Origin of the sequence: Streptomyces sp. CB01249 (assembly GCF_001905735.1) — a bacterium.
GTDB lineage: Bacteria > Actinomycetota > Actinomycetes > Streptomycetales > Streptomycetaceae > Streptomyces.
Window position 1 is genome coordinate 115,343 of sequence record NZ_LISW01000001.1, and the last position, 57,671, is coordinate 173,013.

The 57,671-nt window shown below is 70.8% G+C and carries 47 protein-coding genes (2 of these 47 running past the window's edge); 36 read left to right on the forward strand and 11 right to left on the reverse strand.

All coding sequences use genetic code 11. The annotated features are described in order from the left end of the window. From AMK18_RS00465 to AMK18_RS00480, 4 genes are all read left to right on the forward strand, one after another. Positions 1–2,147, forward strand: the 3' portion of a protein-coding gene (locus AMK18_RS00465) for a bifunctional acetate--CoA ligase family protein/GNAT family N-acetyltransferase (RefSeq protein ID WP_079199197.1). It extends 757 nt beyond the left edge of the window; 2,147 of the gene's 2,904 nt are visible here — the last part of the coding sequence; the start codon falls outside the window, past its left edge; the stop codon is at positions 2,145–2,147. A gap of 89 nt (positions 2,148–2,236) precedes the next feature. Next, complete coding sequence (locus tag AMK18_RS00470) at positions 2,237–2,833, forward strand: DUF5998 family protein (RefSeq protein WP_018105373.1); 597 nt, start codon at positions 2,237–2,239, stop codon at positions 2,831–2,833. Beyond that, the gene (locus AMK18_RS00475; protein ID WP_073861206.1) at positions 2,833–4,023 is read left to right on the forward strand and encodes an alkaline phosphatase family protein; all 1,191 of its coding nucleotides are present in this window, start codon (positions 2,833–2,835) and stop codon (positions 4,021–4,023) included. Before AMK18_RS00470 ends, AMK18_RS00475 begins: the two co-directional genes overlap by 1 nt. Before the next feature lie 53 nt (positions 4,024–4,076). After that, on the forward strand, positions 4,077–4,727 hold the full coding sequence (locus tag AMK18_RS00480) for a thymidine kinase (protein ID WP_018105375.1): 651 nt from the start codon (positions 4,077–4,079) through the stop codon (positions 4,725–4,727). A gap of 3 nt (positions 4,728–4,730) precedes the next feature. On the opposite strand, the gene AMK18_RS00485 is transcribed toward AMK18_RS00480, so the two are convergent. Continuing rightward, positions 4,731–5,087: a MerR family transcriptional regulator gene (locus tag AMK18_RS00485; protein WP_073861207.1), complete on the reverse strand. Its 357-nt coding sequence runs from the start codon at positions 5,085–5,087 to the stop codon at positions 4,731–4,733. A 98-nt stretch (positions 5,088–5,185) separates the two neighbouring features. Between AMK18_RS00485 and AMK18_RS00490 the strand changes: the two genes are divergently transcribed. Next, entirely contained in the window at positions 5,186–5,632 is a 447-nt protein-coding gene (locus AMK18_RS00490; RefSeq protein WP_073861208.1) for a hypothetical protein, read from the forward strand. Here AMK18_RS00490 and AMK18_RS00495 read toward each other — a convergent pair. Further along, entirely contained in the window at positions 5,604–6,380 is a 777-nt protein-coding gene (locus AMK18_RS00495; RefSeq protein WP_198956922.1) for a VOC family protein, read from the reverse strand. The genes AMK18_RS00490 and AMK18_RS00495 overlap by 29 nt on opposite strands. A 230-nt stretch (positions 6,381–6,610) precedes the next feature. Between AMK18_RS00495 and AMK18_RS00500 the strand changes: the two genes are divergently transcribed. Further along, a complete protein-coding gene (locus AMK18_RS00500; protein ID WP_073861210.1) occupies positions 6,611–7,432 on the forward strand; it encodes a sulfurtransferase in 822 nt (273 codons plus the stop codon). Between the two features lie 71 nt (positions 7,433–7,503). Here the strand turns inward: AMK18_RS00500 and sepH are convergent, their stop codons facing one another. Continuing rightward, positions 7,504–8,562, reverse strand: coding sequence for a septation protein SepH (gene sepH / locus AMK18_RS00505; RefSeq protein ID WP_018105380.1), 1,059 nt, complete (start codon positions 8,560–8,562; stop codon positions 7,504–7,506). A gap of 495 nt (positions 8,563–9,057) precedes the next feature. On the opposite strand from sepH, the gene AMK18_RS00510 reads away from it, so the two are divergent. Continuing rightward, entirely contained in the window at positions 9,058–10,062 is a 1,005-nt protein-coding gene (locus AMK18_RS00510) for a hypothetical protein (RefSeq protein ID WP_073861211.1), read from the forward strand. A 7-nt stretch (positions 10,063–10,069) separates the two neighbouring features. Here AMK18_RS00510 and AMK18_RS00515 read toward each other — a convergent pair whose 3' ends face one another. Continuing rightward, positions 10,070–11,392 (reverse strand): D-arabinono-1,4-lactone oxidase, encoded by a 1,323-nt coding sequence (locus tag AMK18_RS00515; RefSeq protein ID WP_073861212.1) that lies wholly within the window; start codon positions 11,390–11,392, stop codon positions 10,070–10,072. Positions 11,393–11,599: 207 nt separating this feature from the next. Between AMK18_RS00515 and AMK18_RS00520 the strand changes: the two genes are divergently transcribed. Together AMK18_RS00520 and AMK18_RS00525 are read left to right on the forward strand one after the other, a co-directional pair. After that, on the forward strand, positions 11,600–12,727 hold the full coding sequence (locus tag AMK18_RS00520) for a ferrochelatase (RefSeq protein WP_073861213.1): 1,128 nt from the start codon (positions 11,600–11,602) through the stop codon (positions 12,725–12,727). 48 nt (positions 12,728–12,775) lie between these two features. Continuing rightward, the gene (locus AMK18_RS00525; protein WP_026171826.1) at positions 12,776–13,606 is read left to right on the forward strand and encodes an inositol monophosphatase family protein; all 831 of its coding nucleotides are present in this window, start codon (positions 12,776–12,778) and stop codon (positions 13,604–13,606) included. 87 nt (positions 13,607–13,693) lie between these two features. Here AMK18_RS00525 and AMK18_RS34805 read toward each other — a convergent pair whose 3' ends face one another. Continuing rightward, entirely contained in the window at positions 13,694–13,870 is a 177-nt protein-coding gene (locus AMK18_RS34805) for a hypothetical protein (protein WP_018105385.1), read from the reverse strand. 384 nt (positions 13,871–14,254) lie between these two features. Here AMK18_RS34805 and AMK18_RS00530 point away from each other — a divergent pair, with 384 nt between their 5' ends. The 4 genes from AMK18_RS00530 (at position 14,255) to AMK18_RS00545 (ending at position 17,806) form a co-directional block, all read left to right on the forward strand. Continuing rightward, positions 14,255–14,908 carry a response regulator transcription factor gene (locus tag AMK18_RS00530; RefSeq protein ID WP_018105386.1) on the forward strand — a complete coding sequence of 218 codons (654 nt, stop codon included), beginning with the start codon at positions 14,255–14,257 and terminating at the stop codon, positions 14,906–14,908. Beyond that, the gene (locus tag AMK18_RS00535; RefSeq protein WP_018105387.1) at positions 14,908–16,143 is read left to right on the forward strand and encodes a sensor histidine kinase; all 1,236 of its coding nucleotides are present in this window, start codon (positions 14,908–14,910) and stop codon (positions 16,141–16,143) included. Before AMK18_RS00530 ends, AMK18_RS00535 begins: the two co-directional genes overlap by 1 nt. 405 nt (positions 16,144–16,548) lie before the next feature. Continuing rightward, positions 16,549–16,845: a DUF4193 domain-containing protein gene (locus AMK18_RS00540; protein ID WP_003965732.1), complete on the forward strand. Its 297-nt coding sequence runs from the start codon at positions 16,549–16,551 to the stop codon at positions 16,843–16,845. 13 nt (positions 16,846–16,858) lie between these two features. Continuing rightward, entirely contained in the window at positions 16,859–17,806 is a 948-nt protein-coding gene (locus tag AMK18_RS00545; RefSeq protein WP_073861214.1) for a hypothetical protein, read from the forward strand. Here the strand turns inward: AMK18_RS00545 and AMK18_RS00550 are convergent. Continuing rightward, on the reverse strand, positions 17,803–18,261 hold the full coding sequence (locus AMK18_RS00550) for a DUF3093 domain-containing protein (RefSeq protein WP_073861215.1): 459 nt from the start codon (positions 18,259–18,261) through the stop codon (positions 17,803–17,805). The two genes, AMK18_RS00545 and AMK18_RS00550, sit on opposite strands and share 4 nt — an antisense overlap. A 58-nt stretch (positions 18,262–18,319) precedes the next feature. Here AMK18_RS00550 and AMK18_RS00555 point away from each other — a divergent pair, with 58 nt between their 5' ends. From AMK18_RS00555 to AMK18_RS00610, 12 genes are all read left to right on the forward strand, one after another. Further along, on the forward strand, positions 18,320–18,904 hold the full coding sequence (locus AMK18_RS00555) for a PaaI family thioesterase (protein ID WP_026171827.1): 585 nt from the start codon (positions 18,320–18,322) through the stop codon (positions 18,902–18,904). After that, positions 18,904–19,437 carry a dUTP diphosphatase gene (gene dut / locus AMK18_RS00560; protein ID WP_018105391.1) on the forward strand — a complete coding sequence of 178 codons (534 nt, stop codon included), beginning with the start codon at positions 18,904–18,906 and terminating at the stop codon, positions 19,435–19,437. The genes AMK18_RS00555 and dut overlap by 1 nt, the downstream gene beginning before the upstream one ends. A 1-nt stretch (position 19,438) precedes the next feature. Further along, positions 19,439–20,203: a DUF3710 domain-containing protein gene (locus AMK18_RS00565; protein WP_018105392.1), complete on the forward strand. Its 765-nt coding sequence runs from the start codon at positions 19,439–19,441 to the stop codon at positions 20,201–20,203. A 303-nt stretch (positions 20,204–20,506) separates the two neighbouring features. Then, positions 20,507–20,596 (forward strand): K(+)-transporting ATPase subunit F, encoded by a 90-nt coding sequence (kdpF, locus tag AMK18_RS00570; protein ID WP_018105394.1) that lies wholly within the window; start codon positions 20,507–20,509, stop codon positions 20,594–20,596. A 7-nt stretch (positions 20,597–20,603) separates the two neighbouring features. Then, complete coding sequence (kdpA, locus tag AMK18_RS00575; protein ID WP_073861216.1) at positions 20,604–22,268, forward strand: potassium-transporting ATPase subunit KdpA; 1,665 nt, start codon at positions 20,604–20,606, stop codon at positions 22,266–22,268. 26 nt (positions 22,269–22,294) lie between these two features. Further along, positions 22,295–24,349: a potassium-transporting ATPase subunit KdpB gene (gene kdpB / locus AMK18_RS00580; protein ID WP_073861217.1), complete on the forward strand. Its 2,055-nt coding sequence runs from the start codon at positions 22,295–22,297 to the stop codon at positions 24,347–24,349. Between the two features lie 6 nt (positions 24,350–24,355). Beyond that, complete coding sequence (kdpC, locus tag AMK18_RS00585; protein WP_018105397.1) at positions 24,356–25,009, forward strand: potassium-transporting ATPase subunit KdpC; 654 nt, start codon at positions 24,356–24,358, stop codon at positions 25,007–25,009. A gap of 78 nt (positions 25,010–25,087) precedes the next feature. Further along, a complete protein-coding gene (locus tag AMK18_RS00590) occupies positions 25,088–25,822 on the forward strand; it encodes an ABC transporter ATP-binding protein (protein ID WP_073861218.1) in 735 nt (244 codons plus the stop codon). 143 nt (positions 25,823–25,965) lie between these two features. Then, positions 25,966–28,509 (forward strand): sensor histidine kinase, encoded by a 2,544-nt coding sequence (locus AMK18_RS00595; RefSeq protein WP_018105399.1) that lies wholly within the window; start codon positions 25,966–25,968, stop codon positions 28,507–28,509. Between the two features lie 98 nt (positions 28,510–28,607). Then, positions 28,608–29,300 carry a response regulator gene (locus AMK18_RS00600; protein WP_018105400.1) on the forward strand — a complete coding sequence of 231 codons (693 nt, stop codon included), beginning with the start codon at positions 28,608–28,610 and terminating at the stop codon, positions 29,298–29,300. 87 nt (positions 29,301–29,387) lie between these two features. Then, entirely contained in the window at positions 29,388–29,804 is a 417-nt protein-coding gene (locus tag AMK18_RS00605) for an OB-fold nucleic acid binding domain-containing protein (RefSeq protein ID WP_073861219.1), read from the forward strand. A 3-nt stretch (positions 29,805–29,807) separates the two neighbouring features. Beyond that, on the forward strand, positions 29,808–30,566 hold the full coding sequence (locus AMK18_RS00610) for a DUF3159 domain-containing protein (protein WP_018105402.1): 759 nt from the start codon (positions 29,808–29,810) through the stop codon (positions 30,564–30,566). 57 nt (positions 30,567–30,623) lie between these two features. On the opposite strand, the gene AMK18_RS00615 is transcribed toward AMK18_RS00610, so the two are convergent. Beyond that, complete coding sequence (locus AMK18_RS00615; protein WP_018105403.1) at positions 30,624–31,301, reverse strand: potassium channel family protein; 678 nt, start codon at positions 31,299–31,301, stop codon at positions 30,624–30,626. Next, positions 31,301–31,969, reverse strand: a complete 669-nt coding sequence (locus AMK18_RS00620) for a potassium channel family protein (protein WP_018105404.1) — start codon at positions 31,967–31,969, stop codon at positions 31,301–31,303. Before AMK18_RS00620 ends, AMK18_RS00615 begins: the two co-directional genes overlap by 1 nt. 331 nt (positions 31,970–32,300) lie before the next feature. Here AMK18_RS00620 and AMK18_RS00625 point away from each other — a divergent pair, with 331 nt between their 5' ends. The 3 genes from AMK18_RS00625 (at position 32,301) to AMK18_RS00635 (ending at position 38,371) form a co-directional block, all read left to right on the forward strand. Then, entirely contained in the window at positions 32,301–34,349 is a 2,049-nt protein-coding gene (locus AMK18_RS00625; RefSeq protein ID WP_073861220.1) for an APC family permease, read from the forward strand. 107 nt (positions 34,350–34,456) lie between these two features. Beyond that, positions 34,457–35,803: a class I SAM-dependent RNA methyltransferase gene (locus tag AMK18_RS00630; RefSeq protein ID WP_073861221.1), complete on the forward strand. Its 1,347-nt coding sequence runs from the start codon at positions 34,457–34,459 to the stop codon at positions 35,801–35,803. A gap of 606 nt (positions 35,804–36,409) precedes the next feature. Next, positions 36,410–38,371 carry an N-6 DNA methylase gene (locus AMK18_RS00635; RefSeq protein WP_338014058.1) on the forward strand — a complete coding sequence of 654 codons (1,962 nt, stop codon included), beginning with the start codon at positions 36,410–36,412 and terminating at the stop codon, positions 38,369–38,371. 74 nt (positions 38,372–38,445) lie between these two features. Here the strand turns inward: AMK18_RS00635 and AMK18_RS00640 are convergent, their stop codons facing one another. Then, positions 38,446–39,957, reverse strand: coding sequence for a serine/threonine-protein kinase (locus AMK18_RS00640; protein WP_073861223.1), 1,512 nt, complete (start codon positions 39,955–39,957; stop codon positions 38,446–38,448). A 179-nt stretch (positions 39,958–40,136) separates the two neighbouring features. Between AMK18_RS00640 and AMK18_RS34130 the strand changes: the two genes are divergently transcribed. The 7 genes from AMK18_RS34130 to AMK18_RS00675 all read left to right on the forward strand — a co-directional run bounded on the left by AMK18_RS34130 (position 40,137) and on the right by AMK18_RS00675 (position 54,126). Beyond that, positions 40,137–41,906, forward strand: coding sequence for a PD-(D/E)XK nuclease family protein (locus AMK18_RS34130; RefSeq protein ID WP_079199199.1), 1,770 nt, complete (start codon positions 40,137–40,139; stop codon positions 41,904–41,906). Continuing rightward, positions 41,903–43,093 (forward strand): restriction endonuclease-related protein, encoded by a 1,191-nt coding sequence (locus AMK18_RS00650; RefSeq protein WP_198956923.1) that lies wholly within the window; start codon positions 41,903–41,905, stop codon positions 43,091–43,093. The genes AMK18_RS34130 and AMK18_RS00650 overlap by 4 nt, the downstream gene beginning before the upstream one ends. Then, positions 43,086–46,784, forward strand: a complete 3,699-nt coding sequence (locus tag AMK18_RS00655; protein ID WP_073861225.1) for a hypothetical protein — start codon at positions 43,086–43,088, stop codon at positions 46,782–46,784. The genes AMK18_RS00650 and AMK18_RS00655 overlap by 8 nt, the downstream gene beginning before the upstream one ends. Positions 46,785–46,838: 54 nt before the next feature. Continuing rightward, entirely contained in the window at positions 46,839–49,892 is a 3,054-nt protein-coding gene (locus tag AMK18_RS00660) for a pPIWI_RE module domain-containing protein (RefSeq protein ID WP_073861226.1), read from the forward strand. Between the two features lie 905 nt (positions 49,893–50,797). After that, positions 50,798–53,209, forward strand: coding sequence for a BTAD domain-containing putative transcriptional regulator (locus tag AMK18_RS00665; RefSeq protein ID WP_241836408.1), 2,412 nt, complete (start codon positions 50,798–50,800; stop codon positions 53,207–53,209). 333 nt (positions 53,210–53,542) lie between these two features. After that, a complete protein-coding gene (locus AMK18_RS00670) occupies positions 53,543–53,737 on the forward strand; it encodes a ribbon-helix-helix protein, CopG family (RefSeq protein ID WP_073862260.1) in 195 nt (64 codons plus the stop codon). Next, positions 53,734–54,126 (forward strand): type II toxin-antitoxin system death-on-curing family toxin, encoded by a 393-nt coding sequence (locus tag AMK18_RS00675; RefSeq protein WP_073861227.1) that lies wholly within the window; start codon positions 53,734–53,736, stop codon positions 54,124–54,126. The genes AMK18_RS00670 and AMK18_RS00675 overlap by 4 nt, the downstream gene beginning before the upstream one ends. A gap of 79 nt (positions 54,127–54,205) precedes the next feature. Here AMK18_RS00675 and bglS read toward each other — a convergent pair whose 3' ends face one another. Beyond that, positions 54,206–54,985 carry a beta-glucanase gene (bglS, locus tag AMK18_RS00680; RefSeq protein WP_073861228.1) on the reverse strand — a complete coding sequence of 260 codons (780 nt, stop codon included), beginning with the start codon at positions 54,983–54,985 and terminating at the stop codon, positions 54,206–54,208. A gap of 555 nt (positions 54,986–55,540) precedes the next feature. Between bglS and AMK18_RS00685 the strand changes: the two genes are divergently transcribed. Then, the gene (locus AMK18_RS00685) at positions 55,541–56,824 is read left to right on the forward strand and encodes a glycoside hydrolase family 6 protein (protein WP_443333208.1); all 1,284 of its coding nucleotides are present in this window, start codon (positions 55,541–55,543) and stop codon (positions 56,822–56,824) included. Between the two features lie 63 nt (positions 56,825–56,887). Here AMK18_RS00685 and AMK18_RS00690 read toward each other — a convergent pair whose 3' ends face one another. Continuing rightward, positions 56,888–57,671, reverse strand: the final stretch of a protein-coding gene (locus tag AMK18_RS00690) for a GNAT family N-acetyltransferase (protein WP_073861230.1). The gene runs 851 nt beyond the window's last position; only the last 784 of its 1,635 coding nucleotides appear in the window; its start codon lies beyond the right edge, outside the window; its stop codon occupies positions 56,888–56,890.

Genomic DNA, 57,671 nt, shown 5'->3' on the forward strand with positions numbered 1-57,671 from the left:
CCCTCGACGCCGGACAGGACACCATCGACGGGGTCCCCGCGCACCGCTCCCTGGGCGAGATCGGCGAGCCGGTCGACCTCGCGGTGGTGGCCGTACCCGCCGACCGCGTCCCGGAGGCCGTCGCGGACTGCGGGGAGCACGGCGTCCAGGGGCTGGTGGTCCTCTCCGCCGGTTACGCCGAGTGGGGCGCCGAGGGCCGCGAACGCCAGCGGGAACTGGTGCGCCAGGCCCGTTCGTACGGCATGCGGATCATCGGACCCAATGCGTTCGGCGTCATCAACAACTCCGAGGCCGTCCGGCTCAACGCCTCGCTCGCCCCGGACCGGCCCGCCTCCGGGCGCATCGGCCTGTTCACCCAGTCCGGCGCCATCGGCATCGCCCTGCTCTCCGGGCTCTACCGGCGCGGCGCGGGCCTCTCCACCTTCATCTCGGCCGGCAACCGGGCCGACATCTCCGGCAACGACTTCCTTCAGTACTGGTACGAGGACCCGGACACCGATGTCGCCCTGCTCTACCTGGAGTCGCTGGGCAACCCGCGCAAGTTCACCCGCCTCGCCCGCCGTACCGCCGCCGTGAAGCCGGTGGTCGTGGTCAAGGGCGCCCGGCACAGCGGCTCCACCCCGCCCGGCCACGCCGTCCCCGTCAGCCGCATCCCCGACTCCACGGTCTCCGCGCTGATGCGGCAGGCGGGGGTCATCCGCGTCGACACGGTCACCGAGATGGTCGACGCCGGGCTGCTCCTCGCGGACCAGCCGCTTCCGGCGGGCGGACGCGTCGCGATCCTCGGCAACTCGGAGTCCCTGGGGCTGCTCACGTACGACGTGTGCCTGGCCGAGGGGCTTCGCCCGCGCCCGCCCATCGACCTCACCACGTCCGCCACCCCGCAGGACTTCCGGGACGCGCTGTCGGCGGCGCTGGCCGACGGTGCGTGCGACGCCGTGATCGTGACGGCGATCCCGTGGGTCGGCGAGAACGGCGAGGCGGAGTCGGGCGACGGCGAGGTCCTGGCCACCGCGCTGCACGCGGCGGCCGCCGCCGGTCCTGCCAAGCCGGTCGCCGTGGTCCACGTCGAGATCGGCGGCCTGGCGGAGGCGCTGTCGGCCGCCACCAGCACGGTGGCGCAGCCGCGCCCGGCCACCCAGCCGTTCACGGCGGCGCAGGGGACGACGGCGGCCCCCGCCGCGCCGCCGAGCGCCCCGCAGCCCACCGCCCCGCAGCCCGCCAATGCGGACGCCGCCCCCGGCGTCCCCCCGGAGGACGCCCCCCGCCGCGGCCGCATCCCCGCCTACCCCGCCGCCGAGCGCGCCGTGCGGGCGCTCGCCGAGGCCGTGCGGTACGCGCAGTGGCGGCGGCAGGCCGCGACGCCCGGCAAGGTGCCCGACTTCCTCGACGACACCATCGACCCCCCGGGCGCCGCCGCCCGCATCGACGCGCTCCTCGGCGAGGACCCCGACCCGCGCGGCAGGCCGCTCGGCCACGACGAGGCCCGCGAACTCCTCGCCTGCTACGGCATCGCCGTACGCCCCACGCTGCCCGCCCCCGGTCCGGAGGAGGCCGTGGCGGCCGCCGCCCGGCTCGGTTACCCGGTGGCGCTCAAGACGACCGCGCCCCATCTGCGCCACCGGGCCGACCTCGGGGGCGTACGCCTGGACCTCGACAGCGAGGCGGCCCTGCGCCGCGCGTACGGCGACCTCACCGAACTGCTCGGCAAACCGGCGGAGCTGCGGCCCGTCGTCCAGGCCATGGCGCCGCGCGGCGTCGACACCGTCGTACGGGCCACCATCGACCCGGCCGCGGGCGCCGTGCTCTCGTTCGGTCTCGCCGGGGCGCCCTCCGAGCTGCTCGGCGACACCGCCCACCGCCTGGTCCCGGCCACCGACCGGGACGCCGCCGAGCTGATCCGGTCCATCCGCGCGGCCCCGGTCCTGTTCGGCTGGCGCGGTGCGGCGCCGGTGGACACCGCCGCGCTGGAGGAGCTGCTGCTGCGGGTCTCCCGGCTGGTCGACGACCATCCCGAGGTGGTCTCCATCGCCCTGGAACCGGTCGTGGTCGCCCCGCAGGGGCTCTCCGTGCTCGGGGCGAGCGTCCGCCTCTCACCGCCCCCGGCCCGGAACGACCTCGGCCCGCGCCGCCTGTCGAACTACTGACGGGCCCCGCTCGCGTCCCCCTGGACCGCCCGGGACAGGGGCTCCGGCGGCGTCCCCGGCAGCCATCCGGCCCCCGTAGGATGGTTCCCATGGCTAAGACCGGTACGACCACCCAGGGGCTGCGCGCGGCGATCGAGCGCAGCGGCTACTACCCGGCCCTCGTGGCCGAGGCGGTGGAGGCCGCCGTGGGCGGTGAGCCGGTCGCTTCGTACCTGGTGCACCAGGAGACGACCTTCGACTCCAACGAGGTGCGCCGGCACGTCACGGTGCTGGTGCTCACGGACACCCGCTTCATCGTCAGCCACACCGACGAGCAGAACGCGGACACCAGCTCCCCCTCGCCGTACGCCACCACCTCGACGGAGTCGGTCAAGCTGGACCGGATCTCCTCGGTCGTGGTCAGCCGCGTCGTCGCCAACCCGGAGAAGTACGTCCCGGGCACCCTGCCCCGCGAGGTCGTCCTGACCATCGGCTGGGGCGCGGTCTCCCGGATCGACCTGGAGCCCGCCGCCTGCGGCGACCCGAACTGCGAGGCGGACCACGGCTACACCGGCAGCACCACCGCCGACGACCTGAGCCTGCGGGTCAGCGAGGCCGGCGACGGCCCGGACACCGTGCGCCAGACCCTCGCCTTCGCCCAGGCGCTCTCCGAGGCCACGGTCGCGACCCCCGCGGCCGGCCGCTGATGGTCCAGCCGGCCTGGCCGGACGACTTCGTCCCGCTGCCCGTCGACAGCGCGCCCGTCCCGGAGTACGGCAGCGGCTCGCTCGCCGACCTGCTGCCGACCCTGCTCGCGGGCCAGGAGGTCCCGGGCTTCGAGGCGGCCATCGGCGAACTCGCCCCCGCCGACCGGAACTGCGTCTTCCTGATCGACGGCCTCGGCTGGGAGCAGATCAAGGCCCACCCCGACGAGGCCCCGTTCCTGCACTCCCTGCTGCCGACCTCGCGCGGCGGCACCGGCCGCCCGATCACGGCCGGTTTCCCGGCCACCACGGCGACCTCGCTGGCCTCCGTCGGCACCGGCCTGCCCCCGGGCGAGCACGGTCTTCCCGGTTACACCGTCCGTAACCCCGAGACCGGCGAGCTGATGAACCAGCTCCGCTGGAAGCCGTGGACCCCGCCGAAGGCGTGGCAACCCCACCCCACCCTCTTCCAGCTCGCCGACGCCGCCGGTGTGCGTACCGCCCAGGTCTCCGCCCCCGCCTTCGAGCAGACCCCGCTGACCAAGGTCGGGCTGAGCGGCGGCTCCTTCCTCGGCCGGCTCAGCGGCGAGGAGCGGATGGACACCGCCGCCGAACGGCTGGCCCACGGCGACCGCTCGCTCGTCTATACGTACTACAGCGAGGTCGACGGCAAGGGCCACCGCTTCGGCACCGACTCCGACGCCTGGCGCGGACAGCTGATGTACGTCGACGGGCTGGCCCGGCGCCTGGCCGAGCAGCTTCCGCCGCGCTCGGCGCTCTACATCACCGCCGACCACGGCATGATCGACATCCCCTTCGACGAGCAGTCCCGGATCGACTTCGACGAGGACTGGGAGCTGAGCGCCGGCGTCGCGCTGCTCGGCGGCGAGGGCCGGGCGCGGCACGTGTACGCCGTCCCGGGCGCCGCGTCCGACGTGCTGGCCGTCTGGCGCGAGGTGCTGGGCGAGCAGTTCTGGGTGGCGAGCCGGGACGAGGCCGTCGCCGCGGGCTGGTTCGGCCCCCGCGTCGACGAGCGGGTGTACGGCCGGATCGGCGATGTGGTCGCCGCCGCCCACGACGACGTGGTGATCACCGCCTCGCGCAACGAGCCGCACGAGTCGGCCATGGTCGGCATGCACGGCTCCATGACCCCCGTCGAGCAGTTCGTCCCGCTCCTCGAAGTACGCTCGTAGCCCGTTCCGTCCAGCCGCTCTCCCTTCCCGTCCCGAAAGGTGCTCAACCCCTCATGCCCGAGCTTGTGTTCTTCTCCGGAACGATGGACTGCGGAAAGAGCACCCTGGCCCTCCAGATCGGCCACAACCGGTCGGCGAGGGGCCTGCAGGGCGTGATCTTCACCCGGGACGACCGGGCGGGGGAGGGGAAGCTCTCCTCGCGCCTCGGCCTGGTCACGGAGGCCGTCGAGGCCGACGAGAACATGGACCTGTACGCGTATCTCGTCGCCCAGCTGTCCAAGGGCGGCCGGGTCGACTACGTGATCGTGGACGAGGCTCAGTTCCTGGCCCCGGCCCAGATCGACCAGCTGGCCCGGGTCGTGGACGACCTGGAGATGGACGTCTTCGCCTTCGGCATCACGACGGACTTCCGCACCCGGCTCTTCCCCGGCTCGCAACGGCTGGTCGAGCTCGCGGACCGGATAGAACAGCTCCAGGTCGAAGCCCTCTGCTGGTGTGGCGCCCGCGCCACGCACAACGCCCGGACCGTGGACGGCGAGATGGTCGTGGAGGGCGCACAGGTCGTCGTCGGCGATGTGAACCGCCCGGCGGGCGAGGTCGGTTACGAGGTCCTGTGCCGCCGTCACCACCGCCGCCGAGCCACCGCGGCGTCCGCCCAGGCCGCCGCGCTCTCCCCGGACGTCCTGCCGGTCAGCTCCGCCTGACGCTCAGCCCGCCGCCCGCAGCGGGCAGCCCGTGTGGGCACGTGCGGTCAGGTCGGCCCGCAGGGCGCTGAGTTGGGCCATGCGCGCGTCGATGACCGCGATCTTCTCCTCGAACAGCGCGGACAGTGCCGCCGCGCTGTCCGGTGTGTCGCACAGTTCCTCGCCCGTGCGCGCGATCTCGGCCAGGGAGAAGCCGAGCGCCTGGGCGGTACGGACGTAGGCGAGCCAGGGGACCGTCTCCGGTGGGAAGTCGCGGTAGCCGTTGGGCAGCCGCTGCCCGGAGATCAGCCCGGTCCTCTCGTAGAAGCGGATGGTGTCCCTGCTCAGCCCCGTCTGCGCGGCCAGCTCCCCGATGCGCACGGCTCTCCCACCCTCCGGGTCCGCGGACTTGACCTTGGACAGTACTCCAGTGTTTACGGTCGGGGGCGTCCGTGAAGGAAGCCGTCAGGAGCCCCGCCTTGTTCCGTACCGTCACACCCTCCCACCCCGCCTATCCGCGTTTCGTACGCGCCAGCGCGTGGTACGACCTCGTCGTCACCGCGGGGTTCGCCACCCCGTGGACGTACACGCTGGTGAACAGTGCACTGTCCCGGCTGGGGGAGGCGATCGGGGCGGGCGCCCTGCCCGCCCTCGACCCGATCGAAACCCTCTACGCCAACCTCATGGGGTCGGTGGTGGTCGTCTGGGCGCTCCTGCGCCTCGTCCGGCCGCTGCCGGTGCACGGTCTCTACGACGGCCTCGCGCGCACGCTGTTCGCCCTGTGGCAGGCGTACGCGCTCGCCCACGGCGCCCCGTACTGGCTCTGGCTGTTCCTGGTGGCCGAGGTGGCGTTCGGCGTCGTCCAGCTCGCACCCTGGCGGCTCGTACGCGGTGCGGTCAGCGTGCCACCGAGCGCTGGATCGTGAAGACCGCGCCCTCCGGGTCCGCGACCGTCGCGACCCGGCCGCTCGGGCCCTCCCTCGGCGGGGTCAAAACCTGACCGCCTAGCTCCGCGACCTGCTGCGCGGCCTCGTCCGTGTCGGCCACCTCGAAGTACGTCATCCAGTGCGGCCCCCGGTCGCGCAGCGGGGCGTGGCCGACGCCGTGCAGCGAGGCGACCGGGCGGCCCTGGAGGTGCAGGGTCTGGTAGTCGAAGTCCGCCGAGACGACGGCCTTGGTCTCGTAGCCGAAGACCGCCTGGTAGAACTTGGCGACCGTCGACGTCTCCCGGGTCACCAGCTCGTTCCAGACCGGGGTGCCGGGCGTCCCGGCCAGTGCGGTGCCGATGTGCGCGGCGGCCTGCCAGATCCCGAAGACGGCCCCGCCCGGGTCGGAGGCGATGGCCATGCGGCCCGCCTCGCCCGCGTCGAGCGGCCCGACGCCGACCGTGCCGCCGCAGGCCCGGATGGCCTCCGCCGTCTGATCGGCGTCGTCGGTGGCCAGATAGGTCGTCCAGGCGATCGGGAGGTGCCGGTCCGGCGGCAGCTGGCCGATGCCCGCGACCTCCTTCCCGTCGATCAGCGCCCGTACGTACGGGCCGAGCTGCTCGGGGCCGGGGCCGAACTCCCAGCCGAACAGCTCGGCGTAGAAGTTCTGGGTCGTGCGCAGGCCGTGCACGATCAGGCTCACCCAGCAAGGTGTTCCGGGTGTACGCCGAGCGGCAGCCTCGGTCATCGTCACTCTCCTCGGACCATCGTGGTGGCCGTACGGGAAAACGGGGCCGGCGCGCCGGGGTGCGGTGCGAGTTGTGTACGCCCCGTGCAGATGCTTGCACCACCGGGCGTGGGATGCGCTCCGGCCGCGCCGTCAGGTCCGGGATCTCGTCCCAGGCGGACCGGTTTGTCCTGGTATAACCGCTTGGCCGTGGTTACGGGCAGCCGGGCGTCTGGGCGAGGATGGCACGCATGAAGCCCATCATCTCCGCATCCGAATGCGCGAGCGAACTGGCGGGGCCGCGTCCGCCGGTGCTCCTGGACGTACGTTGGCAGCTGGGTGGCCCGCACGGCCGGCCCGACTACGAGGCGGGGCACATCCCCGGCGCGGTCTTCGTGGACCTCGACGCGGAGCTCGCCGGACCGGCGGGCAGCGGCGGCCGCCATCCGCTGCCCGACCCGGCGGAGTTCGGCGCCGCGATGCGCCGCGCCGGAGTCCGCCGGGACAGCCCGGTCGTCGTCTACGACGGTGGTCAGGGCTGGGCGGCCGCCCGGGCCTGGTGGCTGCTGCGCTGGGCCGGGCACGCCGACGTACGGGTGCTGGACGGCGGCCTCGCGGCCTGGACCGGGGAGCTGTCGAAGGAGACCCCGGACCCGGCCGAGGGCGACTTCGTGCCCGCCCCGGGAGCGCTGCCGCTGCTCGACGCGGACGGCGCCGCGGCCCTGGCCCGCTCGGGTGTCCTGCTCGACGCGCGGGCGGCCGAGCGCTACCGGGGCGATGTGGAACCCATCGACCGGATCGGCGGCCACATCCCCGGCGCGCTCTCCGCGCCGACCGGCGAGAACGTGGACGCGGACGGCCGCTTCCTGAACCCCGAGCGCCTGGCCGCCCGGTTCGCCGGGCTGGGCGTCGAAGGGGAGGTCGGCGTCTACTGCGGATCGGGCGTGTCCGGGGCCCAGCAGGTGCTGGCGCTGGAACTCGCCGGGCACCGGGCCGCCCTCTACGCGGGCTCCTGGTCCGACTGGTCCGCCGACGAGTCGCGCCCGGTCGCCACCGGACCCGACCCCAGCTAACGGCACGCCGTCGTCGCGGGACGACGCACAAGGGCCCGTACGCGCTCGCGTACGGGCCCTTGGCATGCCGTCTAGTCCTGCTTCTTGCGGCGGGTGCCGAAGACGATCTCGTCCCAGCTGGGCACGGCGGCTCTGCGCCCGGGCCGGACGCCGTCCGCCTCGGCCTGCCGGTCCGTCGTCCCCGTCAGCCGGTCGCGGTGACCGGCGACCGCGCGCGGCATCAGGACGTCCGCGTACGCGGAGCCCGCTCCGGCCGACGCGGCCGGCGGCTCCTCGGCCTCCGGCTCCCGCTCCGGCGGCTCGATCGCCGGGGGCTCGGGCGGCGCGGGCCGCTCCGGTACGACCATGTCACCGCGGAAGCTGGGCACGGCCTCCAGCAGGCTGGTGAGGGAATCCCGCTCGCTCGCGGTCACCCCGGCGATCCGCTCCTCGGGCTCCGGGGGCGGCGGCGGGGCCGGACGCTCGATCTGCCGGTCCAGCGCGCGGTCCAGCGGCCGGTCGCGCGGCAGCCGGGCGATCCGGGGCACGAACGGGAAGCTGGGCTCGGGCGCGGCGACCTCGTCCGTCTCGCCGATCAGCGAACGGGCCTCGTCGTCCACGGCCTGGACCAGCCGGCGCGGCGGGTCGTACGTCCAGCTCGCCGAGTGCGGCTCACCCGCGACCCGGTAGACGAGCAGGACCTCCCAGGTGCCGTCGTCGCGGCGCCAGGAGTCCCACTGGACGGTTTCCTTGTCGGCGCCGCGCAGCAGCAGCCGCTCCTGCACCGCCTCGCCGAGCTGGGGGCCGGTGTTCTCGCCGGGACGGCGCACGGGAGTCTTCCGGGCCCGCTCGGCCATGAAGGCGCGCTCCGCGAGCACGGGGCCCTCGAAACGGCGGACACGGTCGACGGGGATCCCGGCGAACTGGGCGACCTCCTCGGCGGAGGCGCCGGCTCGTATCCGTGCCTGGATGTCGCGCGGGCGGAGGTGGCTCTCCACCTCGATCTCGATCTGGCCGAGCCGGGCGCGGTCGTTGCGCACGGCGGCTCGCAGCCGCTCGTCGATCGGAAGCGTGTACTCCGTACTGTCCGCAGCTTTGAGCACCAGTCGTGTGCCGTCGTTGGAGACGGCCACGACACGCAGTTCGGGCATGGGGACCTCCCGGGTGGTGCCTGCCGACGTCACGTGCGTCGCTGCTTCCGCTAGTCGAGTGTGGCCTGCCCGGGTGCAGCCTGCCACAACATTGCCGTGTTGCCCGGCGTGTCGGGCGTGAGCCCTTGATCGCCGGTATGCCACGGTAGCCCGTACGCAACGCAAAGTGACCGATGGTCACTCCGTGTAGCTGGCCGCCGTGCGATGCCGTGCGCCGCCGGATCGAGTGCCTCCTTCGGCCCCCTCCCGAAGGTTCCGGACGCCCGCTCGGGAGTCCGGCCCCAGGGCTCGCCACAGTACTCCATTCGGGCCATGTGGGTGGACCGCCGCGCCGTCGAAGTTCTCGTGAGGTGCGGGAGTTGGCCTACCCCTCCTGACGCCTCCCGCTCATGATCCGTGTCGTGCTTCACATAATCCACGCAACCGGAACTTTCGGCTTCGCTCACGTGTCCCTAGTTGGTGCATGGTGGGAGAGATGTCAATCAAGGGCTGGAAATGGTGCAGAAGCCGGAAAGCGACATAGAACCCAAGGAGAGGCGGATCGATCTGAGCCTGCCCCAGGTGGCGGGCAGTGCGGTCGCCGCGGTGGCGGCGGCCGTGGCGGCTTCCCAGCTCGGTGTGTACGGAACCATCGCGGGCGCCGGAGTCATGAGCGTCGTGGCGACCTGCGGCGGCTCGGTCTTCCAGCACTTCTTCCGTCGTACGGGGGAGCAGATCCGCGAGGTCACGGTCCAGGTGAAGCACCCGGACCGCGAGGTGACCGTTTACACCCGCGAGACCGGGGCGCGGCGGCCGGAGCCCTCGCCGCAGGAGACCGTCCTGCTGGGAGCGGTGGACGACGCCACCACGGTGCTGCGCCGGGCGGACCCGCGGCCGGACGAGACGATGCTCCTGCGCCGGGCCGACCCGGACGAGACGACGCTCCTGCGCCGCGTGGAGCCCGACGCGACGACCGTGCTGCGCAGCCCCGCCGCCGGTGCCGGGCGCGACGAGGAGTTCTCCGAGGCGACCACGCACGGCACCCGGCTGCGTGGCTGGAAGCGGTCGGCGATCGGCGCGGCCGTGGTCTTCGCGGTCTCGATGGCCGGCATCACCACCTACGAACTGATCTCCGGCGACGACCTGAGCGGCGGCCATGGGACGACCGTGGGCTCCGTCGTACGCGGTGGGCACGGCAGCGGGTCTTCCACGCCCGGGCCCGCCGAAACCACCGGACCCGGCCAGGACGGGACGAACCCCGGCCGCCAGGACGAGAGCGGCACGGCGACGCCCGGCACCGGCGGCCGGGACGAGGACGGCACCGCCCCGCGGCCGGACCGCAGCGGCGCTCCCACCGAAGGGGCGACGCCTTCGCCCACCCCCTCGGACCCGGCGGGCGGCGGCGTCGAGCCCACGCCCACGCCCACCCCGAGCGCCACGGACGGCGGCGAGAGCGCGACGCCCGACCCGACGGCCACGGACGGCGCTCCGGCGCCCGCGGGCACCGGAGCGGGGGAGTGAGCCCGGGTCAGTCGCCCAGCACCCGGCGCAGGTAGTCGTTGCCGAACAGCCGGTCCGGGTCCAGCCGGTCGCGTACGGCCGTGAACTCGCCGAAACGCGGATACACCCCGGAGAGGTACGCGGCGTCCCTGGTGTTGATCTTGCCCCAGTGCGGGCGGCCGCCGTGCGCGGTCATGATCCGCTCCACCGCGGTGAAGTACGCCTGGTAGGGCGTGCCCCGGTACATGTGGACGGCGATGTACGCGCTCTCCCGGCCCGACGCCGTGGAGAGCGCGATGTCGTCGGCGGGCGCGGTGCGCACCTCCACCGGGAAGCTGATCCGCAGCGGCGAGCTGTCCACCATCGCCCGGACCTCGCGCAGCGCCTCGACCGCGGCCTCACGCGGCAGTGCGTACTCCATCTCCACGAACCGCACCCGGCGCGGGCTGGTGAACACCTTGTACGGGATGTCGGTGTACGTACGCGCCGACAGGGCCCGGCTGGAGATCCTGGCGATCGAGGGGATCGTGGCGGGTACGGCCCGGCCGAGCGCGCAGGCGACCTGGAAGACGCCGTTGGACAGCAGCTCGTCCTCGACCCAGCCGCTGACCTTGCCGGGCGGGGCGGCGGGACCGGCGCTGCGGTTGTTGCGCTTGGTGTTGCAGTTCCCGGTGTGCGGGAACCAGTAGAACTCGAAGTGCTCGTTCTCGGTCACGAGCTGATCGAAGTCGGCCGTCACCCGGTCGAAGCTCATCGGCTCCTCGCGGGCGGTCAGCAGGAAGACCGGCTCCACGGCGAAGGTGATCGCGGTGATGACGCCCAGCGCGCCGAGCCCGATCCGCGCCACCGCGAACACATCGGCGTTCTCGGTCTCCGAGCAGGTCAGCACCGTGCCGTCCGCGGTGACCAGCTCCAGGGCGCGTATCTGCGCGGATATGGACGCCGAGTCACGGCCGGTGCCGTGCGTGCCGGTGGAGGTGGCTCCGGCGACCGTCTGCTCCATGATGTCGCCCATGTTGGTGAGCGAGAGGCCCTCGCGGGCCAGCGCCGTGTTCAGGCGCTTGAGCGGGGTGCCCGCCTCGACGGTCACCGTCATCGCCTTGCGGTCGATCTCGCGGATGCCGGTCAGCAGATCGGGCCGGATCAGCAGCCCGTCGGTGGCCGCGGTCGCGGTGAACGAGTGGCCGGTGCCGACCGGCTTCACCCGCAGCCCGTCCTCGGACGCCCTGCGCAGCGCCTCGGCCAGCTCGTCCACGGAGGCGGGAGACACGGTCCGGGCCGGCCGCGCGGTGACGGTCCCCGCCCAGTTGCGCCACGGGCCCGTCGCCGTCCGTGCGTAGGTCTCGGTCATCTTCCCCGCGCCCTTCCCTAGGAACCGGCCCACCCAGCCGGCGCTTTCCCGGCCGGAAACCACGGGTTACCGGCCGGTTGGAGGGGGATCATACTCACGGCTCCCGCATATGCATCCACCCCTCCCGCCACCCCGTGCGGGGACCGGAAGTGCCCGCTCCGGACGTCGGTGCCACCCCGCCCCCGCGCGGGTGGCAGGATCGACGCCATGTCCGATCTGCGCGATCCCGCCCCCTACGACGCCCTGCTGCTGCTCTCCTTCGGTGGCCCCGAAGGCCCGGACGACGTGGTCCCGTTCCTCGCGAACGTGACCCGCGGCCGGGGCATCCCCGAGGAACGGCTCAAGGAGGTCGGCAAGCACTACTTCCTGTTCGGGGGCGTCAGCCCGATCAACGCCCAGAACAGGGCCCTCCTCGACGCGCTGCGCAAGGACTTCTCCGAGCACGGGCTGGACCTGCCCGTGTACTGGGGCAACCGCAACTGGGCCCCGTACCTCACCGACACCCTGCGCGAGATGGCCGCCGACGGCCACCGCCGCATCGCCGTCCTGGCGACCAGCGCCTACGCCTCGTACTCCGGCTGCCGGCAGTACCGCGAGAACCTCGCCGAGTCGCTGGCCGCCCTGGAGGCCGAGGGTCTTCCCGTGCCGCGCGTGGACAAACTCCGGCACTACTTCAATCACCCCGGCTTCGTGGAGCCCATGGTCGAGGGCGTTCTCGCCTCGCTGGCGGACCTGCCCGACGCGGTGCGCCCCGGCGCGCACCTGGCCTTCACCACGCACTCCATCCCGACCACGGCGGCCGACACCTCGGGCCCCGCGGAGGCGCACGGGGACGGCGGCGCCTATGTCGCCGAGCACCTCGACGTGGCCCGGCTGATCGTGGACGCGGTGCGCGAGCGGACCGGCACGGCGTACCCCTGGCGGCTGGTCTACCAGTCGCGCAGCGGCGCGCCGCACATCCCGTGGCTGGAGCCCGACATCTGCGACCACCTCGAAGCGCTCCACGGCGAGGGCGTCCCCGCCGTCGTGATGGCGCCCATCGGCTTCGTCTCGGACCACATGGAGGTCCTGTACGACCTCGACACCGAGGCCACCGCGAAGGCCGCCGAGCTGGGCCTGCCGGTACGCCGCTCCGCGACGGTCGGCGCCGATCCCCGGTTCGCCGCCGCCGTGCGCGAGCTCGTCCTGGAACGGGCCGCCGCCGAGCGGGGCCGCGCGCCGCAGCGGTGCGCCCTCGGGACGCTCGGCGCGAGCCACGACCTCTGCCCGGTGGGCTGCTGCCCGGCCCGGGCGCCCAAGCCCGCCGCCGCGGGGGCCGACAGCCCCTACGCGTAAGCCCTCGCTCTTCCCTGTCCACCCCTTCTCAACCTCTTAGGGAACGCCGTGACCCGAGTCGAACACTCAGTGGAGACCCTGCTCGAACTCGCCCAGGAAGCCGCGGAACTCGCCGGCCGGCTGCTGCGCGACGGGCGTCCGGCGGGACTGGGCGTGGCCGCGACCAAGTCCAGCCCGGTCGACGTCGTCACCGAGATGGACCTTGCCGCCGAAAAGCTGATCACCGAGTTCCTGATCGACTTCCGCCCCCTCGACGGCTACCTCGGCGAGGAGGGCGGTACGACCTCCGAGGGCGTCAGCGGCGTGCGCTGGGTGATCGACCCGCTCGACGGCACCGTGAACTATCTCTACGGACTCCCGTCCTGGGCCGTCTCCATCGGCATCGAGATGTACGGCGAGCGGGTCGCCGGTGTGGTGGAGGTCCCGATGCGCGGCGAGACGTACTTCGCGCAGCGCGGCCACGGGGCCTTCGTCACGGGCGGCGCGTACGGCGACCGGCCCGTCCGGCTGCGGTGCCGGGAGACCGCCCCGCTCTCCGAGGCGCTGGTGGCCACCGGCTTCAACTACGTCGCCGAGGTCCGCGCCCACCAGGCCGAGGTGGCGCGCGACCTCATCCCGCAGGTCCGGGACATCCGGCGCGGCGGCTCCGCGGCGATCGACCTCTGCGACGTGGCCGCCGGCCGGCTCGACGGCTACTACGAGCGCGGGCTGCACCCCTGGGACCTGGCCGCGGGCGACATCATCGCCCGGGAGGCCGGTGCCCTCACCGGCGGGCGCCCGGGCAGGCCGGCCGACGGCGAGCTGACCGTCGCCGCGTCCCCCGGTGTCTTCGAACCGCTCCAGGCCCTCCTGGACGGGCTGGGCGCCTGGCACGACTGATACGGGGCGTCGAACCCGTACCGGGGCAGCAGAAAGGCCCCGCAGCCGCTGTACGGCGGCTGCGGGGCCTTTCGCCCATAGCGACGGTCAGGCGTTCGTCGTCGTGCTGATCCGCACACCGTGCTCGGCGGCGAGACGACGGAGGTCGTCCAGCTCGCTCTGCTCGACGTCCGCGAGGAAGTCGTCGCCCGTCTCGCGGGCCTTCGTGAGGTCGTCCTCGGTCGTCTTGATGCGTTGCAGCAGACCTGCGGTGAAAGCGTCCATGAAGCGCCCCCTCATCGTGGGTCGGTGGCACGGGGGTGTGCCCGGGTTTCCCTCCGCCGAGGCGGTAGGGCGGGTGATCACGCACTCTCCGGGGGACGGAGGGGCCTGTGACAACGCCACATGGGAAGACGTGATCGGCGGGTGTGAATGCGTACTCCCCCGCCTGAAGCTCAGAGAAACCTCAACTGGCCCGGAAATCCCGTAGCTTCCCCGAAGCCGCAGGTCGGGGCGGGACGTCTTACCGCCGGTTTATGCGGGTTACGGGCAGGATGGAGCCGCACAAGTGTGCCGGGGCCGTGCCCGCGGCGCGGGCGGCCGGGCCGTCCCGGGCGCCCGGCGCCCCGTGGTGCAGACCGCTTGCGAAGTTCTAGGGAAGGAAGCGCCGTGCGCGTACTCGTCGTGGAGGACGAGCAGCTGCTCGCCGATGCGGTGGCCACCGGATTGCGCCGTGAGGCCATGGCCGTCGATGTCGTGTACGACGGGGCCGCGGCGGTGGAGCGCATCGAGGTCAACGACTACGACGTCGTGGTGCTCGACCGCGATCTCCCCGTGGTCCACGGCGACGACGTCTGCCGCCGGATCGTGGAGCTCGGGATGCCCACCCGGGTCCTCATGCTCACCGCGTCCGGGGACGTCAGCGACCGGGTGGAGGGCCTGGAGCTCGGCGCCGACGACTATCTGCCCAAGCCCTTCGCGTTCAGCGAGCTGACCGCCCGGGTCCGGGCCCTCGGCCGGCGGACCACCGTCGCCCTGCCGCCCGTCCTGGAGCGGGCCGGGATCAAGCTGGACCCCAACCGCCGGGAGGTGTTCCGGGGCGGCCAGGAGGTCCAGCTCGCGCCCAAGGAGTTCGCCGTCCTGGAGGTCCTGATGCGCAGCGAGGGCGCCGTCGTCTCGGCGGAGCAGCTGCTGGAGAAGGCCTGGGACGAGAACACCGACCCGTTCACCAACGTCGTCCGGGTGACCGTCATGACCCTGCGCCGCAAGCTCGGTGAGCCGCCCGTGATCGTCACGGTGCCCGGCTCCGGCTACCGGATCTGATGCCCGTGCCCGCCGCCCCGCCGCCCGCACCCCCCAAGCCCACCTGGGAGCCGAAGCAGCAGGAGCCCTCGTACCCCTGGCTGCGTCCGACGATTCGGATACGGCTCACGCTGCTGTACGGCGGCATGTTCCTGATCGCGGGCATCCTGCTGCTGTCGATCATCTACATGCTGGCGGCGCAGGCCCTGCACGTGGGCAGCGAGCTGCCTTTCAAGGTCGTCGACGGCTACATGTCCAGCAAGGTCTGCAACCTCCTGGAGCACGGCAACTCGCCGAGCGCGGTCAACGCCGCGATGAACTCCTGCGTGAATCACCAGCGCCAGCAGGCCCTGGACACGCTGCTGAACCGGTCGCTGCTGGCCCTGGTGGGGCTCAGCATCATCGCCTTCGCCTTCGGCTACGGCATGGCGGGCCGGGTGCTCTCGCCGCTGGGCCGGATCACCCGCATCGCCCGCCGGGTGGCCGGGACCGACCTGTCCAGGCGCATCGAGCTGGACGGGCCGGACGACGAGCTCAAGGAGCTGTCCGACACCTTCGACGACATGCTGGACCGGCTGGAGCGGGCCTTCACCGCGCAGCAGCGGTTCGTCGGCAACGCCTCGCACGAGCTGCGCACGCCGCTGGCCATCAACCGCACGCTGCTGGAGGTCCACCTCTCCGACCCGGAGGCCCCGCCCGAGCTCCAGCAGCTGGGCAAGACGCTGCTGGCCACCAACGAGCGCAGCGAGCAGCTGGTGGAGGGCCTGCTGCTGCTGGCCCGCAGCGACAACCAGATCATCGAGCGCAAACCCGTCGACCTCGCCGAGGTCGCCTCGCGCGCCATGGACCAGGCGCGCGGCGAGGCCGAGGCCAAGGGCGTGGAGATGCGCGTGGAGCTGGCCGAGGCCGTCGTCCAGGGCAACGGCGTCCTGCTGGAGCGCATCGCGCTGAACCTCGTACAGAACGCCGTCCGCTACAACGTCCCGGAGGGCGGCTGGGTCGACGTGAGCACGGAGCTGCTGCCCGGCCAGGCGGTGCTCGTCGTCTCGAACACGGGGCCGGTGGTCCCGGCGTACGAGATCGACAACCTCTTCGAGCCGTTCAGGCGGCTGCGTACGGAGCGGACGGGCAGCGACAAGGGGGTCGGGCTCGGTCTGTCGATCGCGCGGTCCGTCGCCCGCGCCCACGGCGGCCGTATCATCGCCGAGCCCCGCGAAGGCGGTGGTCTTGTGATGCGCGTCTCACTGCCGGTCTGACCGGCCCGAGAGGAGCTTTGCGCACCGATTATTTTTTGTTCGCTTTGAGCGGAATTTTCGGGACCTGATCCCGAAGAGACCGTGTGTGATCGATCACAGGAGCGAATATCTCCCTGTCCACGCTCCGTGACCAGGGAACTCACCGGAAACCCGGCGAATCGCCGGGTTTTCGGGGGCAGGCATGACGGGAAGTACACGGGGTGGCGCCGGTAAAGGGCGCCGCCGGGACCGTGTACGGTCCCCATCGCCACCCAAGCTGATCACTCCCGAGCGGTCCTTTTGGGTGTCGATTGAGTAACAGACCTTGATGTGAGGCAAAATCTCCGCCTCAGGTCGGGCACAAGTCCGGCCTCTCACGCGTTACGAGCGCTGAGACACCGCAGACACCCAGAGGGGGAGAGCGACATGGCAACGGATTACGACACCCCACGCAAGACCGACGACGACGTCGATCAGGACAGCCTTGAAGAGCTGAAGGCGCGCCGGAGCGACAAGACGGCATCCGCCGTCGACGTCGACGAGTTCGACGCGGCCGAGGGCCTTGAGCTGCCCGGCGCAGACCTGTCCAACGAGGAGCTGGCCGTACGGGTCCTGCCCAAGCAGGCCGACGAGTTCACCTGCATGAGCTGCTTCCTCGTGCACCACCGCAGTCAGCTGGCCCGCGAGAAGAACGGCCAGCCGATCTGCCGCGACTGCGACTGAGATCCGGTCGGCCGTGGCAGGGGACACACCGTTCCGCAAGCGGCGCCCCTGGGGCAGAAGAAGGCCACCGGAGGCGCACCAGGGCGGTACAGGCCCGGCAGAGGGCGCAGAGGCGTCTGCCGAGCGGTCCGCCCTGCCACCTTCGCCGGACGGACAGGACGACGAGCGGGGCCTGCAGGCGGCCTCGCTCGAAGCGGCCGAAGTAGCCGTACGCGCAGCCCGTGAGGCTGCCGGAGTCGACACGGCCGATGGGGCCGGACAGGTCGGCAGGACGGAGCCCGTGACCGGGGCAGGCCGTCTGAGTTCAGTGAAACGGGGCGTACGCAAGGGCGGGGAGAGCGCCAAGGAAGCGATCGGTCATATCGCGGACCTGATCATCCACATCGCTCCCCGCGTCCCTGTGCGCGACCTCGCCACCCTGCGCAAGCACTTTCCCGGCCTCGGGCCGGAGGAGATCGCGGACCGGCTCGTCGTGGGCGCGAGCCGCGCGACCGCCACCGTCGGCGCCGGAATCGGCGCGGCGGCCATGATGCCCGTGCCGCCCGCGATGCTCGCCGAGCTGGCCACCGAGGTCACCGGCGTCGCCGCCATAGAGATGAAGCTCGTCGCCGAGCTGCACGAGGTCTACGGACGGCGTCCCCCGGGCGGCGTCGGCCGGCGTTCCACCGCCTACCTCACCGCATGGACCGAGGAGCGCGGCATCGAGATCACCCGCCCCGCCACGGTCGACGCGGCGCTGAGCGGCCGGATGAAGCGCGAGCTGCGCCGCCAGATCATGAAGCGCACCGTGCGCAACCTGCCGAGCCTGATCCCGTTCATGGTCGGCGCCGCGGTCGGCGCGTCCATGAACCGGCGCGACACCAGGAAGCTCGCCGAGCGGGTCAGGAAGGACCTGCGCGAGAAGCAGATCCCCTGGGACAGCCTCCCGGAGCAGCCCCCGCTGAAACCTGAGGGCTTCTAGGCCGGGACCGCCGCGTTCAGCGCCGCCACCAGGGCCTTCGGATCGCGCGTCGAGAGATAGACGTACGGGGTCGGGTCCTCCGGGTCGGTGATTTCCACCCGGACCGCCGTCGGGATGTAGCTGCGCAGCAGCATGAAGGCCCGGACGTCCGCCTTGTGCGTGCGCCAGGCGCGCGCCTCCTCGGCGTCCAGCACCTCGGCCTCCCCGAGCGCCGAGACCGGGATCCGGGCGTCCCCGGCGACCAGCGCCCCCGCCACGACCCGGATGCGGGCGGAGCCGTACGAGCTGACCGCGACGGCCGACAGGACCGTGCCGCCGGCCAGTCCGGCGAGGAGCGGCAGGGTGCCCAGCGGCAGCAGCATCAGCGCGCACGCGATGCCGATCAGGACGGCGATCAGCCACCATGAACGGGGTGCGGTGAGGCGTTCGTCGTAGGGCGGAGTCGAAGGCTGCATGGCTCCAGCTTGGCACGGCGCGACCGGCGCCTTACCCGCGCGGGTAAGGTCTGCGCCTGTGAGTGGAACATCTGCGGCTCTGACGCCCCCGGCCGACGCGGTGAAACCGGTCCGGCACCCCGAAGCCCCGGCCCCCGGCGAGCTCCTCGGCGCGCACTACGAGCACTGCTTCGGCTGCGGCTCCGGCCAGCCCCACGGACTGCACCTCCAGGCGCGGGCCGGCGAGGGGGTCCGGGTGACCGCCGAGTTCACCGTGAAGGCCGCCCACCAGGGCGCCCCGGGCCTGGCGCACGGCGGGGTGCTGGCCACGGCGCTGGACGAGACGCTCGGCTCGCTGAACTGGCTGCTGCGGGTCATCGCGGTCACCGGACGGCTGGAGACCGACTTCGTGCGGCCCGTCCCCGTCGACACCGTGCTGTTCCTCGACGCCGAGGTCACCGCCGTGCACGGGCGGAAGATCTACTCCCGGGCCACCGGCCGGATCGGCGGCCCGGACGGGCCGGTCGCGGTGCGCGCCGACGCCCTGTTCATCGAGGTCAAGGTCGACCACTTCATCGAGAACGGCCGGCCGGCCGAGATCCAGGCGGCCATGGCCGACCCCGACCAGGTCAGGCGTGCCCGCGCCTTCGAGGTGAACCCGTGATGCGCCATCCCGTCGACGTCCTGATCCGCCGGGTCGACCCGGATGTTCCGCTTCCGGCCTACGGGCACCCCGGCGACGCCGGCGCGGACCTCGTGACGACCGAGGCCGCCGAGCTGGCACCGGGGGAGCGGGCCGTACTGCCCACCGGGGTTTCGATCGCCCTGCCCGACGGGTACGCCGCGTTCGTGCACCCGCGATCCGGTCTCGCCGCCCGCTGCGGAGTCGCCCTGGTGAATGCCCCGGGGACGGTCGATGCCGGGTACCGTGGAGAGATCAAAGTGATCGTCGTCAATCTCGACCCGCGCGAGTCCGTGCGGTTCGAGCGGTTCGACCGGATTGCCCAACTGGTCGTGCAGCAGGTCGAGAAGGTGCGCTTCCACGAGGTGTCGGAGCTTCCCGGCTCGGCGCGGGCCGAAGGGGGCTTCGGGTCCACCGGCGGCCATGCCGCCGTTGATGTTGATGGCGTCCGGGGCGGGGTTCCCCAGGGCGGGAACAGCTACGCTTCGGTCGAATCCGACCGGGAAGGACAGTGACGTGTTCGGACGTCGCAAGAACAGTGATGCCGCCGATGACACGGCGGACGAGGCGCGCGAGGCCGAGCAGGTCGTCGACGAGCAGGATGACGCCGAGGGCGAGTCCCGCCGGACGAACCTTCCGCCGGCGCCGCGCCCGGACGGTCCGTGGGACATCAGCGAGGTGTCCCAGCCCGGCGACGGCCGGGTCGACCTGGGCGGCATCTTCGTGCCCGGCGTCGAGGGCATGGAGCTGCGCGTGGAGGTCGCCGGTGACGCGATCGTCGCCGCCACCGTCGTGATGCGCGACAGCGCGGTCCAGCTGCAGGCCTTCGCCGCCCCCAAGAAGGAGGGCATCTGGGGCGAGGTCCGCGAGGAGATCGCCTCGGGCATCACCCAGCAGGGCGGCATCATCGACGAGGTCGAGGGCCCGCTGGGCTGGGAGCTGCGCGCACAGGTCCCCGTACAGCTTCCCGACGGGGCGAACGGCGTGCAGCTGGTGCGCTTCGTCGGCGTCGACGGCCCGCGCTGGTTCCTGCGCGGGGTGATCTCCGGCCAGGGCGCCGTGCAGCCGGAGGCCGCCGGGCTCCTGGAGTCGGTCTTCCGGGACACCGTGGTCGTCCGCGGCGAGGGCCCGATGGCCCCGCGCGACCCGATCGTCCTCAAGCTCCCCAACGACGCCCAGATGGTTCCCGAGGGCGTGCAGCAGGAGGACCAGGAGGGCTCGAAGTTCTCCGGTGGCATGGCGGGCCTCCAGCGCGGTCCCGAGATCACCGAGGTGCGCTGACCCGCACCCGCGGACACCGGCCGGTGGGCCGTACCCCTTCCCGGGGTGCGGCCCACCGGCTTTTGCGTGCGCCGGCGCGTACGGGACGCGTATCGGCGGCGTACAGGCGTCGTCAAGGCCGGGCCCGCTTCCGTAAGGGAGGCATCAACGCAGGTCACGGCGGTGCCGGGGGGCGGTTTGCTCAAGGGGTCCGATTCATCGACACCTCATTCAGGAGCATCCGATGGCCGATGCGGCCTTCGTCGTCACCACGATCGCGGTCTTCGCGCTGGTGGCACTCGTCGCCAAGGGGGTGGCGAAGCTGTGAGCGCGGACAACGTGGCCGGCCTCGTCGTGGCCGCCGCCCTGCTGGGATATCTCGTCCTGGCCCTCCTCTTCCCGGAGAGGTTCTGAGCCCGACATGAGCCCCGTCCTCTCCGCCGTGCTCCAGCTCCTCGCGCTCGTCGTCGCGCTGGGGCTGGCGTACCGGCCGCTCGGCGACCACATGGCCCGCGTCTACACCTCGCCCCGCCATCTGCGGGCCGAGAAGTGGATCTACCGGGCGATAGGCGTCACCCCCGACACGCAGATGCGCCGGGCCGCCTATCTGCGCGGTGTCCTCGCCTTCTCCGCCGTCGGCGTCGTCTTCCTCTACCTGCTGCAACGGCTCCAAGGCGCCCTGCCCGGCTCGCTCGGCTTCTCCTCGATCAGCCCGGACCAGGCGTTCAACACGGCCGCCTCGTTCGTCGCCAACACCAACTGGCAGTCGTACGCCGGCGAGCAGGCCATGGGCCACGTCGTGCAGACCGGCGGCCTCGCCGTGCAGAACTTCGTCTCGGCCGCCGTCGGCATGGCCGTCGCGGTGGCCCTCGTACGGGGGTTCGCCGCCTCCCGCACCGGGGAGCTCGGCAACTTCTGGGCCGACCTGGTGCGCGGCACCGTCCGCATCCTGCTGCCGATCGCGGTCGTCGGCGCGCTCGTCCTCGTCGCCTGCGGGGCGATCCAGAACTTCTCCGGCATCCACGAGGTCGGGCAGTTCACGGGCGGTGCGCAGCAGTGGAACGGCGGCGCGGTCGCCTCCCAGGAGGCCATCAAGGAGCTGGGCACCAACGGCGGCGGCTACTTCAACGCCAACTCCGCGCACCCCTTCGAGAACCCCGACGGGCTGTCCAACCTCTTCGAGATCTTCCTGATCCTGGTCATCCCGTTCGCCCTGACCCGCACCTTCGGCCGCATGGTCGGCTCGGTACGGCAGGGGTACGCGCTGCTCGCCACGATGCTCGTCTTCTGGCTCGGGTTCTCCGCGCTGATGATGTGGACCGAGTACGCCCACCACGGCCCCGCCTTCCAGCTCGCGGGCGGGGCGACGGAGGGCAAGGAGACCCGGTTCGGGGTCGGCGGCTCCGCCCTGTTCTCCGTGGCCACCACCCTCACGTCGACGGGCGCGGTCAACTCCTTCCACTCCTCGTTCACCGGCCTCGGCGGCGGCATCACGCTGCTCGGCATGCAGCTCGGCGAGATCGCCCCCGGCGGCGTCGGCTCCGGCCTCTACGGCATGCTGATCATGGCGCTCATCGCGGTGTTCGTCGCCGGGCTGATGGTCGGCCGCACGCCCGAATACCTCGGCAAGAAGATCGGCACCCGCGAGATCAAGCTCGCCGCCTGCTACCTCCTGGTCACCCCGGCCCTGGTGCTCGGCTTCACCGCCGTGGCCGTCGCGCTGCCCACCCCGCCCCACTCGGTGGCCAACCCGGGGGCGCACGGCTTCTCCGAGATCCTGTACGCGTACACCTCCGGCGCCAACAACAACGGCTCGGCGTTCGCCGGGCTCGCCGCCGACACTCCATGGTTCAACACCACCATCGGGCTCGCGATGCTGCTCGGCCGGTTCCTGCCCATGGTGTTCGTCCTGGCCCTCGCCGGCTCGCTGGCCGAGCAGCGGCCCGTCCCGGCGACCTCGGGCACCCTCCCCACCCACACCCCGCTGTTCAGCGGACTGCTGGCCGCGGTCGTCGTGGTCGTGGCCGGCCTGACCTACTTCCCGGCCCTCGCCCTGGGCCCGCTGGCCGAAGGGCTGGCGTCATGACCCCTCGTACGAAGCAGGAGAGCCCGATGACCGCATCCGTGCGGCAGGGACGTGCCGGCGCCGCGCTGTTCGACCCGAAGACGCTGCTCGCCGCGCTGCCCGAAGCACTGCGCAAGCTCCACCCCCGCGCGATGGCCGCCTCCCCGGTCATGTTCGTGGTCCTCGTGGGGTCCGTCTTCACCACCGTCCTCGCCGCCCTGGACCCCGGCGACTGGTTCGGCTGGGCGATCACCGGCTGGCTCTGGCTCACGACGGTCTTCGCCAACCTCGCGGAGGCGGTCGCCGAGGGCCGCGGCAAGGCCCAGGCGGACACCCTGCGCCGGGCGAAGACGGACACCGTCGCCCGCCGCCTCACCGGCGACCGCGAGGAGCGCGTCGCGGGCACCGACCTCCGCGTCGGCGACCTGGTCGTCTGCGAGGCGGGGGACATCGTCCCTGGCGACGGGGACGTCGTGGAGGGTGTCGCGGGCGTGGACGAGTCCGCCGTCACCGGCGAGTCCGCCCCGGTCATCCGCGAGTCGGGCGGCGACCGCAGTGCCGTCACCGGCGGTACGAAGGTGCTCTCCGACCGGATCGTCATCCGGATCACCACCAAGCCCGGAGAAACGTTCATCGACCGGATGATCGCCCTGGTCGAGGGCGCCGCCCGGCAGAAGACGCCCAACGAGATCGCCCTGAACATCCTCCTGGCGTCCCTCACGATCGTCTTCCTGCTCGCCGTCGTCACCCTCCAGCCCTTCGCCGTGTACGCGGGCGACGCGCAGTCCATGATCGTGCTCACCGCGCTCCTGGTCTGCCTCATCCCGACCACCATCGGCGCCCTGCTCTCCGCCATCGGCATCGCGGGCATGGACCGGCTCGTGCGGCGCAACGTGCTCGCGATGTCCGGGCGCGCCGTGGAGGCGGCCGGGGACGTCTCCACGCTGCTGCTCGACAAGACCGGGACCATCACCCTCGGCAACCGCCGCGCCACCGACCTGCTGCCCGTCGCCGGGGTCACCGGCGCGGAACTCGCGGACGCCGCGCAGCTCGCCTCGCTGGCCGACGAGACGCCCGAGGGCCGGTCCGTGGTCGTCCTCGCCAAGGAGCGGTACGGGCTGCGCGAACGCCACGCGGGCGAGCTGTCCGGCGCCACCTGGGTCGCCTTCACCGCCCGCACCCGCATGTCGGGCGTGGACGTGGACGGGCGCAAGGTCCGCAAGGGCGCCACCGGAGCCGTCGTCGCCTGGGTCAAGGAGCGCGGCGGCGGCGTCCCCGAGGAGGCGCGGACCCTCACCGACCGCATCGCCGCGGCCGGCGGCACCCCGCTCCTGGTGGCCGTGGAGGATGCGGACGGGGCGCGGGTCCTGGGCGTCGTCCACCTCAAGGACGTCGTCAAGGAGGGCATGCCGGAACGATTCGCCGAGCTGCGTCGCATGGGCATCCGTACCGTCATGATCACCGGCGACAACCCGCTGACCGCGAAGTCCATCGCCGAGGAGGCAGGGGTGGACGACTTCCTCGCCGAGGCCACGCCCGAGGACAAGATGGCCCTCATCAAGCGCGAGCAGGCCGGCGGCGGGCTCGTCGCGATGACCGGTGACGGCACCAACGACGCCCCGGCGCTCGCCCAGGCCGACGTCGGCGTCGCCATGAACACCGGGACCTCGGCCGCCAAGGAGGCCGGGAACATGGTCGACCTGGACTCCGACCCGACCAAGCTCATCGAGATCGTGGAGATCGGCAAGCAGCTGCTGATCACGCGCGGGGCGCTCACCACGTTCTCGCTGGCCAACGACGTGGCGAAGTACTTCGCGATCATCCCCGCGATGTTCGCCGCGCTCTACCCGGGCCTGGACCGGCTCAACATCATGGACCTGTCCTCACCGCGCACCGCGATCCTCTCCGCGGTGATCTTCAACGCGCTGATCATCGTCGCGCTCGTCCCGCTCGCCCTCAGGGGCGTCCGCTACCGGCCCGGCGGCGCCGCGTCCATGCTCCGCCGCAACCTCGCCGTCTACGGCATCGGCGGCCTGATCGCCCCCTTCGCCGGCATCAAGCTCATCGACCTGCTCCTCTCCCTCGTCCCCGGAATCGGCTGACCCGCCATGAACGCATCCGTACGCAACCCCGTCCGCCGCCTCTGGGCCGCCCTGCGCGCCCTGCTCGTCCTCACCCTGGTCTGCGGCGTCCTCTACCCGCTCGCGGTCACCGGCGCCGCCCAGCTGCTCATGCCCGGACGCGCCAACGGCTCCGAGGTCACCGAGAGCGGCAAGGTCGTCGGCTCCGCCCTCATCGGCCAGCGCTACGAGCTGCCGGGCGGGGCCCCGGACCTGAGGTGGTTCCAGCCGCGCCCCTCCGCAGGGCTCGGCACCAACAGCCTCAACACCCAGTACTCGCTGCTGGTCTCCGGCGCGTCCAACCTCGCCGGTGACAACCCGGAGCTGATCCACCGGGTCACCGACGCCAGGGCGGCCGTCGTCCGGGACAACTCCGTCCCCGGGCATCCGGTGGACCCCGCCTCGGTGCCGCCCGACGCGGTCACCTCCTCCGGCTCCGGACTCGACCCGGACATCTCGCCCGCGTACGCGGAGCTCCAGGTCCGCCGCGTCGCCGCACGCAACCACCTCGACGCCGGACAGGTCGCCGCGCTGGTGGAGCGGCACACCGAAGGCCGTGAACTCGGCTTCATCGGGGAACCGCGGGTCAACGTCCTCCGGCTCAACATCGCGCTGCGGCAGCTGGTGACCGCGGAGCACTGACGGGAGGGGCATTGCCCGGTCCCGTGCCACCTGCACATACTGGCGGCCGACAGGACCGAGGACCCACGGGGGAACGCCATGACCGAGAACACCGCCGAGACCAGCACCGGCGGGGGCCCCGGCACGGCCGTCGCCGACGCCCCCATGGTCCGCGTCGAGGACCTGCACCGCTCCTACGGCTCCGGCGCGGGAGCGGTGCACGCGCTGCGCGGCGTCTCCTTCGAGGTGCCGCGCGGCGAGCTCGTCGCCCTCAAGGGGCGCTCCGGCTCCGGCAAGACGACTCTGCTCAACCTCGTCGGCGGCCTCGACACCCCGGACGGCGGCCGGATCACCGTCGACGGCACCGACCTTTCCTCGCTCGGCGAGAACGGGCTCCTGGAGCTGCGCCGGGACCGGATCGGCTTCATCTTCCAGTCGTTCGGCCTGATTCCGATCCTCACCGCCGCCGAGAACGTGGGCGTGCCCTTGCGGCTGCGCAAGGCCGACCCCAAGGAGCGCGAGGAGCGGGTGTCGCTGCTGCTCTCCCTCGTCGGCCTCGCCGACCACGCCGCCCAGCGCCCCGGCGAGCTCTCCGGCGGCCAGCAGCAGCGCGTGGCCATCGCCCGCGCGCTCGCCAACCGGCCCGCCCTGCTGATCGCCGACGAGCCGACCGGACAGCTCGACGCCGAGACCGGCCTCGCGGTGATGGAGCTGCTGCGCGCCGTCGTGCACAGCGAGGGCGTCACCGCGCTCGTCGCCACCCACGACGCCCAGCTCCTCGGCCTCGCCGACCGGGTCCTCGAACTCAGCGACGGCGACATCATCGAGCACTGACCAGCGGCCGGGGGAGCGGTATCAGGGTTGCGTCAAATCCCGCCGCTTCCCCACCCCCCGTCCGATATGCCGGAAATTCACCAGGTACTTTCGAACCATGGCTGCCACGGCGGCAGCCGCCTGTTCCGGAAGACAATGGGGCCATGGCGCGCGGCAAACTTCGGATCTACCTCGGTGCGGCACCCGGCGTCGGCAAGACGTACGCGATGCTCGCCGAGGCGCACCGGCGCGTCGAACGCGGCACCGACTGCGTCGTCGGCTTCGTGGAGCACCACGACCGCCCGCGCACCGAGACCCTGCTGCACGGCCTCGAAGTCGTCCCGCGCCGCGAGATCGAGCACCGCTCGGCCGTCTTCACCGAGATGGACATCGACGCCGTCCTGGAGCGCGCCCCGGCCGTCGCCCTGGTGGACGAGCTGGCCCACACCAACGTGCCGGGCTCCCGCAACGCCAAGCGCTGGCAGGACGTCGAGGAACTGCTCCAGGCCGGCATCGACGTCGTCTCGACCGTCAACATCCAGCACCTGGAATCCCTCGGCGACGTGGTCGAGTCCATAACCGGCGTCCGCCAGCGCGAGACCGTGCCCGACGAGGTCGTCCGCCGGGCCGACCAGCTCGAACTGGTCGACATGTCGCCCCAGGCCCTGCGCCGCCGCATGGCCCACGGCAACATCTACAAGCCCGACCGGATCGACGCCTCCCTCTCCAACTACTTCCGCCCCGGCAACCTCACCGCCCTGCGCGAGCTGGCCCTCCTCTGGGTCGCCGACCGGGTGGACGAATACCTCCAGCAGTACCGGGGCGAGCACAACATCCGCACCACCTGGCAGGCCCGCGAACGCATCGTCGTCGGCCTCACCGGAGGTCCCGAGGGCCGCACCCTCATCCGCCGCGCCGCCCGGATGGCCGCCAAGGGCTCCGGCAGCGAGATCCTGGCCGTCTACATCGCCCGCAGCGACGGGCTCACCTCCGCCTCGCCCAAGGAGCTGGCCGTCCAGCGCACCCTCGTGGAGGACCTGGGCGGCACCTTCCACCACGTCATCGGCGACGACATACCCTCGGCGCTCCTGGAGTTCGCCCGGGGCGTCAACGCCACCCAGATCGTCCTCGGCTCCAGCCGCCGCAAGACCTGGCAGTACATCTACGGACCCGGCGTCGGCGCCACCGTCGCCCGCGAGTCCGGCACCGACCTCGACGTCCACATCGTCACCCACGACGAGGTCGCCAAGGGCCGGGGCCTGCCCATCGCCCGGGGCGCCCGCCTCGGCCGGGCCCGCATCATCTGGGGCTGGGCGGTCGGCGTCGGCGGCCCGGTCCTCCTCGCCGTGCTCCTCAAGGCCCTGGAATCCGGCCCCGGGCTCGCCAACGACGTCCTGCTCTTCCTCTTCATGACCGTCGCCGCCGCCCTGATCGGCGGCCTGCTGCCCGCCCTCGCCGCGGCCGCCGCCGGCTCCCTGCTCCTGAACTACTGGTTCACCCCGCCCACCCACACGCTCACCGTCCAGGACCCGGAGAACTTCGTCGCCATCGTGATCTTCTTCGCGGTGGCCGTCGCGGTGGCCTCCGTGGTGGACCTCGCGGCCCGCCGCACCCACCAGGCCGCCCGGCTGCGCGCGGAGTCCGAGATCCTGTCGTTCCTGGCCGGCAGTGTGCTGCGCGGCGAGACCACGCTCGCCGCCCTCCTGGACCGGGTCCGGGAGACCTTCGGCATGGGCTCCGTCGCCCTGCTGGAACGGCGCAGCGACGTCGACCCCTGGACCTGCGCCGGGAGCGTCGGCCCGGCCCCGGCCGCCCGGCCAGAGGACGCCGATGTGGACATGCCCGTCGGCGACCACATGGCCCTGGCCCTCACCGGCCGGGTGCTGCCCGCCGAGGACCGCCGGGTGCTCGGCGCCTTCGCCGCCCAGGCCGCCGTCGTCCTGGACCGCCAGCGACTGGTGGACGAGGCCGAGGAGGCCCGCAGACTCGCCGAGGGCAACCGCATCAGGACCGCGCTCCTGGCGGCCGTCAGCCACGACCTGCGCACCCCGCTCGCCGCGATCAAGGCCGCCGTCTCCTCCCTGCGCTCGGACGACGTCGCCTGGTCCGAGGACGACGAGGCCGAGCTCCTGGAGGGCATCGAGGCCGGCGCCGACCGCCTCGACCACCTCGTCGGCAACCTCCTGGACATGTCCCGCCTCCAGACCGGCACGGTCACCCCGCTCATCCGCGAGATCGACCTGGACGAGGTGGTCCCCATGGCCCTGGGCGGCGTCCCCGAGGACAGCGTCGACCTGGACATACCCGAGACGCTGCCCATGGTCGCCGTCGACCCCGGCCTGCTGGAGCGGGCCGTCGCCAACATCGTGGAGAACGCCGTGAAGTACAGCCCCGACGGCGACCGCGTCACCGTGGCGGCCAGCGCGCTCGGCGCCCGTGTCGAACTCCGGGTGACCGACCGCGGCCGGGGCGTCCCCGACGAGGGCAAGGAGCGCATCTTCGAGCCCTTCCAGCGGTACGGGGACGCCCCGCGCGGCGCCGGGGTCGGCCTCGGCCTCGCGGTGGCCCGGGGCTTCGCCGAGTCCATGGGCGGCACGCTGGACGCCGAGGACACCCCCGGCGGCGGCCTCACCATGGTCCTGACCCTCAGGGCGGCCCCCGGCCACGCCCCGGCCGCCCCCGGCCTTCCCGCCCGGATCACCTCGTGAACCGCCCGGAGCTGCCGGACCGCTCTGACGGCCCTGACCGCCCTGACCGCCCCGACCTCCGCGCACCGACGTACGCCCAGCAGAAAGGCAGGACCCCGATGACCCGGGTGCTTGTGGTCGACGACGAGCCGCAGATCGTACGCGCCCTCGTGATCAACCTGAAGGCGCGCAAGTACGAGGTGGACGCCGCGCCCGACGGGGCCACCGCCCTCCAGCTCGCCGCCACCCGCCACCCGGACGTCGTCGTCCTCGACCTCGGGCTGCCCGACATGGACGGCGTCGACGTGATCCGCGGCCTGCGCGGCTGGACCCGGGTTCCGATCCTGGTCCTCTCGGCCCGCCACACCTCCGACGAGAAGGTCGAGGCGCTGGACGCGGGGGCCGACGACTACGTGACCAAGCCCTTCGGCATGGACGAGCTGCTGGCCCGGCTGCGGGCCGCGGTGCGCCGGGCCGAGCCGGTCGGCCAGGACGGGGGCGACCAGGTCGTCGTCGTGGAGACCGAGGGCTTCACCGTCGACCTCGCCGCGAAGAAGGTCCACCGCGACGGCCGCGACGTACGGCTCACGCCGACCGAGTGGCACCTGCTGGAGGTCCTGGTCCGCAACGGCGGCCGGCTCGTCAGCCAGCGCCAGCTGCTCCAGGAGGTCTGGGGGCCCTCGTACGGCACCGAGACCAACTACCTGCGCGTCTACATGGCCCAGCTCCGGCGGAAGCTGGAGGCGGACCCGTCCCACCCCCGCCACTTCGTCACCGAACCCGGCATGGGTTACCGCTTCGAGCGCGCCTGAAACCGGCGTACGGGCGCGCACGCGTCCTCCGTACGGGTGAGACGGCGGCCACCCGCCATGACCTCGCGGGACCGGTACCCTTCGGGTATGAGTGCTGTTCCTCGATCCGAGAAGCTCCACAAGGGCGACCGGCCCTCCGGGCGCTTCCGGCGCATGCTCGACCGGCTTTCCAGCTCCCAGGAGGACCTGGAGTGCGAGGAGCTGGAGGAGGACTCGCAGGCATCGGGGTGCACCCGGATCTCCGAATGCACCGACCGCCAGATCGTGAAGGTCACTGGTACCTTGCGGACGGTCACCCTGCGGCCGCGCGCCGGAGTGCCCGCCCTGGAGGCGGAGCTCTTCGACGGCACCGCACCGCTCGACGTGGTCTGGCTCGGCCGCCGCTCCATCCAGGGCATAGAACCGGGCCGCAAGCTCATCGCCTCCGGCCGGATCGCCATGAGCCACGGCCGCCGGGTGCTGTTCAACCCCAAATACGAACTCCGACCGCTCGGCAAGGAGTAGCCGGTGACGTCTCTCGACAAGCCGACGTCCGACACGGACCGCACCACCGACCAGCAGGAGGCCGCCGACAGCAGGGCGGTCACCGAGGCCGCGCTCTTCGAAGCCTTCGGCGGCGTGAGGGGCATGGTGGAGACGGTCCTGCCCGGGCTGCTCTTCGTCACGATCTTCACGATCAACAAGAACCTCACCTACTCGGCCATCGCGGCCCTGGCGGTGTCGCTCGCGCTCGTGGTTGTCCGGCTGATCCGCAAGGACACCGTCAAGCACGCCTTCAGCGGTGTCTTCGGTGTGGCCTTCGGCGTGGTCTTCGCCAAGATGACGGGCAACGCCAAGGACTTCTACCTCCCGGGCATGCTCTACACCCTGGGCCTCGCCCTGGCCTATCTGGTCACCGCCGTCGCCGGCCTGCCGCTGATCGGCCTGATCCTGGGCCCGGTGTTCAAGGAGAACCTCTCCTGGCGCACCCGTAACCCCGGCCGCAAGAAGGCGTACACCAAGGCCAGCTACGCCTGGGGGCTGATCCTGCTCGCCAAGTGCGCGATCCTCTTCCCGCTGTACTGGTGGGCCGACACCACCCAGTTCGGCTGGGTGCTGGTCGCGCTGAAGATCCCGCCGTTCCTGCTGGCGGTCTACCTGACCTGGGTCTTCCTCGCCAAGGCCCCGCCACCGATCGACGTCTTCGCCGAGATGGAGGCGGAGGAGGAGGCCGAGAAGGCCCGCAAGACGGCCGCCGCCGAAGCGGCCAGGGGCCAGGAGTTCTGAGCCGTACGAGAGGGGGCCCCGTCACCAGCCGGTGACGGGGCCCCCTCTCCGTATGCCTTACGCCTCCGAGTCGCCCCGGCGCACCGACAGCAGGTCCTCCAGCTGCTCCTCGCGCGCCTGCGCGGCCACGAACAGCAGCTCGTCACCGGCCTCCAGGCTCTCCTCCGGGCTCGGCGTCAGCACTCGCTGGCCCCGGATGATCGTCACCAGCGAGGTGTCCTCCGGCCAGGCGACCTCCCCGACCTGGGTCCCCGCCAGCGCCGACTCCGGCGGCAGCGTCAGCTCCACCAGGTTCGCGTCACCGTGGCTGAAGCGCAGCAGCCGGACCAGATCGCCGACGCTCACCGCCTCCTCGACCAGCGCCGACATCAGACGCGGCGTGGACACCGCCACATCGACGCCCCACGACTCGTTGAACAGCCACTCGTTCTTCGGGTTGTTCACCCGGGCGACGACCCTCGGCACGCCGTACTCGGTCTTCGCCAGCAGCGAGACGACCAGGTTCACCTTGTCGTCGCCCGTCGCCGCGATCACGACGTTGCAGCGCTGCAGCGCCGCCTCGTCCAGCGACGTGATCTCACAGGCGTCCGCGAGCAGCCACTCGGCCATCGGCACCCGCTCCACCGAGATGGCGGTCGGCGCCTTGTCCACGAGCAGCACCTCGTGCCCGTTCTCCAGCAGCTCGCCCGCGATGGAACGCCCCACCGCACCGGCCCCGGCAATCGCGACACGCATCAGTGACCGCCCTCCTCGGGGCCCTCGGCGAAGGCCGCCTCGACCTTCGCGATCTCGTCCGTACGCATCATCACGTGGACGAGGTCGCCCTCCTGGAGCACCGTCTGCGACGACGGCAGAATCGCTTCGCCCAACCGGGTGAGGAACGCGACGCGCACGCCCGTCTCTTCCTGGAGCGTGCTGATCTTGTGGCCGATCCAGGACGGCGTGGTGTGCACCTCCGCGAGCTGCACCCCGCCGCTCGGGTCGCGCCACAGCGGCTCCGCCCCCGACGGCAGCAGCCGGCGCAGCATCTGGTCCGCCGTCCACCGCACGGTCGCGACCGTCGGGATGCCCAGCCGCTGGTACACCTCGGCGCGCCGGGGGTCGTAGATCCGGGCTGCGACGTTCTCGATGCCGAACATCTCGCGGGCCACCCGGGCCGCAATGATGTTGGAGTTGTCGCCGGAGCTCACCGCCGCGAACGCGCCGGCCTCCTCGATCCCCGATTCGCGCAGCGTGTCCTGGTCGAAACCGACCCCGGTGACGCGACGGCCGCCGAACCCGGAGCCGAGGCGCCGGAACGCCGTGGGGTCCTGGTCGATGACGGCGACCGTGTGCCCCTGCTGCTCCAGGGTCTGCGCGAGAGCGGCTCCCACTCGCCCGCAGCCCATGATGACGATGTGCACCTTGCGCCTACCTCGCAGTCCTGGTCGTCCGGCTGACCTGCGAAAACACCCTGCTCACACTCTTTCCTCGGCTGGCCGGGCAAACAACGGGGCAACGGTGTGTCCCGTCGCCCGGTTACGAGCTTATGCGGCGCGGGTCGCGTCGCCTCATCCGAGTGTGCGCATCGCGGCGCGGGAGTGGCAAAGACGACGTGCCCGGGGCGCTTTCCGGCGGCGTGGCGCAAGGATTGCGTTAAGGATTCCGTGGCGTTTCCGGCCGAGTGCAGGACATTGGCGGGCCACGCCGTTACAGCGGGGGCGGGCCCCATACGGAACCCTTACGATCCTCTGCGTGTCCAAACTGACCGACGTGCCCAAACGGATCCTGATCGGGCGGGCCCTGCGCAGCGACAAGCTGGGGGAGACGCTCCTCCCCAAGCGCATCGCGCTTCCCGTCTTCGCATCCGACCCGCTGTCCTCGGTGGCGTACGCACCCGGAGAAGTCCTCCTCGTGCTGTCCATCGCGGGTGTGTCGGCGTACCACTTCAGTCCCTGGATCGCGGTCGCGGTCGTGGTCCTGATGTTCACGGTCGTCGCCTCCTACCGGCAGAACGTCCACGCCTACCCGAGCGGCGGCGGCGACTACGAGGTCGCCACCACCAACCTCGGCCCCAAGGCCGGGCTGACCGTCGCCAGCGCGCTGCTGGTCGACTACGTCCTGACCGTGGCCGTGTCGATCGCCTCCGGCGTGGAGAACCTGGGCTCCGCGATCCCCTTCGTGGTCGAGCACAAGACGGGGTGCGCGGTCGCCGCCATCGTCCTGCTGACCCTGATGAACCTGCGCGGCGTCAAGGAGTCCGGGAAGCTCTTCGCCATCCCCACGTACCTCTTCGTGGCCGGCGTCTTCATCATGATCATCTGGGGCGCCTTCCGCGGGCTCGTCCTCGGCGACACGATGCACGCCCCGACCTCCGCGTACACGATCAGGCCCGAGCACCAGGGGCTGGCCGGCTTCGCGCTCGTCTTCCTGCTGCTGCGCGCCTTCTCCTCCGGCTGTGCGGCGCTCACCGGTGTCGAGGCGATCAGCAACGGCGTGCCCGCGTTCCGCAAGCCGAAGAGCAAGAACGCCGCGACCACGCTCGCGATGATGGGCCTGCTCGCCGTCACCATGTTCTGCGGCATCATCGGGCTGGCCATGGCCACCGACGTCAAGATGGCGGAGAACCCGGCGAAGGACCTGATCAGCAACGGCCGCCCGGTCGGCTCCGGCTTCACCCAGGACCCGGTCATCTCGCAGGTCGCGGCCGCGGTCTTCGGCGACGGCACGTTCTTCTTCGTGATCCTCGCCGCCGCCACCGCCCTCGTGCTCTTCCTGGCCGCGAACACCGCGTACAACGGCTTCCCGCTGCTCGGCTCGATCCTGGCCCAGGACCGCTACCTGCCCCGCCAGCTGCACACCCGCGGCGACCGGCTCGCCTTCTCCAACGGCATCGTGCTGCTGGCCGGCGCCGCGATCCTGCTGGTCGTGATCTACGGGGCCGACTCGACCCGGCTCATCCAGCTGTACATCGTCGGCGTGTTCGTCTCCTTCACGCTGAGCCAGACCGGCATGGTCCGGCACTGGAACCGCCATCTGGCCGTCGAGAAGGACCCGGCCAAGCGCCGCCACATGATCCGCTCCCGGGCGATCAACACCTTCGGCGCGTTCTTCACGGGCCTGGTGCTCGTCGTCGTCCTCGCCACGAAGTTCACCCACGGCGCCTGGGTGGCGCTCCTCGGGATGGTCATCTTCTTCGGCACGATGACCGCGATCCGCAAGCACTACGACCGGGTCGCCGAGGAGATCGCCGCCGACGAGACCGCCCCGGACGAGTCGATCCGCCCCTCCCGGGTCCACTCGATCGTCCTGGTCTCCAAGCTCCACCGCCCCACCCTGCGCGCCCTCGCCTACGCCAAGCTGATCCGCACGGACCACCTGGAGGCGCTCTCCATCAGCGTGGACCCGGCCGAGACGAAGGCCCTCAGGGAGGACTGGGAGCGGCGCGGCATCAACGTACCGCTGAAGATCCTCGACTCCCCGTACCGCGAGGTGACCCGCCCGGTCATCGAGTACGTCAAGAGCCTGCGCCGGGAGAGCCCGCGCGACGTCGTGAGCGTCTACATCCCGGAGTACGTCGTCGGGCACTGGTACGAGCACCTGCTGCACAACCAGAGCGCCCTGAGGCTCAAGGGCCGGCTGCTCTTCACGCCCGGTGTGATGGTCACCTCGGTCCCGTACCAGCTGGAATCCTCCGAGGCCGCGAAGAAGCGCGCCCGCAGGCGTGCCGACTGGAGCGCTCCGGGTTCGGTGCGCCGGGGCCCGGTGGAGCGCAGGCAGAAGGAACCGACGCCGAAGGGCTGAGGCGGGGGACCGCCGCGTGTGGTCGGCGGCCGGGCGACACCGACGTAGACTCGTAGGTTGTTGTCCGGCCGCCGGCCGTCCCCTTCCCTCCCTGGAGCCCGCCCCTCATGCAGAACGAATCCACGTCGCCGCAGACCGGGGAGACACAGCCGGAGTCGCTGGTCGGGCGGGAGTACGAGGTCGAGGTCGGCCCGGTCGCGCACGGCGGCCACTGCATCGCCCGCACGGACGAGGGCCGGGTGCTGTTCGTACGCCACACCCTGCCGGGCGAGAAGGTCGTCGCGCGGATCACCGACGGCGCCGAGGACTCGCGCTTCCTGCGCGCGGACGCGGTGGAGATCATCGAGGCGTCCAAGGACCGGGTACCGGCCCCCTGCCCGTTCGCCGGTCCCGGCAAGTGCGGCGGCTGCGACTGGCAGCACGCCAAGCCGGGCGCCCAGCGCCGCCTGAAGGGCGAGGTCATCGCCGAACAGCTCCAGCGCCTCGCGGGCCTCACGCCGGAGGAGGCGGGCTGGGACGGCACGGTCATGCCGGCCGAGGGCGACAAGCTCCCCGCGGGCGAGGTCCCGGCCTGGCGGACCCGGGTCCAGTACGCGATCGACGAGGACGGCCGCGTCGGCCTGCGCAAGCACCGCTCGCACGACATCGAGATCATCGATCACTGCATGATCGCCGCGCCCGGGGTCTCCGAGCTGGGCGTCGAGCAGCAGGACTGGCCCCAGATGGCCACGGTGGAGGCCATCGCCGCCACCGGCTCCCACGACCGCCAGGTCATCCTGACGCCCCGCCCGGGCGGCCGGCTGCCCCTGGTCGAGCTCGACAAGCCGGTCTCCGTCCTCCGCGTGGACGAACGCGACGGCGGCGTGCACCGGGTCCACGGCCGCGGCTTCGTCCGCGAGCGCGCCGACGACCGCACGTACCGCGTCGGCTCCGGCGGCTTCTGGCAGGTCCACCCGCAGGCCGCGAACACCCTGGTCCGCGCGGTCATGCAGGGCCTGCTGCCTCGTAAGAACGACACGGCCCTCGACCTCTACTGCGGCGTCGGCCTCTTCGCCGGTGCCATCGGCCAGCGCATCGGCGAGAAGGGCGCGGTCCTGGGCATCGAGTCCGGCAAGCGCGCGGTCGAGGACGCCCGCCACAACCTGGCGGACCTGGACCGCGTCCGCATCGAACACGGCAAGGTCGACCAGGTCCTGCCCCGCACGGGCATCACCGAATGCGACCTCATCGTCCTGGACCCGCCCCGCGCGGGCGCCGGCCGCGCCACGGTGAAGCAGCTCGTCGCCCTGGGCGCCCGCCGCATCGCCTACGTGGCCTGCGACCCGGCAGCGTTGGCCCGGGACCTGGGGTACTTCCGGGACGGGGGGTACCGGGTGCGGACGTTGCGGGCGTTCGATCTGTTTCCGATGACCCACCACGTGGAGTGCGTGGCGATTCTGGAGCCGGTGAAGTAAGGGCTCTGACCTGCAAGTCTGCGGATGTGCTTGTGGTGCGGTGTGGGCGCCATAGGTGATATCTCGAGCGCGGAATGCGGGCCGCTCCGCAGCGCTGGAATGTGTGGCTGTCTCCGGTAGCGGAACGGCCGACTTCCGGCGAGCAGTAGTCAGTCCGCGCTGTGGAAAGACAGTTCGTGAAGCGGGCCACGGACGGCGGTGAGTGGTGCCAGGGCCTGAGGCCGGGTACCAGAATGGGCCGCAGGCGAGTTCGCCAATGCAGCTGCGCAGGAAGTCAGCGATCAAGAGACGGCCGTCCGCCATCCTATGGTTGAGCCACTCGATGCCAGGCCCGCCCGAGGTAGGGATGGTGGCGATGAGTGGCCGGGGCTGTCGCAGGGCCACGCCCGTACCTTCATGCGTGGGTAAAACTGTGAACAAAGTCAACATGCGTTAGCCTGACTCGGGATCGGGAAGGCGCGAGGGGCCGCCTGCTCAAGTGCTCCCGGAAGCCGGCACTCCCGTTCCCGTCCGGCCGACGCCTCTGGAGAATCGATGAACTCGCCCCCCGCCGTACCGGTGACTCTGGCCGAGATCGCTCGGCTCGCGGGAGTGGGACGAGCCGCTGTGAGCAACTGGCGCCGCCGGCACGACACGTTCCCGCCACGAATCGGGGGCACCGACGCGAGCCCGCACTTTTCCCTGACGGACATCGAAATGTGGCTCAGGGACAACGGGAAGCGGGGGAAGGGTAGGAGTCGCGAGTGGCTCTGGCCCCGGTTCGAGGCCTTGGGCGACCGTGACGAGACCGGGCTCGCCATTGCCGCGGTGGGACGACTGCTCGCCGGCGAGCAGAATGACGGCGACGGATCCGGCGGTGCCGCGCCGGCACCGGGGCCGGTGCGGGCCGCTGTGGAGCTGGGGCGGCGCGAGGGTTCGTCCGAGGTCCTCATGTTTCTCTTGCGCCGCTGGCTGGACACGCACGTACGCCAGATCCCCACCACCCCCGAGCCGCTGGCCGATCTCATGGCCGATCTGGCCCTGCGAACGTGTAAGCCGTTCGTCGGCGGGCACCCCGACGATCCCCTCAGGGTGCTCGACCCGGCGTGCGGAGTGGGCAATCTCCTGGCCGCCGCGGCGACAGCCGTTCCGACCGAGCTGAACCGGCCCGCCGCGCTTCTCGGCTGCGATCGCGATCCGGTGCTCACTGCTCTTGCCGACGTGCGACTCGCCCTGCTGCCGGGCCCCGAGACCCGAGGGCTCGCACCCGTGATGACGCCGGGAGACTCCCTCCGCGCGGATCCCCTGATCGGTACGCAGGCGGACATGGTGCTCTGCAACCCGCCGGCCAACGAGCGGGACTGGGGGTACGAGGATCTTGCCGCGGACACCCGGTGGGCGCACGGCACCCCGCCCCGCACTGAGCCCGAACTCGCTTGGGTGCAGCACTGCCTGTCCCGGCTTCGCCCCGGCGGCAGCGCGGTCCTGTTGCTGCCACCGACCGTGGCCGCGCGCAAGGCCGGACGGCGAATCCGCAGATCGCTGCTGCGGACCGGTGCTTTGCGGGCCGTGGTGGCGCTTCCGCCCGGATCCGCCGCGCCACACAGTCTCTCTCTGCACCTGTGGGTGCTGCGGCGGCCCGCTCCGGGGGAAGGTCCGCAGGGACCGGGAGAGTTCTTGTTCGTCGACGCCGCCGCCCGTTTTCCCCGGTCCACCGCTCGGGACAGCGGTCCTGACTGGGGTGAACTCGGGGCCTTCATCCGGTCCGTCGTCGGCGCGGCCGGGGGGGCAAGGCGTGGGCGGGCGACCGAGGAATCCGGCGCGATCGTGTGGGCCGCGACTGTCCCCGTCATCGACCTCCTCGACGACGAGGTGGACCTCACCCCTGGTCGCCATACCACGTCGGCTTCGGGGCATGCCGGACCCCGGCTCGCGGCTGGCTGGAGGGAGGTCGGCGAATTGCTCGATGGTCTCCGGGCTGAAAGCGCCTCTCTGGCAGCCCTCGAGCTCGCTCTCGGTAGGGAGGGCCAGCCGAGTGCGACCGTCGCCGAACTTGCCCGGGCGGAGGCGCTTACTTTGCGCTCGGGCCGCCTTCCGGATGAAGCGGTTGTACCGGAGCCCGGGCGCGCGAGAGTTCCGCTACTGACCATCTCCGATCTGCTGCTGGACGTATCCCCCAGCGGATGGGCGTATCCGGACGACGCCGTCGTTGTGGAACCCGGAGACGTGGTGGTCGTCGGTGTGGCCAGGGAGTTCTCGGCCTGGGTGCATGAAGGCCCGCCGATGGCGGTGGGTTCGCAGATCCATGCACTCCGGGTCGATCCGGATGTACTCGACCCTTGGTTCGTGGCGGGTTCGCTCAAGGCACCGACCAACGCCCGCCACGCTGGCACCCACGCGTCAAGTTCATCCCGGATCGACGTGCGCCGCCTCCAGGTGCGCCGGATCGAGCTGCCGGAACAGCAGCGATACAGCGAGGCTTTCCGGCACTTGGCAGCCTTTGAGAGACTGGCCGATCGCTTGCGGATCGTTGCCAAGGCGGTGGGGCAGGACCTCAGCGACGAACTTGCGGCGGGACACCTGGCGTAGGGGCATCGACCCGGCCCCGCGGGCGGAGGCCTGCCAGGGAATGCTCGTCCGGGTGCGTGGCCCGGCCCGTGATGTCATTCCCGCTCGGGCTTCGCAGTGGGATCCAGCCTGCCATCCCGTTCGGCGAGCAGTTCGGAGATGCGATCCGCTACCTCGCGGCGCTCCGCCTCTACCCGGCCGGCGTACGGCTCGGGCAGTGCCGCTGCCACGTATCCGGCCTCGGCCACCACCTCGACGGTCGCCTCGATGTCCCCCTCGGACTCCAGTCGGCACCAGGCCGCGCGCAGACCGAGCATCGTCCGGTCGGCCCGCCCCTGAGGCCCCCCTCCGCGTACCAGCTCGTCCGCGATGCCCTCGTAGAGCTGTGCGGCCGCATCGAAGTCTCCCGCGAGCCAGAACCCCCCAGCGGTCAGTTCCCAGACCCTCCGGACCAGCGGGCGGCGTCCCCACTCCTCGCGAACACGAGATGCGAGCCCGGCAAGTTCGCTCACCGCGCCCCCTGGTCCTCCCTCTGTCAACTCCTGTTCGGCTGCCGTGCAGAGCAGCGTGACCACGTCCGGGTCCAGCCACCCCCCATGCTCGTCGCCTTCGATGCTCCTGGTGGTCTCCTGCTGGGGCGATTCTTCTTTCTCCACGGTGGTCTCGATGAACCGGAAGGGGCGTGTGGGGTCGTGCAGGATCTGTGGAAGGGGCTCGGGGTCACCGGGCCGGGGGGTGAACTTGACCAGAACATCGAGGATTTCCCTCATGGTCGGGCGCTGTTCCGGCTTCTTGGAGAGCCCCCAGAGCACCAGCTTGTCCAAGGCATCCGGGATTCCCGCCGCGAGGTCGCCCGGGCGTAAGGGCATCTCGCGCAGGTGCTGGCGCTCCACCGATCCGTCACGGTTGTTGGTGATGAACGGAGGCCTTCCGGTGAGGAGTTCGTAGAGGACGCAGCAGAACGAGTAGACGTCTGAAGCTGCGGTGACCTCCTCGCCCTGAATCTGTTCCGGCGCCTGATAACCCCGCGTGCCGAGGGTTGAACCCGGTTGGGTGAGAGTTGACTCGATTGCGAGATCCTTGCCGATGCCGAAATCGATCACGAACCCCACACCCCGTTCGGAGATCATCGTGTTGTCCGGCTTCAGATCTCGGTGAAGCACACGGAGCTCATGGGCGTGCACGAAGGCGGCGGCGATCTGCGCGGCGGCGGAGATGGCGACGAGAGGCGCGAGCGGTGCGTACTGGTTGAGGAAGGCGCGCAGATTGATTCCCACCACGTAGGACATGACCAGGTAGGGCACACCGTGATGTGTTCCGAAGGCGTACTGCGCGGGGATGTTGGGGTGTCGCAGGCGTGCGAGGAGTTGTGCCTCGCGATAGAACCTGAGGCGCCGGAAGTGGAGTTCATCCTCCTGGTCCCGGGCGTCGAGTTGGAGGAGATCTTCGGAGTCCAGGCGCAGAAACTTCACGGCGACCTGTCGACCGGTTGTCCGGTCGCGGGCCCGCCAGATCTGGGCCATTGCTCCCTTGCCGGCCAGGTCGACCAGTTCGTAACGCTCGTCGATCAACTCCCCTGCCCGTACGTCCTCCCAGTCCGCTTCCACCCTCTGCGCCCCTCTGTAGTCGACCCGAATGCCTCGTCAGAAGGCGCAGCGTACCGTGTACTTGCCGGGATGCATGACACGCAACGACATAGTTCACAACCTGTGCCATGCTGTTTGGTGTTTCGGTGGCCCGGGTTTCTCGGTTCACCCCGTACGTGCCGCCCTGAGCAGGGGGAACCATGGAGAATCCGCTCGGAACCACCGGCGAGAGCTGGCTGGTCAAGGTCAGTACGACCCACGCCCGAACCGACCCCCACGCCTGCCCGTCTCATCTGAGCACCGCAGTGCGGCCCCTGCTCGGCGCGGAGGCCCCGGGTGCCGCCGGTGTGCCACGTGTACCCCTGATGGGTGAACGGCCCAAACTCCTGGAGGACTTCGGTGCCGGTCCTCTCTTTGCCGCGCTGGACCTATGGGAGCACGAGCGCTGGCAACCCGGCCGGGTAGTCGACGAATTGAGCCAGACATCTGGCGTGTTCCGTGGGCGCAGCGCGCCTGCGCATCCCTCTCTCATTGCCTGGACCATCCATGCGTTCGAACGGTATGTCGCCGCCCGAATGCGGGAGCAGCGCGTCGCACAAGCCGCCGGGTTGCCCCCTACCGCCCCCGTACGGCTGGACTGGACCGTGCGTACCGCGCTTCGACAGCGTTCCGACGCCCGGGGCGCCCGGCAGTACGAGCACAGGACCTGGGGCCGCCAGTACGCTTCGGCGGACGGCGCGGTGAGGGATCTGTGGATCCCCTCCTTCGGTCGTGCGAAGCCCGATCGAGCGGCGGCGGAGAAGGCTGCGATTGCCTATGTCGTCGCACATGGCCTGCCCGCCCGGAGGCGTCCTCGTCAGGCTCGCCCGCCGGAGACCTCCCTGGTGAACCCCACGCCACCGGAGCGAGTGCGGGTCTTCGACTTCGGCTGTGCGGACGGCAGTGTCACCCGCCTGCTCGACTGGGGGCCGGATACCGTGCGCGAGCGGTTCGGGCGGGATGCCGCCCCCGCCTTCGCCGCCGTCGCCGCCGGCACCGAAGTGCGCCCGGGCGGCAGTTGTGTCGACTGCAAGGTCATCGGGCAGTGCGCCGAACTGCCGCGTACTCCGCGTTTGTGGGGGCCGTTTCGGGGCGCCACGCCGTTCCATGCCAGGCGCCGCTCCATCTCCGCCTGGGACCTACGACTTCATGGAGACTGCCCCGCCCAATACCACCTCGTGCGTCGGCTGTATCTCAACGACCTGACTCCGGAGAACCCTGGGGCGCGCCGGGGTCGGGTGGTGGACGCCGTCCTGAACGCGCGGCACGAGCGGCCTCTCCCCGGCGGCTGCAGGGAACTTCCCCAGGCGCACGAGGGCATGCTGCCCCCGGGGCACTCGTTGGAGGAACCGCTGGCCCAGAGCGCTCTGCGGATGTTGGATGAACACCGAGCGCTCTGTCCGCTGGACGGGCTGGCGCGGGACGAGAAGGTGCTTCCGCAGCACCGGGTCACGGCATACGTCCCCGAGCTGGACGTTGTCGTCCACGCTGTGCCGGATCTGCTCCATACCCGGCGGGGGCGGTGGATCTGGCGGGAGACCAAGACCGCCGCCGCACCCCTGTGGGAAGGTCGCCCGCTGCTGCGATCCTTCCCTCAACTTGCTCTGGCTGTGCTGCTGTTTGACAAGGGTGCGGTGGGGGGAGGGTCGCGCCGCGGTCGTGTCGAGTTGGAGCATCTACGGGAGTACGCGGGGGCAAGTCGTCTCGAAGCCATCGACCCCAGCCGCCGCGCGACGGTGGCGGAGGCACGTGAGGTGATCGCGGATCTCGCCGAACCTCTGCTCCGGGACACCTCGTACGAGCCTCGCACCGGTCGCCACTGCCGCTCCTGCCAAGTGCGTACCTGGTGCGCCCCCGGCACCGCGTTCGTCTCCGCCTCCCTGCCGGTCTCCGCCCCCGACGCCAGGCCGGGATCGGTCGAGCCGGCGTGAGTGAAGATGCCGGGCCGATTCCGGACTGGCTGGAGAACCCCGACGTGGTCCTTCTCCGCGACGTCGCCACGGCCGTTGCGCGATTGGACGAGGTCGGCCAGCTGGAATCCTTCGCCCTTCCGTACCCTCCTGACGCTCAGCGCGCCTTGGACCGAGTGGTCCTCGCCTGTCTGCGCAGCGGGGCGCAGCCACCCACGGGGGTGCCGGAGATGATCGGGTGGTGCCGGACCCGCCCCTTGCGGAGCTGGCCCCTGGACGCGCTGCCTCTGGATCTCTTCAGGGGGGACAACCGGCTCGTCGACCCGCACTCCGGGAGGCCGACACAGCTCTGCGGCGAGCTCGAGGTCGAAGGGTTCGGGAACAGCACCGGCCGCCAGTACGCCCAGCTGGTGATCGGCGAAGCCATGAACGCCTGCCGTGCGGCGAACGTGCCCGAGTCGTACACGGCGTTCCGGCGGCTGTTGGTCACCCGGCCCTTGCTGACCGAGGCGGAGTGGCCCGACGTCAGCACGGACCTCTACCTCGAACCGGTCCAGTTCCTTGTCGACGAGGTCTACGCGCCTGTGCCGGCGGGCTATGACAGGGACGGTGTCAGCCTTGCTTGCGACCGCTGCCTCACACTACTCGTCCCCTTGGTTGATGGCGGCTGGTGGTGCGAACGTGAACACTGCCGGCGCCTAGGTTCTCCTCCCCCCGGCCGGCGACTGCCCGCTGATGAGGTGGGGGGACTGTGGCAGCTCCGGCGCCCGCTCCGGCAGTTCGTCACCGGGCCTGGACACGCCGAGGTGGATCTGGAGAGGAAGCTGCGCCGTATCGGCCTCGCCGTCGAGATGTGGCCAGGCTATGACGCGTACGACCTGAGGATCACCTTTCCCGACGGCCACATCTGGGCAATCGACGTGAAGGACTGGACCCATCCGGGGTTTCTGGGCCGGGCCGCCGACACCGTACGCCCCGAGCCGCCGTACGACGAGGCGTGCTGGGCCGTGCCGCGATTCCGGGTCCGCGAGCGCGGCGACTACCTGGAGACCTTCGCCCGGGAGCGCCCCGCCCACGTGGCCGGGCTGCGCCTGCTCACCGACGACCAGGTGGTCGCGGCCGCCCGGAAACGCCTGCGCGGCGAACGAGGTCCGGACGCACACATTGCACCGGGGCCGCATAGGAGGGAGGGGGCGGATCGTGCGTGACCGCAGCGTCTGGTATCAGGGGCTGGTCAAGGACCTGAGACCGTGGCCGACGGAGTACCGCGGCATCAAACCCGCTCTGCTCTGCCAGGTCGAACTGGGCCTGCGACTGTTGGAGAGGCTGGAGCCCGGACGGGCAGCGGACGGAGTCTGGGCGCTCCTCGGCGGCTACCCCTTCGCCTCCGCCGCCGGGCTGGCGAGAACCCCCGAAGATCAGCTCGCCATGACGGCGGCCCGCCACCTCCTGTGGCCCATGAGACGACGGCGCCTGTGGCAACAGAGCCTGGAAAGCTATCGGCAGCTTCCCGAGCAGCTGCGCGGCTACCGGGTCCCGGCCGGTGGCGGACCCGCACGCCGGGTCGCGCACCCGGTGGCCGCCCATCGCTTCGATGTCTATGACAGTGCGCTCGGACGGGTCCCGGGCTTTGCGACGAATCCGCTTCCGTACGCGAGGGAGGGGACACACCGTTTCAACGAGCATCGCCGTTATTCCTCCGTCACCATCCCCTCGGAGTTCGTGTTCGATCCCCCGCCGGGGCACGACCTCGCCGCTCCCCGTCCCCGCCCCGGCGGCCTCATCGAGGTTCCCCTGGCCGAACTCGAGGAGACCGCGAGGTGGATGGAGACGCGGCAGCTCCAGCTAGGTAGGCCGTCCGGCCAATGGTGTGAGCGGCTGGCCAGCCTCGAATTGGACGTTCGTACGGCAGACGGAAAGGACTTCGAGAAGGCAGAGGTGCTCGTCTTGGACGGGCTGAGGCACTTGGTGGGCATGGTCGGGGCCGGGAAGTCGACCCTCATGATCCTGCTCGCGGTCTGGGCGCACCAGCGGAATCTGCGCACCACGCTGGTGGTCGGCGACGTCGCTGAGCAGCTCAGCCAGACCCAGCTTCTTCAGGGGCTCGGTCTGCGGGTGGCGCTCGTCCAAGGCGCCACCACCCGGCCCAAGCACACCCAGCGCCTGCACCGGCGGCTCGCCGCACGCGGCAAGCGCTCGCTGCTGGACCACACCGATCCGGCCTTCGCCCACTTGAGCACGGCCTGTCCGCTCGACGCGCTGCGGGCCCTGGAAGTCGACGCGCCGCTGCGCTTCGCCGATGCGCCCTGCGGTTCCTTGTATCCGGTGGACCGTCGTGCGGACGAACCCGACCAGGAGGAGAACGCACGCTCGCGTGCCGCCCGTGTCACCCGGGAACTCCGGTACGCCCGAGGGGTCGGCCCGGTCGGGGCCGATGGCGGTCCCGAGTCCGGTGATGTTGAGGAAAGGGAGGACCCGGGGAAGCGGCACGCCTGCTCGCTGTGGAGCGTCTGCCCCCGTCATTCCTCCTCGCGCGACCTCGTCGACGCGCTCATCTGGGTCGCCAACCCGGCGAGCTTGGTCCAGACTTCCGTGCCGCGTCAGCTCAACGCCGAGCGCCTGCGGTATCTGGAACTCGCCTGCCTGCGCAGCGACATCATCGTCGTGGACGAAGCTGACCGCGTTCAGATGCAGCTCGATCAGATGTTCGCCCCCACGGCCACGCTGGTCACCACAGGCCCTGAATCGTGGCTCGACCGGCTCCAGACCCATGAGATCGCCGAACTCTCCCGGCAGGGCCGGCTGCAACTCTCCGATCAGGATGTCGAACGTTGGTCGGCCGCCCTGGACGTCGTCGGATCCGCCGCCGATCGGCTCTACGCCATGCTCATCGACACCCCGGCCCTGCGGAACTGGGCACAGATCGACTACTTCAGCCCATGGACACTTCAGGAGCGCCTTCTCAGCGCCTGGTTTCCGCAGCACCAACCGGCCGTCGAGGACGACGACGCGTTGGACGAAGCCGCACTCTACGACGACGAGGAGGCCCTGCACGGTCCTTCCGAGCACACACCCGTTGTGGAGGACACTCCCTGGGCCGCTCGCCGGGACCGGCTCACCAAGATCTTCGACGTCTTCCGTGACGACCCGCTCGGTGATGGTGGGCCGTATGGCACCTTCGCCGACGACCTGGCGAGGCTGGCCCACGACGTCCTGCACACGCTTCAGGAGAAGCGGACGCGTGGGCGCGTGCGAGTTCTGCTCGATGCCCTTCTCGACGGTGCGCCCAGGCCCTTCGAGCGACCGCCGCTTTTCAGCGAGGCACCACGGAACGAATCCGAGTTCACCGAGGAGTGGCTCGAACTTCAGGCGGAGAGGCTGGAGTTCACCCTGGTACTCGCGGCCCTGAACCAGCGGCTCGAACGCGTGACCTTCCTTTGGCCGCAGGTCGAGGCAGCCCTCCGGCTCGACCCCGGAGAACACGAGCTGACCAGGCGCCCGCCCCTGGACTACGCACCCCTGCTGCCCGAGTCCCCCATGGGCAATGTGCTTGGCTTTCAGTTCCTGCTCGACGAGCGCGACAGCCGGGACGGACGGCGCACGGGCACCCTTCGCTTCTTCCGGTGCGCCGGGGTGGGCCGCGAACTTCTCCTCTCTCTGCCCAGGCTGGGCGCTGACGCCAACCGGGGCACGACGGGCCCGAACGTCCTGCTCATGTCCGGGACCAGTTGGGCGGGAACCTCCACCCGGGCCCACGTGGTCGCACCCGTCCAGGCAGTGCTCAAACCACAGCCGGAGGCACTGCGCTCGATCGGTGAGTCGCTGTTCCGCACCGAGTTCATGTACGACGACGCCGGGCAGCCCATCCGTATCTCCGGGCAGAACCCGGAGACGCGAGAGGCAGTCCTGCGCCTGCTCGTGGAGAAGCTGGCACGCCCCCCTCGGGACCGCACGCGTAGTCCCCTTCAACGAGAACTGGCGCAGATTCCCGATCCGCGTCGTCGACGAGCCCTTCTGCTCGTGGGCAGCTACCGGGAGGCCGCGCTGGTGGCCGCGACTCTCTCGGAGATGTCCGCCTGGCGGGAACGCGTACGGGTGCTCGCCGCGGACGACGCCGCGCTGGAGGCATCCCTCGCCGCGGAGGCGAGTTCCGTGGGAGCGTACACGGCGACCGCCGTGCGCCGGGGCGATCTGGCCGATTTCGCGACCGACAAGAGTGCCCAGATCCTGGTCGCGCCCCTGCTCGCGGTCGAACGCGGACACAACATCCTCACCCCCTTCCAGAGCCCCGGCGAGGAGCGAGTGGCCGCGTTCGGCACCGTGTTCTTCCTCGTTCGCCCCCACCCCCGCCCGGATGACCTCTTCCTCTCCGTCTTCGCCATCAACGACTGGGCGGCGCGGTTCGTCCGCGACCACCCAGGGCTGGCGGAGGGTACATTCACCGGACTGGTCGGCGACGGTGCAGATCTCGACGGAGCGGGCAGCGCCTTCCGTACGGTCGCGCGTGGGGTGTGGCGCCGTCTGCTCTCCCGCTCCTACATGTACTCCAGACTCTCCGACCCTGAGAAGGAGTCGTTCGCCTGGGACCAGCTAGTCACCCTCTGGCAGGTGATCGGCCGCCTGGTCCGCGGCGGTGTTCCCGCCAGAGTCGTCTTCGTCGACGCGGCGTTCGCCCCCCGGCTCGCGGCGGCCGGTGCCCGCGCGACCGACCAGCGACGACCGCGCTGGCAGAACGATCCCGGCTTGCTGGTCCACCTGCGCGACGTGCTGGCCCCCTACTTCGCCGAAGACCCCGGACCCTGCGCCGACCCGGCCGATCCATCCCTGGTCAGGCTGCTCTACCGGCCTCTGTACAACGCGCTGTGCGGGATCGACACCTCGCCGCCCAGAGACCGCTGACCCACGCCGGACAGACACCGGCTCCTATTGCACAGTCCCCGAGGGAGTATTGCCGTGTACCGAGAGATCCGCCGATCCGCCTACCACCTCGCCGATCCCGCCGCACCATGGACCCAGGACTACCGGGCCCTGCGCTTCCCCGAACACTGGCAAAGCCCACTTCTGGCGCTCCACAACCACGGTCGGCCCGAGGCCGAGTGGCAGCGGACCCTGCCCACCAAGAGCCTGGACATCGCGCTGCAGACCCTCGCTCCCGAAGTGATCGTGCGGCCGCGGGCTCGCCCTCCGGTCGGTGAGGGGCCGCTGCCACCCGAGGACTTCTGGATGTACGTGCCCGCGGACGCGCCCGACCCTTTTCCCATCCGGGCGGGCGGTCAGGTGTTCAATGCCTGGCTGCGCACGCTGCTGCCCCGGCGAACCGAGCCCACCCCGGAGCTGCGTGCCCTCCTCCTGCGATGCGGCGACGAACTGTCGGGCACCCCGTTGAACTGGGAGAGTGTGCCGGGGATCGACCTTATCGGCGCGCACCTCACCGACGGCGGGACGGCCGCACCGGAGCCCCGACAGTTCCAACTCGCCACCGATGCGCTCGCCCGCCGCGTCCGGGGCCTTGACCCCTACCCGTACGACGGGGGTGAACTGCGCTTCCAAGCGCTGCCCCGAGGCTCTCGGGACCAAGGCGCGGAGCTCATGTCGCAACCGCTGTGCCGCACCATCAAACGCAAGGAGTGGTGGTTCTCGATCACGCTCAACATCTCACTGCACACCACGCCCTTCGACCCGCGGCCGCGGCTGCATCTGCACTGGGGGGTACGTCGCTGGGCCACCCACACGAGGTCCGACACCGGACGGCTGCCGCTGCCGTACGGACATTCCACCACGGTGTATCTGCGCCCAAAGATTCCTTGGCTGCCAGGAGTGCCCGCGTCTGAACGCGGGGCGCTGGCCCGGCTGCGGCGCGACCGCGCCTCCAACGGCTTCACCTGGGTCGAGAACGACCCTGCTGGCATCCTGCACCAGCTCAGCGTCGTAGGACAGTTCCCCGCTCCCGAACACCTGCTCGCAAGCCCGGAAGACTGGATCGGTGACGGCCCCGGCGTTCGGGCCGCCGTCGTCCACAGCAACCACATGGGCGCCCATGAGGTCGGCCCGGGACTCATGCCGCATCAGAGGTCCCAGCTCACCGCGTGGGCGGAGACGGCGCTGCCGCCGGGCGTGGTCCGGCTGCCCGATCTGGTGCGCGGACGCGGAAAGGGCATCGGAGCCCCGGCCAATCGGCGTGCAAAGCCGTTGGGCGAGCCGGCGAAGAGGGCCGAGGAATCGCGCGCGGCGCTCGCCCGGCGCCGCGCCATCGCGATGCTCGAGGACCGTGCCGGGCTCACGTCCGATTCGGAAGTCGAGCGGACGCATGTGACGGCCCGGCTGCTCTGGCGGACCGCGGAACTACGCCGCCACGCGATCCGGGAGTTTGCCAGGACGTTGGGCCTCGACGGCGATGGCGGAGCGCACGACCTGTCGGAACAGGCATTTGACGACGCCCGTCCAGGCCGGCCCGTGATGCTCGAATGGCGGAGCCCGGAACTCGTCGCGCGGCTGCGCTGCCTACCGCTCACCGACGGGCTCGCGGACGGGCTCGTTCTCGATCCGGCCATCGGACGCCGGGGAGAGCGAGCGGCCCGTGCTGTGACGGCGCGCCGTCGGGAGCTGAGCGGCTGGCTGCGTGCGGACGGCGCCGACCCGAGCCGTCCCGGCCTCGCCCTGGTCGAGATCGGCCACCGGACGACCTTCCGAGAGGCGGACACCGACCCCAAGTTCGCCCAGCGCCTCGGGTGCGCCGACGCGGGAGTGCTGACTCAGTTCGTCGTCACGCCCTCTGAAGAACGTCGGGTAGCCAACGCGGACACGGTCGAACACAGGGTTCACCAGGCCTGGTTGGACGGCTTCCGTCAGCTCGGCGTACGTGTCCTGCCGGAACATACCCTGGGCGGTGACCTGCCGGACGGTCTTCAGTACGCCGCCCTCTGGATGGTCAAGCGGCGTAAGGACGGACCTACCCGGCTGCCGAGGCATCTGCCGGTCGCCGTGCTCGTCACTCCGCTCGCCGAGGGCGGTGGACTCTGCGTCGTCCGTGGGTGGGACGACGACACCCGTACCTGGATCCCTTATCCGCACTTCCTGCTCGCGCTGGTGAAGAAGGCCGAGGTCGACCCGTCCGCTCCGGACGAGCCCGGCGCCGACGGCGCGCCGCGTATCACCGCGAAGGCGCGGCGGACCAATCTGTCAGAGCAGCGTAAGGACACCGCGAGCTTCCTCCAGCGCATGCTGCACTCGCTCCGCCATCAGCCGACCGTTCTCATCACCCATGCGCAGAACAGCAGGTCGCACTGGCCTTGGCTGCAGGACGGGCAGATCGAGCCCGATGCGATCAGGGTCGGTCACGCCCCACCGGGAGGCATCGACGACGAACTCCGGCTGGTCCGGGTGCGTGGGCGAGCCAGCCATGAGACGGCTCAGTGGTGGGGCCTGGCGGAGCCGGGCAAGGCCCACGGCCAGCCAGCGGGGTTCTGGGCGGTACCACCAAGGGGCGGGGAATGCGATGACATTGCTGGGCGTGTGTTCTACAGCAGCACGGAACGTCCCGGAACCTTCGCGGTCTCACCGGCACTCGACAGGCTCGCCGCTCGGGTCAACGCCGCGGGAAAGCTTACCTCCCAGGCAGGCACCGGAGCCTGGAACCCGACCTTGGTCGAGATCGCTGTGCTCGGCTGCCATGCGGAGCGGGACGTGGAGTTGTCATCATCTTCCACGCCTGACGAACCCGAGGCCATCGCTCTCGCTATGCATCAACTGCGCATGGCTCCCGACTATCCGGTCGCGCTCGCTCTTCCGCTTCCCCTGCACCTCGCCGGATTGGCTCAGGCATACGTCCTTCCTACCGTCGCGGCGGAAGAACCGGGAGCGGAGGCCACAGACGGGGAGATCATGCCGGAGCGTTCCGACGAGGAGACCGGAAGCCTGCCCGACGACCGAAAGCGGGCCCCGGATGCCGCCGGCATGCCGATTCCAGCTCCGCGTCGCGAGGCGCCGGACCGGTCAACTATTTTCTGATGTGGGGGATTCGGATGGTTTCGGGGGAAGAGCTCCAGGAGAGCCGCCGCCCGGGTAAGCGGCGGCGTACCCGTTGCATCGGCCGGAGGCGGGCCGAGGCTCTCTTGCCAGGGCCCGCCTCCGGCGGTGCCGCTACTCGAATTCGGAGAACAGCGCCCATTCGCGTGCGAGTTCAGCCGCCGGACGGATGGGCTTCCATACGCGGCCGTGCCAGGCGGCGGAGTCCATACCGGAGGTCAGACGGGCATCGTGCCGCCGGGTGGAGTTCGTCCCGTTGATGCAGCGCCTCGGGGTGGGCCGGGGGGTACGGCGTTCGATGTAATTTCGGGGCATGAGCTTCTCCTAGCCTTGAGTTTCTTGATCGACTGCTGGGTCGGATTCTCTCGCAATTGATGATCAATTCGAGGTGATCGAAAAAAATGACCCAGTGATCCCCGTCCCGTCAGGCCGACCGGATCGGGGTGCTCGAAGATTGTCAGGCCGGGCCCGTCGAAGCCAAGTGGCAAGCGTTAGCTGAACGTTAAATGCCGCTCGATGGGATGTGTCATGCTTTTGCTCCGGTGGTCGCGGATCCACCGCGAACGGGAAGAAGGCGAGGCGTCATGGAGTTCCGGTTACTGGGTCCGGTGACAGTCCTCAGGGCGGGCCAAGCCGTCGGAGTGAGGTCTCGAAAGGCCTTGGAGTTGCTGGTCGTTCTCCTCGCTTCGCCGGGCCTTCGCGCGTCCCACGACGAGATCATGCGTTACCTTTGGCCTCACGAGCCATTGAGTCCGAATCGCATTCGGCAGACCTTTCACCAGCTTCGGAAGTCTGTGCCGGAAATTTGCCTCGAGAGCAACGAGAGGGGGTCTTGCCGGGTTCATGTTGAGCCGGAGAAGGTTGACTACCTGCGCTTCCGTAAACTAATGCGGACTGCGGAGTCCACCCCCGACTCCTCGGTGCGGCTCGATTCGCTTCGCGACGCGACAGGTGAGTGGCGCGGGATTCTCTTTGATGGGATGCAAGGAGTCGCTTTCGATCGGAGACGGGATGAACTTATGGGGGAGCTCCGGGAGGCCACGACCGCCTGTGTCCAAGCGGAACTGGAGTGCGCTCAGCTGCGGGCTGCCCTCGGCCGGGTCGACTCTGCCCTGGTGCATTGGCCGACGAGTGAGGCATTGCTCGAACTCAAGGTGCGCGCGCTGCGTACGCTCGGCAGGGAGGGCGATATTCCGCCTCTTTTGGCAGAGTGGGAGCGAGAATGCGGACGCTCCACCGCCCACCTGCTGCTCGCACGCGCGACAGGTGAATACGACCAGCGGACTGCCGCCTCTCTCCACGCCATGATCCCGCCGAGGCCTCGTCAGCTTCCGCTCGGGTCGTCCTCGCTGGTGGGGCGCCGTCGGCAGCGCGACCGGATGACCGAGGTACTTCTGGGGCGATCCCCGGAGCGGTCCCGGCTGGTCGCCCTGTCGGGGCTGCCCGGCGTCGGGAAGTCCGCGCTCGCGATCGAGGTCGCGGTGGCGCTCGACCAGTACTTCGCCGACGGCATCCTGCATGTTGATCTCGGAGGGGTCGCCCCTGAGGGCCTTCTGAGTCACGAGCACGTCATCGCCCGGCTTTTGAACGATCTCGGCGTGCGCCCAGCCACGCCGACGTCGGACGGCATGCTGTCCGCGTACCGCACCGCGCTCGCGGACCGTTCGGTCCTCTTGATCCTGGACAACGCGCGGGACGAGGCGCACGTCCGCCGGCTGCTCACCCCGGCCGGGGCCAGCGCGACGATCGTTACTGGCCGCCGCTATCTGGATGGGCTGCAGATCCGGGAGCACGCTGAACTCATCCCTCTCGAACCCCTGAATCGTGCGGACGCCACCGCACTCCTCGGCGAGCGGCTCGGCGAGGACCACATGCGTACAGCCGCTCCCTTCGTACCCGACATCGTGGAACATTGTTCCGGGCTGCCGCTGGCGCTCGGAATCATGGCTGCGCGCATCAAACGGCGTCCACGGGCATTGCCGGACATCGTGCGCGAACTGCGAGTGGAAAGCACTCGGCTGCGCTCACTCGACCTGGGCTCCGAGGATCTGAGCGTACGTCTGTCGCTGGACGCTTCCCGCCGGCAGCTCTCCGCTCCGGCGGCAAGACTGCTCGAACGGCTGGCGATCCATCCGGGGCCGACGATCAGTTGGGCGGCGGTGCGGGCGATCGAGCCCGAGGACAGCCCTCACATCAGTAATGCGGTCGACGAGCTTGTGGGGATGGGCCTGGCGCTCGAACCCTCGGACGAGCGGTATGCCCTGCATGATTTGGTCCGGGTCTACGCCGAGGCACTGACCTGCGAGTGGGCCGAAGCCGAGCGTATGCGCGTAGTGAGGCGAGTGCTGCACTACATGCTGCACCAGGCGTGGTCCTGCGACCGGCGGTTGGAGCCCGGGCGGCGATTGCCGATCGGCCGGCCCGGCACACTCGTAGTCATGGTCCCGGCCGACGCGGCAGCGGCGATGACGTGGTTCGAGGAGGAGTACTCGACGCTGACCGCCGCGGTCGCACTGGCCCAGCGGCACGGGCTCGACCGCTACACATGGTTGTTGTCGATGACCTTGGTCACCTTCCAGTGGCGGTCCGGTCGACATCTGGACGCTCTCGCCGGTCTCCAGCGCGCTCTCCCCGCGGCGACGCGGGAGTCCGGCCCGGCCGACGTGGCCATGGTGCACCGGATGATCGCTGGGACCCACCGAGCCCTGGGCAACGTCGAGGCTGCCGTGCGGGAGCTGAACGGGGCGGTGCGGATCAGTGACGACGACGGAGACACGCTGGGAGCCGCCTTGGGGCGCCATACCCTCGGGGTCCTGCTCCAGGAGAGTGGTGCCACCGGTGAGGCGCTGGATCACTTCGGTGCGGCCCTGCCCGCCTTCGTAGAACTTCAGGACGTCCTTGGGCAGGCGGCTGTACTGAGCGGCATCGGGAGCGCGCGATACGACCTCGGGCAGTACGAGGAGGCGGCCGAGTGCTGCTTGCGGGCCCTGTCCCTGCTGAGGGACACGGGTGATGTCAATGGGCAGGCGCACGCGCACTTCAGTCTGGGCCGCATCCGGATGGCGTGGGAAGATCCCGAAGCTGCCGTCGTCGAGTTGGTGCGTGCCCGCGTGCTGTACCGATCACTGACCTACGGCAGCAGGGAGGCCCGGACGCTGGTGTGGCTCGCGAAGGCGCTCAAGGCTGCAGGAAGGGCGGCCGAGTCGACTGAGGCGATGGGGCAGGCCACGGCTGTGCTGAGAAGGGCGGGGGAGAGGGACCTCGACACGGCCCTCGACCGGCTTGCCCGCCTTCCGTGACAGGTCTGATCGGCATCCGGTGAACGGGCAGAGCCTGAGCCGGGGTGCGAGGGGCTGGTTCGCGCACTCTGGTCACTTGCGCAGTGCCATCGAGCCGCACAGGCTCCGACTGCACCCACTCGGACTCACCGGTCGCCCCACCCTGCGGCACGAGGCTGTGTCACGGACCCGAACGCGGTATCTGCGGCCCGGACCACCGCCCCTCCGTCTTCTTGCGTCGCACGTGATACCGATGGCGCATCATGTGGAGTGCGTGGCTGTCTGGAAGCGCAAGGAAGGGGGCCTCTGGCCTGCGGTTTTGTTGCTCTGGTGGTTTGCTCGACCTTGTTTTCCATGGTGATGACACTCCGACTCCCCGACGACCTCGACGCGAAGCTCACCGAGCGTGCTCGTCGGGAGGGGCGCAGCAAGCAGGAGCTTGCCATTGAGGCCATCCGTGAGGCCCAGAGCCGGGCCGAGCTGAAGGTTGACGACGTTCTGGCCGAGCTCTTGGACAGCGACGCGGAGATCCTGGACTACCTGAAGTGACGGACGTTCGCTCTATCCAGATCGACGAGATCCTGACCATCGCACGCACGGTCAACGGGACCGAGCACAGCGTGCGTGACATGGGTCTTCTGGTGTCGGCGATCGAGCGGCCCCGGACGAACGTGTTCGGAGCCGAGCTGTATCCCGCGCTGCACGAGAAGGCTGCGGCACTGCTGCACTCCGTCGCCCGCAATCACGCGCTGATCGACGGCAACAAGCCCACCGCCTGGCTCGCCATGCGTGTCTTTCTGCGGTTCAACGGCGTCAGCGCGAGTGTCGTTCCGCCGCCCGTTTCCGTGGCCGGGCCGTTCGTCGAGGAAGTCGCGCAGGACAACGTCGACGTACCGACGATCGCCAAGCGCCTCGCGACCTGGTTTCCCGTTTCCTGACGTTCGACGCGGCACAAGGGAACCGCCGGGGAGCGGCAGACGGGCTGTCGCTCCCCGGCGGTGACTTCGCTTCGGCGGATCAGTACTTGGTGTACTTCATCCAGTCGTAGCGGGCCGTCAGCGGCGTGCCCGGGTAGTTGAACGGGCCGAGCCAGCTGTCGACCCCGGTGCCGGGCCACAGGTTGGTCATGATGCGCATCGGGTGGGTGGGGAGTGCGCCGCGCGAGCCGTCCTCCTGGTGGACGAGTTTGCCGTCCACGAACCAGTTGATGGTTCCCTGGTTCCACCACTCGATGGCGTAGTCGTGGTACCCGGCGGAGGCGTCGAACCCGAGGTTGATGACGGTCTCGTGGCCGCCGACGCCGTTGGTGAAGTAGTTGGTCTGCATCTGGTTGGTGTTCTTGCCCAGGATCTCGACGTCGATCTCGTCCCAGGGCTGGCCGTCGCTCGGGCCGGTGTAGGTGAAGAAGCCGGTCACGGTGCCTTCGCGCTTGACCGCCTGGAGGCGGGTCTCGAAGCGGCCGTACGAGTACAGGTCGTTGGTGCGGTACTCGCCGGAGGCGTAGGGCTTGCCCGAGCAGCCGGAGGGGCAGCTCGCGGTGTCGAGGTTCTGGCCCATGACACCGCCGCTGAACCAGGTGTGGTCGGCGCGCCAGCCGGCGTTGAACATGCCGCCGTTGGACCAGCCGTCGGACTTGCTCCAGAGGCCGGTGTTGTACGAGTCGAAGTTGTCGGTGAAGCTGTTGCCGGCGGCGTACGCCGGGGTGGAAACCGGGTTGAGGATCAGCGCGAGAGCGGCGGCCGGGGCGAGTAGCCAGCGGTACTTGCGGAACCGCCGTGAAGCCGTGCGGGATTGCATGACTGCCTCCTTGGGGGGCGCGAATGCGGCAGGCGGGAGAGGTTCGGCGTCCACCGGCGACACAACGTGCGGGGACAGGACGCCTGTGGTGCGGGGACGTGCACTCGACCACGATCTTCCGTGCACCACCGGTGGGGGGAACCGAGAGTCGCGGTGTGGTACAGGCCCGACGGCGCATGGGTGGTGCGCCGCGAACGGGAAGGGCTGGGAACGCTTCCAGACTGGGAACGCTTCCAAAAAGTAGCAGCGCTGTAGCGGGCCGACAAGGGGTCGGGGCGCCTCGGTGCATCATGGAGGAAACCTTCCGTTCACACCGCAGGGGCGGCCGGCGATGCGCCGCGGTGCGGGGCAAGTGCCCAGCGCTGTCTGCCTCTTCTGCTGACTTGGCTGGTCGGAAGGGGTGCGGCAATGAGTCGCTGAACGGCTATTGACATGCCCGTAACGCGGGCCTCAGCATGTGCCCACGAAAGCGCTGGGCTTTGCCGAAATCTGGAAGCGCTCCCAAAAATTGGGTCCGCACCGGCGAATCAGCCTGCACAAAGGAGACTTCACCTCATGAGCAGAGTGCGACGGTTGCTCGTCTCGGTTGCCTGCGCGGCGCTCGCCGCCGGCACGCTGGGCGGTGGCGGCGAGGCAGCTGCCTCGCCCGGCCCCGCGGCGGCCGACCATACGCTGCCCAGGAACACCCGCTTCTACGTCGACCCCGAGGCCGGGGCCGCTCAGCAGGCGGTCGCCGATCTCAAGGCCGGCAAGGTCGACGACGCCGTGCGGATGGCCAAGTTGGCGTCCTGGCCGCAGGCGATCTGGCTCGACTACGGCACACCTGCCGAGATCAAGAAGGTCGTTCAGAAGAAGATGCTGGCGGCCAGGCTGACCGGCACCGTTCCCGTGTTCGTCCTCTACAACGTCACCGGCCGAGACTGCAGCTTCTACTCGGCCGGTGGCGCGGACAGCCCCGAGGAGTACCGCGCCTGGGTCCAGGGTGTGGCCGACGGCATCGGCACCGGCCGTGCCGCGGTCGTCGTCGAACCGGACGGGCTGGCCCTGCTTCCCAAGGAGTGCCCCGAGGGCGACGCGGACGGCAGCCGGACCGAGGAGCGGTACGCCAACATCCGCACCGCGGTCGACCTCATGAGGTCGAAGCCCAAGACGTCCGTGTACCTCGACGGAGGCAGCAGCAACTGGCAGCCGGTCGGTGAGCTCGCCGGCCGGCTGATCAAGGCCGGCCTGGCCGACACCCAGGGCTTCGCCCTGAACGTCTCCAACTACCAGCCCACCGACCAGCTCAACCGGTACGCCACCTGGGTCTCCAAGTGCGTCTGGTACACCACCGAAGGCCCGGAGGAGGCCCGCGGCAAGACGGACAGCTGCGCCAGCCAGTACTACTCGCCGGCCGCCCCCAACGACGGGCAGCCCGGCAACGCGGTGGACTTCTACGACCCGTCCACCTGGAAGTGGACCGACGCCTGGTTCGACCGGACGGTGGGCCGGCCCCCGCTCAAGGACCTCTCGCACTACGTCCTGGACAACAGCCGCAACGGCCTCGGCGCCTGGATCCCCCCGGCGGGCAAGTACACCGACGCCGAACCCTGGTGCAACGCTCCCGGGCGCGGCATCGGCGCAAGGCCCACCGCCGACACCGGTCAGCCCCTGGCCGACGCGTACTTGTACGTGAAGACCATTGGCGAGTCGGACGGCACCTGCCACCGGGGCACGGCGGGGCCCGCCGACCCGGAGTACGGGAGCGAGGACCCGGCGGCCGGCGCGTGGTGGCCGGACTTCGCGCACACCCTGGCCAGGAACGCGAAGCCCGCGCTCACGTTCAACATCGGCCGCTAGCAGAAAGGCGCTCGCCCGTCCGGCATCGGACGGGCGAGCGCCTTTTCGGACCGGTGTGCTCGGTCAGGAGCTCCCTCCGGTGATCGCGCGGGACATGTAGAGGGCATCCGGCCCGTAGCCGTCCGGCAGGGCGACCTCGGGGTGCGGCCGGTATCCGTGCCTGGACCAGAATCCGGCCGTACCGCTCACGGCGATCAGGGATATCCGCTCGTACCGCAGCGCTCTGGCCGCGTCCGTCAGATGGCGCACCATGCGGGTGGCCCAGCCACGGTTGCGGGACTCGCTCCCGATGACGAGGTCATGCAGGTGCAGGTTCGACGAGCTGAAGACCTCGCTCTCCTGAACGTCCGGATCGGGGAACCGGAACCGTGGATAGGGAAGAGCGAGGAGGTATCCGCCGACCCGTTCCCCGGCGTCCAGGACGAACGATGTCGCCGGAGAGGCCGAGGCCCGGGACTGAAGAACGCCGCGGTCCTCGGACAGGCCGCGTTCCGCGTACGCGTGTGACTCCAGCTCCGTGATGGTGTCCCAGTCGTCGGCCTCGATCGGCCGGATCCGCTCCGCGCGCACGGCCACGTAAGGCAGCGGTTCGTAGCCGTTGAAGCCGCGGGTGGTGTAGCTGACCGCGTACGCGCCGACCGACCGGATCCACACGGGATCACCCGAGGCGAGGTCCTGCGGCACCGGCACCAGGGCGTTGCCGAGCGTGTCGTCGCTGTCGCAGGTGGGTCCGGCGACGATCGCGGGTACACGCGGGCTGTCGCCGCGGGTGGGAAAGACGAGCGGATACCGGAGCTGGTCGCCTTCGTACAGCCCGTTGAACCGGCCGCAGGTCAGGTACAGCCAC

Excerpts from the sequence above, each read along its gene's own strand:
- AMK18_RS00470 (WP_018105373.1), top strand. The coding sequence starts at position 2,237 with ATGGCTAAGACCGGTACGACCACCCAGGGGCTGCGCGCGGCGATCGAG.
- AMK18_RS00475 (WP_073861206.1), top strand. The coding sequence starts at position 2,833 with ATGGTCCAGCCGGCCTGGCCGGACGACTTCGTCCCGCTGCCCGTCGAC.
- AMK18_RS00480 (WP_018105375.1), top strand. The coding sequence starts at position 4,077 with ATGCCCGAGCTTGTGTTCTTCTCCGGAACGATGGACTGCGGAAAGAGC.
- AMK18_RS00495 (WP_198956922.1), bottom strand. The coding sequence starts at position 6,380 with ATGACCGAGGCTGCCGCTCGGCGTACACCCGGAACACCTTGCTGGGTG.
- AMK18_RS00500 (WP_073861210.1), top strand. The coding sequence starts at position 6,611 with ATGAAGCCCATCATCTCCGCATCCGAATGCGCGAGCGAACTGGCGGGG.
- sepH (WP_018105380.1), bottom strand. The coding sequence starts at position 8,562 with ATGCCCGAACTGCGTGTCGTGGCCGTCTCCAACGACGGCACACGACTG.
- AMK18_RS00510 (WP_073861211.1), top strand. The coding sequence starts at position 9,058 with ATGGTGCAGAAGCCGGAAAGCGACATAGAACCCAAGGAGAGGCGGATC.
- AMK18_RS00515 (WP_073861212.1), bottom strand. The coding sequence starts at position 11,392 with ATGACCGAGACCTACGCACGGACGGCGACGGGCCCGTGGCGCAACTGG.
- AMK18_RS00520 (WP_073861213.1), top strand. The coding sequence starts at position 11,600 with ATGTCCGATCTGCGCGATCCCGCCCCCTACGACGCCCTGCTGCTGCTC.
- AMK18_RS34805 (WP_018105385.1), bottom strand. The coding sequence starts at position 13,870 with ATGGACGCTTTCACCGCAGGTCTGCTGCAACGCATCAAGACGACCGAG.
- AMK18_RS00535 (WP_018105387.1), top strand. The coding sequence starts at position 14,908 with ATGCCCGTGCCCGCCGCCCCGCCGCCCGCACCCCCCAAGCCCACCTGG.
- AMK18_RS00540 (WP_003965732.1), top strand. The coding sequence starts at position 16,549 with ATGGCAACGGATTACGACACCCCACGCAAGACCGACGACGACGTCGAT.
- AMK18_RS00550 (WP_073861215.1), bottom strand. The coding sequence starts at position 18,261 with ATGCAGCCTTCGACTCCGCCCTACGACGAACGCCTCACCGCACCCCGT.
- dut (WP_018105391.1), top strand. The coding sequence starts at position 18,904 with ATGCGCCATCCCGTCGACGTCCTGATCCGCCGGGTCGACCCGGATGTT.
- kdpA (WP_073861216.1), top strand. The coding sequence starts at position 20,604 with ATGAGCCCCGTCCTCTCCGCCGTGCTCCAGCTCCTCGCGCTCGTCGTC.
- kdpB (WP_073861217.1), top strand. The coding sequence starts at position 22,295 with ATGACCGCATCCGTGCGGCAGGGACGTGCCGGCGCCGCGCTGTTCGAC.
- kdpC (WP_018105397.1), top strand. The coding sequence starts at position 24,356 with ATGAACGCATCCGTACGCAACCCCGTCCGCCGCCTCTGGGCCGCCCTG.
- AMK18_RS00590 (WP_073861218.1), top strand. The coding sequence starts at position 25,088 with ATGACCGAGAACACCGCCGAGACCAGCACCGGCGGGGGCCCCGGCACG.
- AMK18_RS00595 (WP_018105399.1), top strand. The coding sequence starts at position 25,966 with ATGGCGCGCGGCAAACTTCGGATCTACCTCGGTGCGGCACCCGGCGTC.
- AMK18_RS00600 (WP_018105400.1), top strand. The coding sequence starts at position 28,608 with ATGACCCGGGTGCTTGTGGTCGACGACGAGCCGCAGATCGTACGCGCC.
- AMK18_RS00605 (WP_073861219.1), top strand. The coding sequence starts at position 29,388 with ATGAGTGCTGTTCCTCGATCCGAGAAGCTCCACAAGGGCGACCGGCCC.
- AMK18_RS00615 (WP_018105403.1), bottom strand. The coding sequence starts at position 31,301 with ATGCGTGTCGCGATTGCCGGGGCCGGTGCGGTGGGGCGTTCCATCGCG.
- AMK18_RS00630 (WP_073861221.1), top strand. The coding sequence starts at position 34,457 with ATGCAGAACGAATCCACGTCGCCGCAGACCGGGGAGACACAGCCGGAG.
- AMK18_RS34130 (WP_079199199.1), top strand. The coding sequence starts at position 40,137 with ATGGAGAATCCGCTCGGAACCACCGGCGAGAGCTGGCTGGTCAAGGTC.
- AMK18_RS00665 (WP_241836408.1), top strand. The coding sequence starts at position 50,798 with ATGCGGACTGCGGAGTCCACCCCCGACTCCTCGGTGCGGCTCGATTCG.
- AMK18_RS00670 (WP_073862260.1), top strand. The coding sequence starts at position 53,543 with ATGGTGATGACACTCCGACTCCCCGACGACCTCGACGCGAAGCTCACC.
- bglS (WP_073861228.1), bottom strand. The coding sequence starts at position 54,985 with ATGCAATCCCGCACGGCTTCACGGCGGTTCCGCAAGTACCGCTGGCTA.
- AMK18_RS00685 (WP_443333208.1), top strand. The coding sequence starts at position 55,541 with ATGAGCAGAGTGCGACGGTTGCTCGTCTCGGTTGCCTGCGCGGCGCTC.